The following is a 57,671-nucleotide window of genomic DNA, read 5'->3' as shown; positions in this document are numbered from 1 at the left end:
TGTATGAACCATCGTCTGCCTTAATGAAGCATGGACTCTTGGCATTAAGCATATAAAGACTGATTTCCTCATCATCAATTGCTCTGAGGGCATCCATTACAAATTTAGGATTAAAACCAATCATAACATCTTTGCCCTCTTTAACAATATCAATGCTTTCATTCATAGAACCAATGAATGATGAAATAGAAATTGACATTGTATTCTCTGAAGTATTAACAATAATAGGCATTTTTTGTCCTTCATTAACAAGGATAGTAGCTCTATCTATACAATCAAAGAATTCTTTTTTATTAATTTTGATTTTTGTCTCGTAGTCTGCAGAAAGCATCTGCTCAATCTTGAAATATTCACCTTCAATGATACGAGAAACGACTGTAGTCTGATCGAATTCAAAAATAATGTGGTTTTCTGTAACGAAAATGTTTACTATATCATCAACACCACCATCAATGATTTTTATTATTTCATTTAGAGTCTTCTTTGGAACAACAACCTTAACATCATTAGTTTCATTTTTCAAATCAACGTTTCTGATTGAAACTCTATGTCCATCAAGAGCTACGACCTTAAGCTTATTATTTCTAATTTCTAAAAGCTCACCAGTCATCATTTTATTATTTTCATTATCAGCAACAGAGAAAATAGTTTTGCTAATAATTTCTCTAAGTGTAAACTGTGAAATAATAATTGGCTGATTTCTATTAGGATTAGGAATATAAGAGAAGTCCTCTCCAGATTTTCCAATAATATCAAATTTAGCCTTTTCGCATGTTATAGAAGTTTTAAATGTAGAATCTGTTTCTATAGTAACTTCATTCTTAGGAAGCTTTCTAACGATTTCAGAGAATTTCTTTGCATCAAGTGCAATGATTCCTCTTTCTAAAATAGAACCTTCGACAATAGTTTCGATTCCAATTTCCATATCATTAGCAGTGAGCTTAATTTCTCCAGAAGATGCATCTATAAGAATGCATTCAAGAATAGCCATTGTTGTTTTGGTTGGAACTGCTTTTGATACAATATTAACACCTTTAAGTAAATCGGCGGTTTGACAAGTGATTTTCATTATGATTGCTCCCTTTCTAAAAAAATAAATAAAATATATTTTCTAAGTATTCTTCTTATAGGTTGTGGATTTGTAGATAACTGTGAAACATCAGTATTTACACGTAAAACATGAAAAGAAAACTCGAAAAAAAGTGTGAATTTATTATTGATAATGTATGGATAAAATGTGAACAAAAATTGTCAGAATTTTGAACTATTAAATTTATCCTCTATTCATTAACATGCTTTTAACAGGTTATTAATAGACTTATCAACAGGTTTTACACATTAATTTGGATTGATTTTCTTTTTGATTGTTTCTACCAGGTTCTTTGTGGTTTCATCCTTTTCAATTTCTTCACCTATTTTATTTGCTCCGTGAATAATTGTTGAATGATCACGGCCTCCTAGAAGAAGTCCAATTGCCTGTAAAGAAGAATCAGTCATTGTATTACATAGATACATGGCTATTTGTCTAGGTCTTGCAACATTACTTGATCTATTCTTTGATGCCATCTGGTCTACTGTAAGATTAAAATGCTCTGAAACAACTTCTATTATAAGCTGAGGTGTAATTTCTCTTGAAACATTTGGAGAAATGAAATTCTGTAATTCTCTCTCAGCTATTTCCATTGTAATATCTATTTTCTCAAGACGAGAGAATGCTATAAGTTTGTTTAAAGCTCCTTCAATTTCTCTAATGTTTGATTGAATGTTCTCAGCAATATATTTTCTGATAGATTCATCAAGATTAAAGTGTTTATCTTCAATCTTTTTATTAAGGATGGCCATACGTGTTTCATAATCTGGGTATCCAATATCGGCCATAAGGCCCATATCAAATCGGGATTTGAAACGGTCATCAAGTGTTTCCATATCTTTTGGTGGTTTATCTGATGAAATTACAATTTGTTTGCCCATTGCATGAAGGGCATTGAAAGTATGGAAAAACTCTTCCTGAGTTGCTTCCTTTCCTATAATAAATTGAATATCATCAACCATTAAAACATCTACAGTACGATACTTATCTCTAAAACGCTGCATTGCTGTTGCATTATTGTTGGTTCTCATGTTCTCGATAACTTCGTTAGTGAATTCCTCTGAAGTTACATATAATATATGAGAATTTGGATTTTGACTCTCAATATAGTTTCCAATAGCCTGCATCAAGTGAGTTTTTCCAAGTCCAGGTCCTCCATATATATACAGAGGATTATAGAACTCTCCAGGTGACTCGGCTACTGCAAGAGCTGCTGTCTGTGCGAATCTGTTGTTTCTACCAACGACAAAATTATCAAATGTATATTTTGAATTAATAGTAGAATTAGCCATTCGCCTTTCTTCAAAGGTGTTAACTTCTTCTAAATCAATACGTCCTACATTTTTTTCTTTTTTAATTTGATTTGCATTGTCTTGAGATATAACTAAGATTTCATCGAACTGAATGCCAGTAATTTCTGCTATTGTTACTTTAAGTGGTGTAGCATATTTTCTGGTGACATATCCTAAAGTCATAGTATTTTGATCACCACTGTATGTAAGATAGAGTTTGTTATCTTCTATTTGAAATAATTCAAGAGGTTTAATCCAAGAATCATAAGAAACATCCGTGATAGCGTATTCATTTTTTAAATAGGTAAGTATCTCGTCCCATTTTTTAACAATTTCTTCCATATAAAATCCTTTTTATCCACAATTTTAAACTATTTAATATTCTAAACTAAACAAGGCATTTTAGCAATAATAAGTCTTAAATCGTGTAGGGGATTGTTTAAAGCGTAAAATGTCTTATTTTTTGAATTTGAGCCTATAGAAAATGTCTTATTTTTTATCCACATGTGGGTATTAACATTTTCAACCGGTTTATCCCCTTATTTTTGGCTAGTTTTATATTTGTAATGTTGATAACTTTTAGTTTTTAAACATTTATCCACATAGTTTTCCACAGCTTGTAGATAAGTTATATAATTTTTTTTGCTTTTGAACACAATATTTAGTATTTAGATTTATTATTCTCTTTAAGATATTGTGTTTTCTAGTTATCCACAGGTAATTAAATATAGAAATAATCGAAAATTTATTGACTTTATGGGCTTTTGCCTTTATAATTTCAACTGATGTTTTCTCATAAAGAGGAGGTGGATATATTATGAAGATGACATATCAACCAAAAAAGAGACAGAGATCCAAAGTTCATGGATTTAGATCTAGAATGAGCACAGCAGGCGGACGTAAGGTTCTTGCAGCTAGACGTGCAAAAGGAAGAAAGAAATTATCAGCTTAGGCCACAGACCATGTGGTCTTTCTTTCTATTTAAAGGAAAATATTTGTTATGGAATTTAGTGAATCGTTAAAAAAGAATAAAGACTTCACTCAGGTGTACAGAAGAGGTGTGTCAAAAGCTAATCGACAGCTTGTTATGTACATTTACCATAATAATACAGATCGAAATCGCATTGGAATTTCTGTTAGTAAAAAGGTTGGAAATTCGGTAGTTAGACATCATTTGACGAGACTGATAAGAGAAAGTTATAGACTAAATGAAGAGATGTTCAATAGTGGTTTGGACATTGTAGTCGTTGTAAGAGAAGCCGCAGCTTCTGCTAATTTCGATGAGATACAAAAATCTTTGCTTCATCTTGCAAATCTTCATAAGGTAACTCGAAAATAATTGGAATTGTCATTCCATTATGTTGAATTAGTATGTTGAAGAGACTATTTATATTTTTAATTAGGTTTTATCAAAAATATATATCTCCAATGAAAAGAACTAAATGTCCTTATTGTCCATCCTGTTCAAATTACGGTTTGCAGGCTGTTCAAAAGTACGGCGCAATTAAAGGTGGTACTTTAGCCTTATGGCGAATTGTTCGTTGTAATCCTTTTTCACATGGTGGATATGATCCAGTTCCATAAACTGGAGGTTTTACATTGAGCGAACTTTTTTTAACCGCATATGACGGTTCAATTCTTGGACCTATCGCAAAGGTTCTCGGATGGTTTATGGATAAGATTTATATTCTTCTTGCATCTATCGGTATTGAGAATATAGCTCTTACTATCATTATTTTTACTTTCTTTATTTATCTTTGTATGTTTCCTCTTACCTACAAGCAGCAGAAGTTTGCTGTATTACAGCGTAAGATGCAGCCTGAAATGAAGGCTATTCAGGATAAGTATAAGGGTAAAAAGGATCAGGCCTCTATGCAGGCACAGCAGAGTGAGACTCAGGCACTTTATGATAAATACGGTATTTCACCTACAGGTAGCTGTATTTATATGTTAATCCAGATGCCTATTCTTTTTGCACTTTATCGTGTTTTTTATAATGTTCCAGCTTACATTTCTTCTGTTAAAAATATATTTACAGATTTGGTAAATGGCATTATGTCAACAGATGGTTTTGCTAATACTATGCAGAACATATTTGATGAGTCTGGTATTAAGAATCTTAAGCCTACCTTTACAGGTAGTGATACTTCAGTTATTTCTGATTCTATTATTGATGTACTTTATAAGCTTCCAACTTCTGGATGGGAAGCAATTACATCTAATTTTCCTGACTTGGCATCATCTGTTGATACTGTAGTTGCTAAGCTTGAGAAGATTAATTATTTATTCATTCTTAATATTTCAGATACTCCACTTAATCTTATTAAAGATGGTTGGGCATCTTCATCAAAGAATTTTGGTCTTATTATTTGTGCTTTGCTTATTCCAGTATGCTCTTATTTAACACAGATGTTAAATATTAAACTTACTCCACAGTCTACTGAGGGTCAGTCAGAGCAGATGGCTCAGCAAATGAAGACTATGAATCTTATGATGCCTCTTATGTCACTTTTCATTTGCTTTACTGTTCCTGTAGGTCTTGGCCTTTACTGGATTGCTGGTGCTGTTGTTCGTGTTATTCAGCAGTATTTCTTAAATAAGCATTTTGAAAAGATTGATCTTGAGAGTATCATTGAAAAGAATAAGGATAAGGCAGCTGCTAAGGCTGAAAAGCGTGGTATTCGTCAAGCACAGATTTATGAGGCTGCTCGTATGAGTACAAAGACTGCTACTATGGCTGAGAAGGCAAATCTTGTTAATGATAATGCAGAAGCTCTTGCTAAGGCTGATGAGTTTAGAGCAAAGGCTAGTAGTGGTTCTCTTGCTTCAAAAGCAAATCTTGTTAAAGAATTTAACGAAATGAATAATAAATAAGGGGGAATTAAATAATGGAATTTAAAGAGTTTACAGGTAAGACTGTTAGTGACGCTCTTACTAATGCTACAGTTTCTTTAGGTGTTACTTCTAGTGAGATTAAATATGAAGTAGTTGAAGAAGGAAGCACAGGTTTCCTTGGAATTGGTTCTAAGGATGCAATCATTAAGGTTGTTATTTCTACAGAAGAGGATCCTAAGCAGGTAGCAAAGGAATTTCTTGATGGTGTTTTCGAAGCTATGCAGCTTGAGGTTAATCTTTCAATGGAGTTTAATGAGAACGATAAGACTCTTTCTATTGATTTAGCTGGTCCAGAGATGGGTGTTTTAATTGGAAAGCGTGGTCAAACTCTTGATTCATTACAGTACCTTACTAATTTAGCTGTTAATCGTTCTTCAGAAAATTATACAAGAGTTAAGATTGACACAGAGGATTATAGACGTCGTAGAAAAGAAACACTTGAGAATCTTGCAAAGAATATGGCTAGCAAAGTAAAGAGAACAAAGAAGGCTGTTACTCTTGAAGCTATGAATCCTTATGAGAGACGTATTATTCATTCTGCTCTTCAGAATGATAATAGTGTTGCTACTCATTCTGAGGGTGAGGAGCCATATCGCTATGTTGTAATTACTCTTAAGAAGTAAAATCCTTCTTTTGATTTTTTAGGGTTAGTCTTATAATATAGACTAGCCCTTTGTTTTTCTAATTTGTAGGAGGAATCAATGTATCAATCAGATACTATATGTGCTATTGCAACATCTATGAATAGTTCTGGTATTGGGATTATCAGAGTTAGCGGTGAAGAATCCATTTCTATTGTGGATTCTATTTTTCGTGGAAAGAATAAAATCGCTGATTGTGATAGTCATACTATCCAATACGGACATATTTATGACAATGATGAATTAATAGATGAAGTTCTAATTATGATTATGAAGGCCCCTCGGTCTTATACTACAGAGGATACCATTGAAATTGATTGTCATGGTGGAATTCTCATTTTAAAGAAAATTCTTTCTTTATTAGTAAAGAATGGTGCTCGTATTGCAGAACCTGGTGAATTTACAAAAAGAGCTTTCTTAAATGGAAGAATTGATTTATCTGAGGCTGAATCGGTTATGGATTTAATTTCTTCTAACTCAGAGCTGGCAATGAAAAATTCCATAAAACAGCTTTCTGGTTCACTCAGTAGAATTATTGTTGATTTAAGAAATAAGATTTTGTATGAAACTGCATATATTGAGTCAGCTTTAGATGATCCTGAACATTATGATCTATCTGGGTATCCCGAAGAGCTTTCTTCTAAAGTAAATGAAATGCTCTCATCAATTAATGATTTGATTGATTCATTTAACTCTGGTCATATATTAAGAGAAGGAATTAATACACTTATTCTTGGAAAGCCAAATGCTGGAAAATCATCACTTCTTAATACTTTATCTCGTCGAGAGAGAGCAATTGTTACTGATATTCCTGGTACAACTCGTGATACTTTGGAGGAGCAGATTACTATTAATGGTGTTTCTTTAAATATAATCGATACAGCTGGTATTAGAGAGACCGATGATGTAGTTGAAAAAATTGGTGTCGATAAAGCAATTGATTCTATAGATGATGCTGATTTGATTTTATTCGTAATTGATTCGTCCAGACCTTTAGATGAGAATGATGAGTTCATTATTGATAAGATAAAACATAAAAAGGTTATTATTTTGCTTAATAAATCTGACCTCGTATCACAAATTAGCGAGGAAAATATATGTAAAAAATATGATAAACCTGTTATTTCTTTTTCATCTGTTAGTTTGGATGGACTTAAGACTCTTGAGTCAAAGATTACTGATATGTTTTTCAGTGGACAGGTTAAAATCGATAGTAGTTTATATATTACTAATTCAAGACAGGCGGGATGTTTATCAAATGCAAAGAATAGCCTTTCTAATGTTTTGAATTCTATCGATAACATGATGCCAGAAGATTTCTTTTCAATTGATTTAATGGATGCTTATAATTATCTCGGCGAAATCACTGGTGAGACAATTGATGATGATTTGGCTAATAAGATATTTTCTACCTTCTGTATGGGAAAATGATGCTAAAAGTCGAGCAATGCGATGACTTGTTAGCATCAGTAGCCAATTTATTGGCGACGATAAAGTGATGTGATTTAAAAGGAGTTCTATAAATGAGTTACGTTGAAGAAACCTATGATGTGGTAGTAATTGGTGCTGGTCATGCTGGTTGTGAAGCTGCACTTGCTTCTGCACGCATGGGTTTAAATACAATTTGTTTTACTGTTAGTATGGATTCTGTTGCATTGATGCCTTGTAATCCTAATATTGGCGGAAGTTCTAAGGGTCATTTGGTAAGAGAACTTGATGCTCTTGGTGGACAGATGGGTATTAATATCGATCATACATTTATTCAGTCCAAGATGCTTAATAGTTCAAAGGGACCTGCTGTTCACTCTCTAAGGGCTCAGGCTGATAAATCTGCATATTCTCTTAGAATGAGAAAGACTATGCAGGATACAGATAATCTTACTCTTCGTCAGGCCGAAATTACCGAATTAATTATTGAAAATAAAAAGGTTACTGGTGTAAAAACTCTTTCAGGTGCTACATATCATTGTAAAGCTGCAGTAATTTGTACTGGTACTTATCTAAGGGCAAGATGTCTCTATGGCGATGTTATTGAGCACACGGGTCCTAATGGATTAAAGGCTGCTAATCATCTTACTGATTCATTGCTCGCTAATAATGTAGAAATGAACCGCTTTAAAACTGGTACTCCGGCTAGAATTGATGGTCGTTCTATTGATTATTCTAAGATGGAACCACAGCATGGTGATAATCCTGTAATTCCATTTTCATTTAGTACGCCTAGAGATTCTGTTCAGATTGAGCAGGTCGCTTGTTATCTTACTTATACAAATGAAAAGACTCATGAGATTATTCGTGCCAATCTTGATAGAAGTCCAATGTATTCTGGCGTAATAGAAGGTACTGGTCCTAGATACTGTCCAAGTATTGAGGACAAGGTTGTTAGATTTTCTGATAAGAATCGTCATCAGTTATTTGTTGAACCAGAAGGTCTTAATACTAATGAAATGTATATTGGTGGTATGAGCTCTTCAATGCCTGAGGACGTTCAGTATGAAATGTACCATACTGTTCCAGGTTTGGAAAATTGTAAGATTGTTCGTAATGCTTATGCTATTGAGTATGATTGTATTAATGCTACTCAACTTAAAGCTTCATTGGAATTCAAAGATATTGATGGTCTTTTTGCGGCTGGGCAGTTTAATGGTAGCAGTGGATATGAGGAAGCTGCTGCTCAGGGATTAGTTGCTGGTATTAATGCCGCCCTTAAATTACTTGGAAAAGATCCTATGATTCTTGATCGAAGTAATTCCTATATTGGTGTTTTAATTGATGATCTTGTTACTAAGGAGACAAAAGAGCCTTATCGTATGATGACTTCTCGTGCTGAGTATAGGCTTTTACTTAGACAGGATAATGCAGATTTACGCCTCTCTAAAATTGGTTACGAGGTTGGTCTTTTACCTAAAGAACGGTATGAACATGTCGTTGAGAAGGAAAAACTTATAGAAGAAGAGGTTGCTCGTGTAAAAGAAATAAATATTGGTGCTCGTAAAGAGGTTCAGCAGCTTCTTGAATCTTACGGTAGTATTCCTCTTTCTAATGGTATAAAACTAGTTGATTTAATTCGTAGACCTGAGCTTGATTATAATAAGCTTGCTCCAATTGATCCAGATAGACCTGAACTTTCTGATGAAGTTAGGGAAGAAGTTAATATTTATATTAAGTATGAAGGATATCTTACTCGTCAGGAAAAACAGGTTAAACAATTTAAAAAGCTTGAATCTAAAGTTATACCACAAAATATAAATTATGAGGATGTACCAAGCTTGCGTATTGAAGCGCGACAAAAGCTTACTAAATTACGTCCAGCTAATATTGGACAGGCATCAAGAATCTCTGGTGTTAGTCCAGCAGATATTTCTGTACTTTTAGTTTATCTTGAAACATATAAAGATTAATTTTTTTGATGAGGTATTATGAATAGAGATTATTCTTACTTAATTAATACATTGAAAGAATGGAATTTTACTTTGACTGATGTACAAATCAATCAGTTAGATATGTTCTATGAAATGTTAGTAGAAAAAAATAAGGTTATGAATCTTACAGCTATTACTGATTTTGATGAAGTTCAGCTTAAACATTTTGCTGATAGTTTGTCAATATGTAAGGTTTTACCTTCAGATGTAAATACAGTTTGCGATCTTGGTACTGGAGCAGGATTTCCTGGTATACCTATGGCAATAGTTTATCCTAATTTACAGTTTACTTTGATTGATTCTCTTAATAAGCGTATAAAATTTTTAGAGGAAGTCGTTGATACTTTAGGGCTTAAGAATGTAACGTTAATTCATTCCAGAGCAGAAGAGGCTGGTCGTAATAAGCTTTATCGAGAACATTTTGATTTAGTTGTTAGTAGAGCAGTTGCAAATATTGCTACTTTATCTGAGTATTGTCTTCCTCTTGTAAAAATTAATGGATATTTTATTAGTTTTAAATCTGGTGATATAAAGGATGAGATTGAACTATCTGGTTCTGCTATCACAAAGCTTGGCGGAAAAATGAATAACCCTTCTTATTTTAATTTACCTGATACAGATATTAGTCGCTCATTTATTATTATTGATAAGGTGAAAAATACTCCAAAGGCTTATCCTAGAAAAGCAGGTACTCCTAGTAAGGAACCGCTTAAATAATATTTCACATTCAACAAATATAATCATTGGGGGAATATTTATGATTAAAGACTTCCTAAAAAAATATCAGGAAGAACTAATTTCTGAAAAGATTCAATTGAAAGAAGATATTGATTTGCTTGAAACTAAAATTAGAGAAGAAAAAAAGTTTCTTGCTTTATTAGAAGATTCAAATGAATCTTATTTTAAAGAATTTACTCCTAGAGATATTAATGCAAAGAATAATAAAATGGCAGAAGAAATTAGAAATTATTTAGTTGAACTTAATTCAAACTATGATAAAAAGCTCCAAAAAATGAATTTTTTTGATGGACGTTTGGATGAAGTTAATGCTTTAATTTCTAATAAAGATATTGAACAAACACCTATCATTGTGAAGGCTCCTGAAATTATACAACAAGATATTGATGCTGATGAATCAGTTATTTCTGATAGTAGTGTTTCAAATTCTGAGTTAATTGCATGCCTTTCTAATATTAAAGACTTAATTTTATTGGATCCTTATAGGGCTCAAATTGAGTTAGAAAAAATAATTTCATCAATATAAATAATGCATAATCTAAATATAGGAATGTTTCACGTGAAACATTTTATGTATTTTATCTATAAAAAACACAAAATATAGTACTATGAAATTTGATTCAACTCCTAGATATTGCTGTTTTTAGTAATAAATGTTTCACGTGAAACATTATATAATACTATATATATGACTATATATTGTGATTATTAGTATAATAATTTCTAATTCGCACAGATTTTCTTGGTAGAATTGAAAACTTCATAATGATATACTCTAATAAGTTATTGAAGAGAAGACTATAAAATAAAGAGGGAGACAATAAATGAAGAGAGTAATAGCGATTGCCAACCAAAAAGGTGGAGTTGGTAAGACTACAACGAGTATTAATCTTTCAGCATGTTTAGCTGAAGCAGGTAAGAAAGTTCTTGTTATTGATACTGATCCACAGGGAAATGCAACCAGCGGACTTGGATTAGATAAGGACGAATGTGAGAATACTGTTTATGATTTAGTATTAGACCAGTGTATTATTAAGGAATGTATGTATGAAGTGGAAAATATTCCAAATCTTACAGTTATTCCTTCTAATGTAGATTTAGCTGGTGCTGAAATTGAACTTCTTGGTATTAATGAAAAGGAATACATTCTTCGTAATGCAGTAGATTATGTAAAGGATGATTTTGATTATGTAATTATTGATTGTCCTCCTTCACTTAATATGCTTACTATCAATGCTATGACAACAGCTGATTCAGTACTTGTTCCAATTCAGTGCGAGTATTACGCATTGGAGGGAATTAGCCAGTTGATTCATACTATCGATCTTGTTCAGCAGAGACTTAATCCAAAACTTAAAATAGATGGTGTTGTATTTACAATGTATGATGCCAGAACAAATCTTTCTTCAGATGTAGTTGATACTGTAAAGAATAATCTTAATGCAACAGTTTATCAGACTATCATTCCTAGAAATGTTAGACTTGCAGAAGCTCCTTCTCATGGACTTCCAATTAATCTTTATGATTCAAAGTCTACAGGCGCAGAGAGCTATCGTAATCTTGCAAAAGAAATCATCGGAAGAAAGGATATATAGTTATGGCTACAAAAAAGGGAGGACTTGGTAAGGGATTAGATTCTCTTATTGTAAATAAGAATGAGGGTGTAGTTGCAGTTAACCCAGAACAGCATGGTGCACCAGTTGAGGTTGATATAAATAAGGTTGAGCCTAATAAGCTACAGCCAAGAAAAAATTTTGATGAGGATAAGCTTCAGGATTTAGCTGAAAATATTAAACTTCATGGAATTATTAACCCATTGATTGTTCAGGATCGTGGAAAATATTATGAGATTATTGGTGGAGAGCGTAGATGGAGAGCTGCAAGAATTGCAGGCTTTAAGAAAGTACCAGTAATCATTATGAAACTTAGCGAGCAGGAGTTCGTTGAGATTTCTCTTATCGATAACATCCAGCGTGAGCAGTTAAATCCTATTGAAGAAGCTATGGCGTTTGCTAGACTTATTGATGAGTTTAAGCTTAAGCAGGATGAGGTAGCAGAGCGTGTTTCGAAAAGCAGAACAACTATTACAAATGCACTTAGATTGTTGAAGCTTGATAAGCGTGTTCAGGACATGATTGTAGATGATAAGCTTACAACGGGTCATGCTCGTGCTATGCTTGCAATTACAGATCCAGATAAACAATATGAATTTGCAGAGAGAGCTTTCGATGAGAAGATGTCAGTGCGTGACGTTGAACGTGAAGTAAAGAAGCTAATCAACGATAAGAAAGCTGACAAGAAAATAAAAGCTGCAGAGCTTGATCCACAGTTGGTTGCTATATATCAGGATACACAGGAAAAATTAAAGAGTGTTCTTGGTACAAAGGTATATATTAATGCTAAGGATAACAAGTCTGGAAAGCTTGAGATTGAGTATTATACTCAGGATGAATTAAATAGAATAGTAGAGCTACTTGAAAATATAAAATAAACATATGTTCGAGAGTAAGGTATAGGAGCACACATGATAGAACAATATTTAGGATTTAGTTCAGATTACATAATTATAGGACTTGCAGCATTGGTTCTAATTATGATGATTCTTTTAATAGTTTTCATCGTACAGATGTCAAAGCTTAAAAAGAGATACAGAATTTTTATGCAGGGAAGCACAGCAAGATCATTAGAGGATACTTTGATTTATAGATTAGAGCAGGTTGATGAACTTATTGAAGCTAATGCCAGCAATGAAAGAAATATTGATTCAATATTTAAAAATATGCAAAGCTGCTTCCAAAAGTTTGGACTTGTAAAGTATGATGCATTTAATGAGATGGGTGGAAAGCTAAGTTTTTCACTTTGCATGCTTAACGAAAATAATTCAGGATATATAATTAATGCTATGCATTCAAGAGAAGGATGCTATACTTATGTTAAGGAGATTATAGATGGAAATTCTATAATTCAGCTTGCAGATGAAGAGAAGCAGGCACTAGAACAAGCTTTAGGTGGAATGTAATAGATGCATCAATATTTACCTGCAATAGGTTTCAGTAAACTTAATAAAGACGCACTTGAAGAGATAGTAAATGAAGTAATATTACGTCCGGATTATCAGGAGTCAGCAATTGATTTGGAAGGAAATCAATTTGTTGAGTTAAGGTATATGGTTGCAGATAATGTAGGATTAGTTCTTAGAGGAATCTATAATGAAAATGATGAATTTATCTTAGATTACTATTATCCTACATTCTTCGGCAGCATAGTATCAATAAAAAATGATGTTGAAGTAATTAAGCAAACAGACAAGGATAATTACTATGTTATGTGCGATGAAATCAGATTAGGTGTTAATCTGATTTTCCAGCTTCAGAACATGGGAGAGTTTCTGCGTCATAATATTTCAAATGGAAAGAGCGCAGATAAAGAAATTATGCTTGCTGCTCTTTCTACAGAAGGAAAGATTTTATTACCTGTTCATGATAATGAAAAAAGCAGGATAAAAGAAAAACTCAACAATCAAAAGCGTATAAATTTAGTTGAGCAGGCTCGAGAAGGCAATGAAGAAGCTTTGGAGAGTCTGACAATGGATGAAATTGATTTATACCAGAGAATATCTCGAAGAGTTACTAGGGAGGATATTCTTAGTGTAGTTACCACATTTTTCATGCCATATGGAATCGAAAACGATAAGTATGAGATTCTAGGAAATATTTTAGATGTAAAGTATGTGGTAAATCATCTTACTATGGAGGAACTTGTTCTACTGACAGTTGATAGTAATGATGTGATTTTAGAGGTATGTATAAATAAAAATAATCTCTTTGGTGAGCCAGCAATAGGAAGACGTTTTAAAGGTATAATTTGGCTTCAGGGAACTGTTGATTTTTCATAACCATTAGATTAAAATCTAATGGTTGTGATATTTACGTTCCCTTAGTTAAATGGATATAACAAGCGCCTCCTAAGCACTAGTTGAGGGTTCGATTCCCCCAGGGAACAGTATATTTTATTTGGAGCCGAAAGGCTCCTTTTTTATTATCTGCAAATAGTAACAGTTTAACCACAAATATTTCGCAATATTGTCATAAAATAGTTTAATAACATAAGTAGTCTAATAATTGCAAATATTGTATAATCAAAATTAGAATATTTGAACTATGATTACGTATAAAGGGGGAAAATAAATAATAGGAGGACGGCATTATATGGCAGAAGCTACTTTAACAAAAGAACAACAGGATACACTAGGTGAGATTGCTAATATTAGTATGGGATCATCAGCAACTTCACTCAGTGCATTGTTAAATAATTTAAAGGTTGATATTACAACACCAAAGATTGATCTCATAAGAAAAAGTGAGGCTTTGGATGATTATCATAATGTATGCGTATTAGTTCATATCAATTATGTAAAGGGACTTTCCGGAAGTAATGTTTTAATTTTAAAGGAAAATGACGTAAAAATAATTGCTGACCTAATGATGGGAGGAGATGGAAGCAATACAGCTGGAGAAATTGGCGAAATACAGCTGAGTGCGGTATCAGAAGCAATGAACCAGATGATGGGAAGCGCAGCATCATCAATGTCGCAGCTACTGAATAGATTAGTGGATATATCGCCACCAAAGACAGACAATATCGATGTTGAGAGTGTAAAGATATTTGAAAAACTATTTGAATCACCAGAAATAGATTTTGTAAAGATTACATTTGATTTAAAGATAGGTAATCTGATTGATTCAGTTATGGTGCAGTTATATCCTATTTCTTTTGCATTAGACATGGTACATCTATTTGATAAAAAGGATGAATAACTAGGGGGAAAGATGGACGAGAACACCAAAAACATCCAACGGGAAATAGCAAGAGATAAAATTCAAATCATATTATCGGGTATTGCAGTTGCTGTGTTGATAGTCATGGAGCTTTATATCATGATTAACTTCAAAAGCAACTTCATGTTCATGGCAGTGGGAATACTGCTTATGATAGTTGCGCTATTTTTCCTGATAAGTGCTGTGCTGGATATAACCTTAAAAACCAAGGATATGGAAGAAAGGAAATATGAGGATATTTATAACGCGCAGAAGGCTTCGTATCTCGTCATAAAAAAGAGTTTTGATGAATTAGATCAAAGACTTAGAAATATTGAAGAAAATAGTGCTTTGCCAGCTGAGGATATTATAAATGCGCAAAAGGCAGTAGCAAAGGTTACTATTTCAAGAAGTAAAGAAAATACAGATGCCTTAATGAATTCAAATGATGAGCTTATAAATCAATTGTTCTCAATTAAGGAAAAGCTTGAAGCAAGTAACAATCAGATTCTTGAAAAACAGCAGGCATTGCTTAAGGAATCAAATTTTGATATTCAGCAGAAAATAACAGAACTGACAAATCAAATTTCAAATATCGAGAGTAAAATTCAAAATAGTGCTCCGGTTATGTCTCAACCATACCAAATGGCACCACCAATGCCACCTGTATATCAAGCGCCACCAATTGTGCCAGCCACAGAACCAGTACAAAAAGTAGAGCCAAGGCAAGAAGCCGTTCCTGAGCCAATTATGGAATCCCCTGTAGAAATTAACCTTGAGGAAGTACTGGTAGAAGAGTCGGCAGCTGAGCCAACAGAAGATTTGGGATTAGACTTGGATATGGCTGTTACGGAAGAAGTTCAGTCAGAAGAAGCATTACCAGAAGAGCCAGTTGAGGACTTAGGATTAGATTTAGATATGGCAGCTACTGAGGAAGTATCTACAGATGATATATCGATAGATGAGCTACCTCAAAAAGAACTGTTAGAAGAACCGTTGGCTGAGGAAATATCAGCTGAAGAAGCACCAACTGAAGAAATCATGACTGAAGAGCCAGTAGGTGTAGAGGCCTCAGACAATGAAATAATTCTGGAGGAGGTAGTACAGGAAGAACTGCCATTGGAGGAGACAGCAGAAGCTGTTCCTGTAGAGGAAGTGACAGAAGAATCACCTGAAGAAGAGATTATACTTGAAGAAACTCCAGAAGAAGAAATACTATTGGAAGAGACTTCGGAAGAGGAGATAATATTAAGTAATGATGACCCAGGAGCTGACTTGGATGCATTGCTTGAAGAGGTAGGTGGGGATGAAGAACTCCCAACAGAAGAAGTAGCCTCAGATTCAGAACCTGAGGCTGAGGAAGCAAAGGAAGAAGAAATTGTTATTCCTGATGTGGGAGTAGATTTAACAGATCCAAATAGGGTAATGAGCGCAGAAGAGATTGAGAAGCTCTTTGCTAGCATCTAGAAATGAAAGCACCTGTCGCATAAAATGACAGGTGCTTTTATAAAACATAATACAAGTAAGTATTTATATATTAAGTTTTCACAGAATTCAGAAACTATTTTAAAAAGTCTGTCGCGAAAATAAGAAAAAATTGAAAAAAATTAAAAAAAAGGGTTGCAAAAAAATGAAAAAGGCTATATACTTTATTTCGTTGCTGAGGCAATAAGAAATAAATAAGACATGCGCGACTAGCTCAGCTGGCAGAGCACCTGACTCTTAATCAGGGTGTCCAGGGTTCGAACCCCTGGTCGCGCACTCCAAATCGTCAAGAAGAAATTCTTGGCGATATTTTTTTGCGTAAAGATACAGAAGAAATATTTGAATATCTGGGGAGATTAATTCAAATAAATGGATGTAATAAAAAAGCGGCATCATAGTCTTATTTGGCGCGAGCAGGGATACCGTACCAAGCGAGGGAGGACCTACGCCGGCGGGAGGACCATCGCGAAGGTGCGGAGGGTGCCCTGCGGGAGCTTTGAAAAACTAAAGAGCCGCTTTAAAATATTATCTACTACAGATTAGCTTGTAAATTGGATTACCCATAGAAGAAAACTTTTCTTCATATTCTGTCATCACATTGCCCTGGTTCATCTCTGTATCCCCATGCAAATCATAAGTAACAGCATCCAACTTCCAAAGAGGATGATTCTCAATTTCGTCAACAGAAAAATCGAATAAATCCTTATTGTCAGTTTTAAACTCAATATGTCCTTCCTTAGCAAGAATAGCATTGTATCTGTTAAGAAAAGTAGAAGACGTAAGTCTGCGCTTACTATGTCTATCCTTTGGCCAAGGATCGCTGAAGTTTAAATAAATCCTGTCCACTTCGTAACAAGCAAATATATCAAGAATATCAGCTGCATCGAAGCATATAAAGCGGAGATTAGGAATCTCCTCATCCTCAACCTTCTGGATGGCACGGAGAAGCACACTTGTGTATCTCTCAATGCCTATGTAGTTGATATCAGGGTTTTGCTTTGCAAGAGTAGTAATAAACTGGCCCTTACCCATACCAATCTCAATATGGAGAGGATTGTCATTTCCAAAGACCTGTGATTTATATAAACCTTTGAATTTTGCTGGTGTATTAATACAGTAGCTACTATTTGCAACTACTTCATCGGCACCAGGAATATTTCTAAGTCTCATAGATACCTCCGAATCATTAAAATCGAGAAAAATTATAACATAAAAAATACAGTATAAATACTATAAAGAATAAGATAAAAAAGTAGCGGAACCTAGCTATTTTCATTATAATCTAAGTTATGAATAACAGAGATTTATTTAAATACGGAGAAGAAATATTAAATAGTATAAATCGAGCTGCAGAAACAGGGGACTTTTCACATTTGAGTAGAGATGTGAGAGATTTTGTAGGAGACGCTACAAAAGGCTTTAAAACAAGTCCAAGCACATCCGTGGGTTATGATATTGGAACTGAAATTAGGGAATCTATAGAAACTGGCTTAAAGGGTGTTTTGGGTGGAAAAAAAGAGAGAAGAACTCCATTTTTTTCTACAAAGATAAACAAAAGCAAAGGTATAGGTAAGCTTGTTGCAGGTTCTGTTATTTCCTTTGATGCAGGAATTGCATTACTAAGCAATTTACTGATGATACCAATAGCAGCCTCAGACATTGGAATAGCTGTTGGAGTTATGGCTTTCGAGAGCTTAATGCTTATATCAGGTATTGGTCTTATAATAGCAGGAAAGAACAATCGTAAAGTAATAAAGCATTATTTTGAATACGGAAGAATTGTTGGTGAAAGACCATATATTACAATTCGAGAATTGGCTGAACGGACAGGATATAATCCAAAAGAAGTGCTTCGCATGGTAAAACAAATGAGAAAAAGAGGATATCTTCCATATTCTGCGTTGGACATGGAAGAGACCACATTAATGCTGACAGATGAGGTATATAGCCAGTATTCTCGTACGGAGCAATATAATTCTCAACTAAATGAGGAAGCAAAAAATAATAGCAAGGAAGAAACACCTAATAATCAGGCTGGAAAAGTGAAATATTACACTATAGATGAGGATCTTCCACAGGAGGTACAGAACATTCTAGAGGAAGGAAATGAGTACCTTAACAAGATTCGCTATTATAATGATTTAATCCCTGATACAGAGACTATGTCGGACAAGCTATATACACTTGAGGCAACTGTGCTTTCTATTTTCAAAAAGGTAAAGGAAGAACCAGAGGTGGCAGGAGATTTGAGAAAGTTCATGTCGTATTATCTCCCAACTACTGAAAAGCTTCTTCAAAGCTACGTAGATCTCAGAAAAGAAAATTTGAGCGTGGAGAATATAACCAATTCACAAAGGGAGATTGAAGATGCAACAGATGTAATAAATGATGCGTTTGTGCAGCTTCTTAATCAGCTATTCCAAGATGCTGCATGGGACATCTCTTCTGATATTTCGGTTATGAAGACAATGATGAAGCAGGATTCGCTTATATAATGACAAAGTGGGAGGAAAAAATGGAATTCAAAACAGAGACACCAACGTTAGTATTTGATGCAGTGAATATGCCAGAGGACGCTGAGCTTCCTGTAGCAAAAGCTGATGAAATGAAAGAGGAAATAATCCTCAGCGAGGAGGAAAAGGCTCAGGTTGAAGCTTTCGCAAAGCAAATTGATTTATCAAATTCCACAGCAATTCTAAATTATGGAGCTGGAACCCAAAAGAAGCTTTCCGATTTTTCAGAGAAGGCACTTGATAGTATTCGTACCAAAGATATGGGCGAGGTTGGTGACATGATTACTAAGCTTATTGGTGAGCTTAAGGATTTTGATGCCACAGAGGAAGAAAAGGGTTTAAAGGCATTATTTAAAAAGAGCTCAAACCGCCTTACCGCCATGAAAGCAAAGTATTCAAAGGTAGAGACTAATGTAAATGTAATCACTACAGAGCTTGAAAAGCATGAGACAACTCTTCTTAAAGATGTAGCAATGCTTGATCAGATGTATGAAGCTAATTTGGCCTATTTTAAAGAGCTTTCAATGTATATTGCGGCAGGAAAGAAGAAGCTTGAAGATACAAGAAATGGTGAGCTTGTTGAACTTCAGAAAAAGGCAAGTGAGACAGGACTTCAGGAAGATGTTCAGGCAGCAAAGGATTTAGCTGCAATGTGTGATCGATTTGAAAAGAAGCTATATGATCTTCAGCTTACAAGAACAATTGCGCTCCAGAGTGGTCCACAGATTAGGATGGTTCAGAGCTCAGATACAATGATGGCAGAGAAAATCCAATCCACCATCGTTAATACAATTCCGCTATGGAAAAATCAAATGGTAATTGCTATTGGTGTTGAGCATTCAAATCAGGCGGCAAAGGCACAGCGAGAGGTTTCTGATATGACAAATGAGCTGCTTAAAAAGAATGCTGATGCGCTTAAGACTGCAACCATAGAGACAGTAAAAGAGTCAGAGCGAGGAATTGTCGATATTGAGACTATTAAGCACACTAATGAGCAGCTAATTAGTACAATGGATGAGGTTCTTAGAATTCAGGCTGAAGGTAAGGAGAAACGTCGTAATGCTGAGCAGGAGCTTTCTCAAATTGAGCAGGAATTAAAGACAAAATTATTAGAGGCATCGAAATCGTAAATTATGAGTTTTAGGAAATTAATAACAAAGCTTTTAGCTTTTATACTTTTATTTAATAGTCTGTTACTATGTGATGTGGAGACAGTTCAGGCTGAGGATTACTGGCCAAGTGGTGTAGATGTGGTAGCGGAGTCTGCAATCATAATGGAGCAGGAGACCGGAACAATTCTTTATTCGAAAAATATGGATGAGGTTCATTATCCTGCAAGTATCACCAAAATAATGACCGCACTCATCGTTTTGGAAAATTGCCAATTGGATGAAACTGTTGTTTTCTCAGCAGAAGCGGTATACGGAACAGAGCTTGGTTCTTCAAGCATTGCCAGAGACGTTAACGAAGAGATGACAGTTGAGCAGACTCTGTATGGAATGATGCTTGAATCCGCCAACGAATGTGCCTATGCATTAGGTGAACATGTAGCAGGCTCCATGTCAGCATTTGTTGATATGATGAATGCAAAGGCTAAAGAATTGGGGTGTAAAAATACCCATTTTAACAATTCTAATGGTCTTCCTGATGAGGAACATTATACAAGCGCTTATGATATGGCGTTGATTGCAAGAGCGGCTTATCAGATTCCGAAATTTGCAGAGATTGTAGGAACAAAGAATTATACTATTCCTCCAACAAATAAGCATTCTGATCCAACCCCTCTTAACAATCATCATCAGATGCTTCATTACTATAAGACAAATAAATATATCTACGAGCCATGTTTAGGTGGAAAGACTGGATATACAGTAGTTGCAGGAGCTACCCTTGTAACGTACGCAAAGAAGGATGGAATGACTCTGATTTGCGTTGTAATGAAGGATACAGTTGGAGAGCAGTACACAGATACAACAAATCTTTTTGAGTATTGCTTCAATAATTTCAGTAAATACTCTGTTGCAGATTTTGCATCTATTTCTGAGAATGATACGGATGTCACAGGAATACTTAGCGAAAATAGTGAGCTTATTAAGATTGATAAGAATGGCCTTATTGTTATTCCAAAGACAGCAAGTGTTTTGGATGTAACCTCTACAGTAGAGCCATTCACAGATGAGAATGATAAATCTGTAGTTGGCCAGATTAGATACACTTATGCAGATAGAAGCGTAGGACAAGCAAATTTAAAATTTGCTAACGCGGATGTAGAAAGCTACCCATTTGATAATCTTCCAGTTGAAAAAGGTGGCAGTGGCAAAGAATATATTCAGGTAGACTATCCGAAAATTGGACTTAGTATTCTGGCGGTTATTATTGTGATATTGATTATTCTTTACATCAGAAGCAAATCAAGCGAAATTCTTTTGATGAAGCATAGGTTTAAAAGTAAGCATGCTAGACCCCAGAAAACCAATATGACTATTATCAGAGATAATGGGAAAAAGCATAGAAGACGTCGATAAAAGACAATATATTAGAATAAGGACAGTAAAATTATATATTATATAATAAAACGACAGTTTTGAAGTTTTAAACTGTCGTTTTTAATATGCTATAGACCAAAGAAAAATTCTCTAATTGTAACAAACAATTCATCGATTTATCAAACTATTTATTAAAATTTCTAATTGATGTTTATTGCTTGTGAACAATATTATTCCATGAGAAGAGTTAATCATAGTGATAATTTTATCAGCAAATGTATCTGATTCTGTAAGAAGCTGGTATAAATAATCCTTATATTTACCCTCTGCTTTGAGAAACAATGTTTCATAACCTTCAAATTGATTTAAGCTGGCGTTAGTTTTCTTTAAAAGAAATGCTATTTCCTTATCCTGCTCCAATTGAGATTCTGTTTTGTTAATAATAAAATAACCGCGTTCATCCTTTGGCATTTGAAGTGATTTCACCGCACGTTGTACCTGCTTAGTCAAACTGTCACTTGCAGGATAAAGAGATTGAAAATAGCTCATGAAATCTGCCGCAGTTTTAAAGTGCTCATTAGTACCGCGTTCCAAAACCTCTGTCATAAGTATTTTTTTGATTACCTTTTCGCATTCCTTGCGGGAAGGGTTTTTTCTAAGATTAATTGTATTTTCAGACATAAAATCCCCCTGTAAGACAATATGAATAAATTCTTTTATATTATACGACAAATATAAGAGTTTGACAGCAGTTTCAGTTAATGTGATAATGATAATAAGTTACCTCGTTAAAGAGTAAGGAGTGGAAAAAATGGAAATGCTATTATCGAGAGATGAAAAAAAGCAGTACCAGCTAGAGCAGATTAATGATCTAGTAGAAAAAAATGGCGGTCTTGTAAAAGCTAGCGATATTGATGCTCTAGGGGTAGATTACAGAAGAGTGCTGAAATTTGTGGAGGAAGGGTATCTTATCCGTGTGAAGAGTGGCTATTATACCACGAAATACTTTGAGTGCGATGAAGACCAGTGGATTTACAAGCTTTTTGGAGAGGATGGAATTCTTACTATGGAGTCTGCCCTCTATGTATATGGATATTTGAAGGACAGACCATATAAATGGAGTATTGCCATCAATAAAAACACAAGCAAGTCCAGATTTAATATAGATTATCCAATTGTGGAGCCATATTATACCGAGCCTGAGGTACTGGAAATAGGAGTAACTGAGGCGAATTTTGCAGGTGCAAAAATGAAGATTTATACCAAGGAACGTCTGATTTGCGATTTCTTAAAATATCAGGAAAAGGTAGATAGGGAAGATTTCAAAAAGGGCGTATGGGCATACATCATGGATGAGGATAAAGATGTTGCTAAGCTAATGGAGTATGCAAAGGAACGTAAGGTATTAAAGAAGGTTCAATCGATGATAGGTGTGTGGCTCTAATGATTAATCGTTTGCAGATAAAGGAAAAATCTGAAAAACTGAATATTCCATTTAAAAATTTACTCAGCGCAGCTGTTGCTGAAATTATCATTGAGCTTCTGGCAAATGGAAAGTATTGTAATGAGCTATATCTTTGCAATACAAGTGATTTTAGTACAAAGATATACAAGGATCTCTGCATATCAAATATTTATTATGAATACGTTAGAGAATTAGATGATAAGATGGCGATTCTTTACATGCGAGATGTACTTAAAGAAATAATGGCAAAAGGAGCATTGGAAGCATTTATAGTAAATGGAAATGTTGATGATACGGGAATAGCCCTAAAGATAACGGTTGACGAAATGTATATTCCACTCAGACTTCATTTTAGGAAGCATCGGGGAGCACATGAACCGGAATTATTGACATTAAAGCTCACAGCCTATGAAAATAGAACAGTGGAGGTGCTGACCAATCCAAAGGAAGATGAATTGGTTAAACATTTGGGAGAGATAATAGAAAAGCTTGAACTGATTAATGATATGGATCATTATTACATAGCCTATGAGATTCTTGTATCTTGTCCGGTGAATGGACGAAAGATAAAGGACAGTCTGTCAAAGCTTCTTCAGGAAAAGAATATTGTCATAGACGATAGCAGAATAAGTATGTTAAAGTCCTATGGTGATTATACTTATATGAAAAGAAAGTGGAAAGTTGAATTACGACAAAAAAAGAAGTCCGAACCAACATGGTCGGACGTGAATAAATGTCTAATTAATTTTTTGGAACCAATTTGGGATGCAATGGAAAAGAATATTGTTTTCCTTGGAGATTGGATGCCACAGCTTAAACGCTTCCTTGACTAAATATTTATACTACAAGTTAGCAAACAAAATTGTGCTTTAGGATAGAAAAAACAGCATAGTAGTACGAGCTTCTATCATTTACTTTGAAGAATTGCTGTTCCATTGATATGCTGGAAAGAGTTTCAATTTCCTCAGTATCAATAAGGTTAGTATAGCAGCGATCCTCAATGTAGCTTCTGGTTGTTTGTTTAAAGAACACACTTTTAAAAAGCGGACCTATACAACGCTTGTTGTAAACTCCACAGATTGTATCTAAGAATTCACCAGAAAACTTAAAACTGGTTATATCATAGTTGTAAGACTGGTCGTAGAGATACACAGCAATACGAGGGTCCATAAATGGAGTATCCACTGACATGAAAAAGGCTCTATCCCCTGAAAGCATAGTCAGGCATGACAGAATAGCGCCATAAGGACCAGCATTTCTAGAAATATCAGGAATTTCCTGGGCATCGAGACCTAAATGAGTAAGGTCACCTCGCTCATTTACAGAAAGATAGACTTTATCAAAAAAAGGGCTGAATTTATCATAGATATATTCAACCATTGTCTTATCTTCAAATGGTAAAAGAGCTTTCTTAGTGCCCATGCGAGAGCTGTCGCCACCGCAGAGAATTACTAGAGTTCTGTTCATGTGTACCTCCTGATGATTTAGAAATATTATATTCATTTTATATATAAAATAAAAGTCACAATAGAAATTATGAGTTTAAAAGAGACACTTGAGAATTATTCCAAATCGAATATGTATCCATTCCATATGCCAGGACACAAACGCAGGCTTTCAGGGATCTACGAGATAGATATGACAGAGGTTGAGGGAGTGGATGATTTACACGACCCAGAAGGAGTTTTGCTTGAAGAAGAGAAAAGGATGGCAAAAATCTTTGGGGCTGATGACAGTTATATGCTTGTTGGAGGCTCTACAGTTGGAAACCTCGCAGCTGTTTATGCTGCTTGTAACGAAGGAGATTGTGTCTTAATTCAAAGGAATTCTCACAAAAGCGTTTATAATGCGGTAATGCTTAGACGTTTGAAGGTGGATTACATTTATCCTACTGTAAGAGAAGATGGTATTTTTGAGGCTGTGACGCTGAAGCAGGTTCAAAAGGCTGCCCAGCGGCAAGTATCAGTAAAAGCTATTATACTTACAAGTCCAACCTATGAGGGTTATCACTGTAAAATTAAGGAAATAGGGGATTATTGCCATGAAAATGGCATCTTGCTTATTGTGGATCAGGCCCATGGAGCTCATCTTGGATTCAATGAGTATTTTAAAGAAAAAGCTATAGGAATAGCAGATATCACAATACAAAGTCTCCATAAAACATTACCAAGCCTGACCCAGACCGCTGCAATGCACATTTCTGGAAAACGGATTGACAGAGCTCGTGTACGTCAGGCACTTGATATTTTTGAGACTAGCTCGCCATCCTATGTACTTATGAATTCAATAAGTGATTGTCTTGATAAGTTAGAAAAAAACAGCGAATTATTCCAAGAATATGTGGATAAACTTCAGGATTTTTACAAGGCATGTGGAGAATTGAAGCATATTCAGCTTATACAGGCAGCAGCCGAGGTAAAAGATCCTGGAAAGCTTATTATTTCCACGAAAAATAGCAACAGTACCGGAGTGCAGCTGGCTAAAATTCTTAGGGAAAAATACAATATAGAAACAGAACTATCTAGCTTTGCTTATGTTCTTGGAATGACTAGCATTATGGATAGTAAAGAAGGCTTTGAGCGTTTGAAAAATGCCTTGGTAGATATAGATAAGACCTTGGAGGAAGGCCAAATATCCGTACCTAATCTAGCTATGGTTCCGTCAAAGAGAATGGAGATATATGAAGCGAAAGCTGGAAATGAGAATCAGGTGGATTTAAATGAAGCGCTGGGTAAGGTTTCAGCAGAAATGATATGCATTTATCCACCAGGGGCTCCTATTGTGGTTCCAGGAGAAGAAATAACAGAGCAGGTAATTGAAATCATACATGAGGCTAAGATAAAGGGACTTCATGTGACGGGACTTAGCAATGACAGTATCTCCGTTGTCAATTAAGGCTTTGTGAATTATACTTTTTATATTAAAAGAAGAAGAGGATTATATGGGTAGTATTTATTGCATAATGGGCAAGAGCTCATCAGGAAAGGACACTATATTTAAGCTCTTGCTAGAGAGGGAAGATGTTAACCTAAAGAGGATAGTTTCATACACGACCCGTCCAATTAGAAGCCATGAAAAGCCAGGGGATGAGTACAATTTTGTATCAGTAGAACAGAAGGATAAGCTTATTGAAGACGGAAAAGTAATTGAAATTCGTGAATATAACACAGTTCATGGCCCATGGTTTTATTTTACCGTGGATGATGGGAATGTAGATCTCGAGAATAACGATTATCTCATTATAGGAACTGTTGAAAGCTTTGTGAAAATCCGCGATTATTACGGAGAGGAAAAGGTTTTGCCGATATATATAGAGGTAGACGATGGCATCAGATTGAGCAGGGCACTTGAGCGTGAAAGAAGTCAGGAGCATCCTAAGTATGAGGAGATGTGCCGAAGATTTCTTGCAGACCAGCAGGATTTTTCAGAGGAAAATCTAAAGAAAGCCAGAATTACCAATGTATTCAATAACAACGAGAATAGCACGATTACAAGCGATAGGATAGCGGAATTTATCAATAAGTAGAGGTGCAATATGGATATTCGAGTAAGTGATGTTAGTCAGGTACAACCAGCAGAAGCAGCCAAACAAACAGCGCCAGTGGATGACACCTTCAAATTCACACTAGCTGCTGCGGTTGATGATGCCGAGCTTCAGGAAAAATTAACGAACCTTTTGAATGACATCACTACTCAGGGTAAGCTTTTATCTGAGCATATGGATATTCGCGATATGAAGCGCTATCGCGGACTTGTAAAGGATTTTTTGAATGAAGTAGTAAATCGCTCTCATAAGTTTTCCAGAGAGAATTTTTTGGATAGACGAGGTCGTCACAGGGTTTATGGTATGATAAAGCTTGTGGATGAGCATATGGATGAATTGGCAACAGCCCTAGTTCAGGATGAGCGAGACCACTTGGATATATTAAACCGAGTTGACGAAATCAGAGGATTACTCCTTGATATCATCACCTAAGGATTTTGTAGTAAACGGGAGAATAGTAATAAATGAGCTTTGCGGAAATTGTAGGCCAGGAAGATGCAAAGAGCCTTCTTAAAAATGCAGTAAATACAGGAAAGCACAGCCACGCCTATATTTTCAGCGGAGAAAAGGGCTCTGGAAAAATGATGCTGGCAGAGGCTTTTGCAGCAATGCTTCAGTGTGAGAATCCATCAGCTGATGATGCTTGTGGAGAGTGCCACTGCTGTAAGCAGAGTCTGAGCCACAACAATCCAGACATTATTTATGTTTCTAGGGAAGAGGGCAAAAGCAACATAAGTGTTGATGTGATTCGAGAGAAAATCGTAAATGACGTTGATATTAAGCCCTATAGTAATAAATTCAAAATCTATATTGTTGAGGAAGCAGAGAGAATGAATCCTCAGGCTCAAAATGCAATCCTCAAGACAATAGAGGAGCCGCCTGAATATGCCATCATTATTTTGCTGACAGCAAATCATAATGCATTCTTGCAAACCATATTATCCCGATGCGTTCTTATTCAAACAAAGACCGTAGATACTGCAAGTATTAGAAACATCCTGCAGACGAAGTATGAAACAGTGGATTATCAGGCTGAAATGGTGGCAAACTTTGCCCAGGGAAATGTTGGAAAAGCCATTGCTCTTGCGACAGACGTAAGCTTTTCTGAGGTGAAGGACAAGGTGGTTTCTATATGCAAGCGCGCAGGACGAATGGATGAGCAACAGATAGCCGATGAAGTAAAAGATATCAAGGCCGCTAATGAATCCGACAAGAAGGCAGAGGACACAGATGCTGAGAAATTTCAGGGTTTCGTGGAGCAAATGCTAGATTTAATCACCCTTTGGTACAGAGATGTGCTATTATATAAAGCGACATTGAATGATAACCTTCTTTTATTTAAGGAGGATGCGTTTGATATACACGAGCAGGCACAGCATTGCTCATACAGTGGCTTGAATCATATAATTAATGAAATTGCAGAGACAAGAGCCAGACTTAATGCAAATGTCAACTTTGAATTGACGATAATGCTTTTAATACAGGCGTTGAAGGAGAACAGTAAATAGATGATAAAGGTAATAGGCGTTCGCTTTAGAGGAGGCGGAAAAGTATATTATTTCGACCCAGATGGGGTTGAGCTCAAAAGAGAAGACCAGGTTATCGTTGAAACAGTACGAGGCGTGGAAATTGGAACAGTTCTTTTAGTAGACAAGGAGATTTCCGACGATGAGGTGCCAGGTCCAATCAAGAAGATTATGAGAAAGGCCACAGCCGAAGATGTTAAAAAGGCTGCCAAGAATGTTGAAAAAGAAAAAGAGACAATGAAAATTTGCGAGGAGAAGATTACAAAGCATGAGCTTGAGATGAAGCTGGTAGGCGCTGAGTATACCTTCGACAACAACAAGCTAATTTTCTATTTCACAGCAGATGGACGTATCGATTTTAGAGAGCTTGTAAAGGATCTTGCGGCTGTATTCCATACACGTATCGAGCTTAGACAGATTGGTGTGAGAGATGAGACCAAGCTTATGGGTGGAATTGGTATCTGTGGTAGAGAGCTCTGTTGTAAGAGCTATCTTGCTGATTTTGTTCCGGTTTCAATTAAGATGGCAAAGGAGCAGAACCTTTCACTTAACCCAACCAAGATTTCAGGTCTTTGCGGAAGACTTATGTGCTGCCTGAAAAACGAGCAGGAGACATACGAATATCTCAACAGTCGTCTACCTGGCATTAATGACACGGTTACAACACCTGACGGCTTTAAGGGGACAGTTCAGTCTGTGAATGTGCTTCGTCAGACTGTACGTGTGCTTTTCGAAGACGGAGATCTTAAAGAGGTAAAGGACTACCCTACAGATCAGTTGAAGTTCAAGCCTAGAAAGCGTAAGGTACAGGTTTCTAAGGAAGAAGCTAAGGAGCTTGCCGACCTGGAGGACAAGAATTAATGGAAAATCTTGTGCGCTCTGATGAGCGATTAGATGATCTACAAATAAATGGATATAAAATTATTCAGCATCCTGACAAATTCTGTTTTGGCATGGATGCTGTCTTGTTATCTGACTTCGCGAAGGTGAAGCCAGGGGAGACGGTTCTTGATATGGGAACTGGCACCGGAATTTTGCCAATTTTGCTTGAAGCTAAGACAGAAGGTTCACACTTTACAGGCTTAGAGATCCAGCCAGAAAGTGCAGAAATGGCTAATCGTTCTGTTTTATTTAATGGATTACAGGATAAAATTGATATAATAGAAGGTGATATTAAGTCTGCATCGGAATTTTTTGGAAAAGGTTCAATGAATGTAGTTACAAGTAATCCGCCGTACATGACAAATCATCATGGTCTGAAGAATCCTAACGATGCAAAGGCTATTGCAAGACACGAGCTGTTGTGTTCTCTTGAGGATGTGATAAGTCAGACAGCGGCTGTTCTGAAGCCTAAGGGTAGATGCTATTTCGTTCATCGCCCTTTCAGACTGGTGGAGATAATCACACTGATGAAGCAGTACAAGCTTGAGCCGAAGCGCATGAGGCTTGTATATCCATTTGTAGACAAAGAACCAAACATGGTGCTAATTGAAGGTGTAAAGGGTGGAGGAGCCCAGCTCACAGTTGAAGCACCACTTATTGTATACGATGCCCCAGGCCAATATACAGAGGAAATATATAAGATATACGGAATGATAATGGAGAAATAGATGAGTGGAACACTTTACCTGGTAGCAACACCAATCGGCAATCTTGAAGATATGACCTTTCGTGCAGTGCGTATCCTGAAGGAAGTAGATTTGATTGCTGCAGAGGATACCCGAAATTCAATAAAGCTACTAAATCACTTTGAGATAGATACCCCAATGACAAGCTATCACGAGTTCAACAAGGTAGATAAGGCAGTTTCTCTTATTGCCAAGTTGAAAGAGGGTCAGAATATTGCGGTAGTAACAGATGCAGGAACCCCTGGTATCTCAGATCCAGGTGAAGAGCTTGTAGCAATGTGCTATGAGGAAGGAATTGAAGTTACTTCTGTTCCAGGACCAGCAGCCTGTATTACAGCGGTTACTATGTCAGGTCAGGCCTGTAGACGTTTTGCCTTTGAAGCATTTTTACCAAAGGATAAAAAAGAGCGTCGTAGGGTTCTTGAAGAAATAAAGAATGAAACAAGAACTATTATAGTATACGAGGCTCCACATCATTTGATTGGAACCTTAAAGGAGTTGACAGAGACTCTTGGTGAGGACAGAGGAATAACCCTTTGTCGCGAGCTTACAAAAAAGCATGAGGAAAAGGAAAAAACTACCTTAGGTGGTGCGCTTAAATCCTACGAAACCAAAGATCCAAGGGGTGAGTATGTTCTTGTAATTGCCGGGAAGTCAAAGGCGGAGGTTATAGAAGAGGCAAGAGCAGCTTTTGAGGAGATGACTATTCAGGAGCATATGGATATGTACCTTTCAAAGGGAATGGACAAAAAGGAAGCTATGAAAGCTGTGGCAAAAGACAGGGGTGTTAGCAAACGCGATATTTACAACGCGTTATTATAGAAAGGGGAAGTGTATTGGAGAATATTGAAAAGCTAAAGGAAATGATTGATGATTCTCAGAAAATCGTCTTTTTCGGAGGCGCAGGGGTTTCTACAGAAAGCGGTATTCCAGACTTCAGAAGCAAGGATGGCCTTTACAATCAGCATGATGTAAGGTTTGACATGTATCAGCCTGAATATTTGTTGAGCCATAGCTGTCTAATGCATGAACCAAAGGTTTATTTTGAGTTTCATAGGCAGAAGATGGATACCAGAAATATAGAGCCGAACAATGCCCATAAATATCTTGCAAAGCTGGAGGAAATGGGCAAGCTCATTGGCGTAGTTACTCAGAATATTGACGGTCTTCATCAGAAGGCCGGCAGTCATAAGGTATATGAGATTCATGGAAGTGCGCTTAGAAATTATTGCATGAACTGTGGAACAAGCTATCCTGTTGATTATATATTTGATTCAAAGGACGATATTCCAAAGTGTGATTACTGCGGTGGCGTGGTCAGAGCAGATATCACTCTTTACGAGGAAGGATTACCTGAGGACCAGGTTGAGGGTGCAATTACTGCAATATCAAGTGCGGATATGATGATTATTGGTGGCACTTCACTTACAGTTTACCCAGCAGCATCCTTTGTGAATTACTTCCACGGAAAATATCTTGTGGTAATTAACCAGAGTGATATTAATGTGCGAAAAGCTGAGAATACATTAATTATTCATGAAAGAATTGGTGAAGTATTCACAGAATTAGCCAAAATACAAGGGATTACACTTTAAAATCAGCAAAAAGCCTTGAAAAATACCTTCTTACGTGTTAATATCTTAATTCGTGGTATAAAACATTTATATCCTTGCTAAGCTACACTATTAGAAAGTAGCTTGGCCTTAAAGACCAAAAGGAGGTAGAAAAGCATGAACAAGTATGAATTAGCACTCGTTGTTAATGCGAAGATCGAAGACGATGCAAGAACTGCCACAGTTGAAAAGGCAAAGGAGTACATCACTCGCTTTGGTGGACAGATCACAGACGTCGATGATTGGGGCAAGAAGAGACTTGCTTACGAAATTCAGAAGATGAATGAAGGTTTCTATTACTTCATCCATTTCGATGCTGAGCCAGGCGTACCTGCTCAGATCGAGGAGAATGTTCGCATCATGGACAACGTACTTCGATTCTTATGCGTTAGAGCTGACGAGGCTTAATAGTATAAGACAAGGAGATTAATTATGAATAAAGTTATTCTTATGGGACGTCTCACTAGAGACCCAGAAGTTCGTTACGGTGGAGCGACTAACAGTGCTGTTGCAAGATTCTCTCTTGCAGTTGATCGTAGATTTAAGAGAGATGGCGATGAGCAGACAGCAGATTTTATTAACTGCGTTGCTTTCGGAAAGACAGCAGAGTTCCTTGAGAAATATGCTCGTAAGGGCACAAAGTTCGTTGTAGAGGGTCGTATTCAGACTGGCTCTTATACAAACAAGGACGGACAGAAGGTTTACACTACCGATGTAGTTTGCGAGAATGTTGAGTTTGCAGAAAGCAAGAACTCACAGGGCGGCGGCAACAATGGCGGCTTTGACGGTGGCAGCAATTTCGCACCAAGCTCTGACGCAGGCGACGGCTTCATGAATATCCCTGATGGAATTGACGAGGAATTACCGTTTAACTAAGTCAAGGCAACGAAAGCTTTGACTAACATCATTAGGAGGTTAAATCATGGCTTTTAATAAGACAGGCGATGGTCAGCAGAGAAGAAGACCAATGCATAGAAGAAAGAAAGTCTGTGTTTTCTGTGGTAAAGATAATACTATCGATTACAAGGATACAGCAAAGCTTAAGAAGTACATTTCTGAGCGTGGAAAGATTCTTCCACGTCGTATCACAGGCACATGTGCTAAGCACCAGAGAGCTCTTACAGTAGCTATCAAGCGTGCTCGTCACGTGGCACTCATGCCTTACGTACAGGATTAATCGTTGATTTTCCGCTACTTGTAGAGGATAAGGGCATTAAAAGGGTTTATCTAGGACCTATATTTCGTAGTTCTTGGATACTTGATAATACCTGATAATAACGATATGTCTGAAGAACATAAGCTATATAGAGCACTTTCTAAGGAAACTTAGAGAGTGCTTTTTTAATGTTTAAACATCTAAATCAGCCTTCCATAACTTGTGTTTTTGTTGATGAAATCATCAAAGAAAAGGAGAAAAGCTATGGCAAAGGTAATCGCAATTGCAAATCAAAAAGGCGGAGTTGGAAAGACAACTACCGCAGTCAATCTAGGAACAGGTCTTGCAGAGGAAGGCAAGAAGGTACTTCTTATAGATGCTGACCCTCAAGGAAGCCTGACAATCAGTTTAGGCAATCAACACCCAGACAAGTTAGAAAATACTCTGGTAGATATAATTGCTAGAGTTGTAAATGAAGAGGATATTGAAGAAAGATATGCAGTAATCAAGTTCAAGGATGGAGTTGATCTTATTCCATCGAATATTGAGCTATCAGCTGTTGAAATATCCTTAGTAAACACCATGAGCAGAGAATTAGTGCTCAAATCATATATTGATTCAGTTAGAGATGAGTATGATTACATAATCATCGATTGTATGCCATCACTTGGAATTATGACTGTTAATGCATTAGCTTGTGCAGATACAGTTTTAATACCAGTTCAGGCGGCATATTTACCAGTTAAAGGCCTGCAGCAGTTGATTAAGACCATTTATACAGTTAAGCGAAGATTGAATCCGAATTTGGAGATAGAAGGTATCTTGCTGACAATGGTGGATAATCGTACTAACTATGCAAAGGATATTGTGCTTGAAGTAAATGATGTATATGGAAAAACAATCCCTGTATTTCCAATAGAGATTCCTTTATCAGTGAGAGCCGCTGAGATTAGCTCAATGGCAAAGTCTATTTATGATTATGATCCAAAGGGAAAGGCTGCTTTTGCTTATATGTCATTAACAAAGGAGGTACTTGCACATGGCTGCTAAGAGAGAAAAGATTCATTTTGCTTCAGTAGAGGAGCTTTTAGGTGCTCCAACAGAGACAGGCGAAGGAACTGTAGAGTTAAAGCTGAGCGAAATATATGGATTTGAGAGCCATCCTTTCAAAGTAATTGATGATGATAAGATGGAAGATTTGGTTCAGAGCATTAAAGAAAATGGCGTGCTTACTCCAGTAATTGTAAGGCCTGATGATGAAGGAACATATGAAATGATATCTGGCCATAGAAGATTTCATGCTGCATCCAGAGCAGGATTGAATGTAATCCCTGCAATTATAAAGCCAATGACAAATGATGAAGCTGTTGTAGCTATGGTAGATGCCAATGTCCAAAGGGAAGAAATCCTTCCTAGTGAAAGAGCCTGGTCATTGAAAATGAAAATGGATGCTATGAGAAGACAAGGAGCGCGTAATGATTTAACCTCGCGCACTCAGTGCGGGAAGTCATCAGCAGCGCAAGCAGGAGAAGCCTTTGGTTTAAAAGAGAGGCAAGTACAGAAATACATAAGGTTAACAAACCTCGTGGAAGAATTATTAGAGCTTGTGGATAACAAGAAGTTAACGATGGGTATGGCTGTGGATATATCCTACTTTGATAAACAGCTTCAAGAATGGATATATGAATATATTACTGAGAATGGAGCTATTAAGCCAGAACAAATAGCTATGTTAAAGGCAAAAGAAAATACTGCGAATATAGGACAGGAAGCATTTATTCAAGAGATGGATGATGCAGTTAAAGTAAAGAAGAAATCAAAAGCAGTATCACTTTCAGAAAGAAAGCTTGATAAGTATTTCCCTTATAAGACCTCTGCAGCTGAAAGGGAAAAAGTCATTATAGAACTATTAGAGAAATGGAAAAAAGAGCAGGAGGGCGCATAATATGGGATTAAATTACTTTTATAAGCATCAAGCAGAACAGTATTCTTTTATTAGAATACCCAAGGCAATGATGACGGAAGATATATTCTCGTCTCTTTCTGTAGAGGCAAAGGTGCTGTATGGAATGCTTTTAGATATAATGAGCAATTCGCAAAAGGATAGATGGATTGATGATAAAAACAGAGTATTCATCACCTATCCAATAAATAAAATACGCGAGGATCTTGGGGTTTCAAAAGGAAAAGCTATTGAATGTTTACAGGAACTGGAAGAAATAGGTTTGATAAGTAAGAAGCATAGAGGACAGGGGAAACCAGATTTTATATATGTGAAGAGCTTTATGGTGGAACCCAAGGTAGCGACAAATGGATTTTAGAGGTTCAAATTTTAGACTTGTGAGAAGGGAGAAAAGTAATGAGCGAGATACAGTTCAAATACTTTTATGGAACTGAGGCAGATACCTTCACTTTTTATAGAATACCTAAGCTATTGGTAACGCATAGTTATTTTGATAATGTAAGCAATGATGCCAAAATGCTATATGGATTAATGCTTGATAGAATGTCTCTTTCGGCTAAAAATGGTTGGTTTGATGAGGAAAATCGCGTATTTATCAAATTCTCAATAAAGGACGCTATGAAGCTATTGAAAATAGGGAAGAACAAAGCAATTAAGTTATTTGCTGAGTTGGATACTGTTGATGGAGTAGGATTGATAGAGAGAAGAAATCAGGGACAAGGCAAGCCAGCAGTAATTTATGTGAAGAGTTTTATGTCTGAGGTTTTAAATTCAAACCGGTTAGAAAATGAAACCACTAGTGGTTCGGATATAAAACCTCTAGAGGTTTCAAAAGCAAAAGATAGATATTCCTCAAATGAAAAACTCATTGCAAAACAGAAGGTATTTCTAATACATTAAAGATTGTATTTTCAATTTTTGGGGTATTTTATGTGATATAATCCGATTAAAACTGTTGAAAAAGGCTTAATTGTTTGTATGCCAAAATAGCGACTTGCATTTTCTTCTGCAAAAGTTAATGCAACCCACTTAGTACTACTTATGGATGATTAACTATCTGCTTTTCATTCCTATTTTCTAAGTAATTTTGGACTTAAACAAACATCGTCTGCGGCGACTGGTGACATGTTAAGTACTTCCAACAGTTTTTTCATATCTTCAGTTTCCACTAAATCATATGGACTTTTGTAGTTAAGTCCTGCTCTAATGGTACTGTTGATATGATTTGCGATTAGCGTCATGTCTTCCTGGGTGTAACCTTTGAAAGTGTTTCCTCTTGGAATAACATAGCGTATATATTCGTGATTCTTTTCAATGTGAGGTTTTTGCCATGAAGCTTGTGGATCACAATAAAAAATCTTTGTTCTAGGAGAGCCATTCTTTGTATACTCAAGCTCTAAAGCATTTTTAAAGCATCTACCATTGTCAGTAAGTATTACCGGAAAAAGCTTTCTAAAACGTCTAATTCCCAAGGCTTTCGTCAACTTATCAAAGACAGCTATAACTTCATCCATTGATTCATCTTCAATAAGAATCATTAGCATCACAGAATTCGTATTAAACATAATGGTCAGAAGAACCTGTTCCTTAGTTCTCAAACCTCTAACTGTATCCATCTCAACTACTGGCGTATCTGGATGTTCTTCCATATACATTTTAAAATCTTCAAAGGTTCTGCCTTTCCGATAATTAAACTTATTGCATTTAATCTCAGCATTTTTCTTACGGCGTCTTTTGTACTTTACCTTGCGGCGTAAATCAAGATTACTTACCGTCAATTCACCAGCTTCTATGTAATTATAGATACTTCTCTCAGAGACTTTTATCTCATCCGCATGAGTATTACAGATATGAGATAATGGCTGCCCCTGGCGTATTAATGGTGATAAAATTTCATCTAACGTCTGTAGTTCTTCTTGCGTCAGCCTAATTCCTTCTCTAGACTCTGAGCGCGTTGCTTTAGCTTTAGCATCAGCTTTTTCAGCAATGTAATAATACTTGTCATAAATACATTTTTTCTTATTCTTTTCACTACAAGTACTACATACAAAAGGCGGTTTAAGATATTTAGGGCATTCATGATTCTTGACCCTATCGCATATCTTCGTACAATCAACCTTCAAGCACAGCCTACATTTACGATCACAAAACTCTTCGTCGCACATATTTTTCTTGGCGCAAGTTGATGTATAAATGCAATCCCGTCCCATAACATAAGGCATTTTTACTTTGATGCGATTTTGTTTTACTTCTCTTATGATGCTTGATGTACTACGCCCTAAATCTTCAGCTATTCTACTGAAAGATTCATGGGCATAGATTCCAGCTTCAATCCTCACTCTTTCTTTAAATGTTATTCGATTGTAATTGCTCATTTGACTCCTAACCGCAGATAGCAATCACATCGAATCATATCACATAAAATACCTCCTTCTGCAAAACTCATTGCAACAGATTTTCTCAAATCACAATGATTTCGTTGCGTTAAATTTTTCAATTAAGGGAAAGATAGATATTACAAACATTGAAGAATAGGTGAAATAAGTCCATTAAAACGCCCTTCTGTGATATACTAGAAATAGTTTTCACAGGAGGGTGTTTTTATGGCTAAAGGTACAAATCAAAAGCTAAAACTGAGCTATCTTTGTAAAATAATGCAGGCTAAAACTGATGATGAGCATAGCCTTACTTTGTCGCAGATTATGGACGAACTAGAGCGCTATGGAGTCACAGCTGAAAGAAAAAGCTTGTATGATGATTTTGCAGTAATGACGGATAAGCTTGGTATCGAAGTCATTAAAACTCCTAAAGGTCGTGAGACATATTATCACGTTGGAGAACGTCAATTTGAGCTTGCAGAAGTCAAGCTTCTTATAGATGCAATTCAGTCATCTAAATTCATAACAGAAAACAAATCAAAAACATTAATATCGAAAATAAAGAGCTTCGTAAGTGATTACCAAGGTAAGCAGTTGCAACGCCAGGTATTTATAAATACTCGTATCAAGAATATGAACGAGAGCATTTACTACAACGTGGATGCTATTCATACAGCAATTTTTAATAATAAGCAGATAGAGTTCAAGTATTGTGAGTGGACACTAGATAAAAAGTTGATTCCCAAGAAAGCAGGAGAGAAGTATATTGTCAGTCCGTGGGCTTTGACCTGGGCTAATGAATACTATTATCTGGTGGCGTATGATTCTGCGGCTGGCAAGATGAAGCATTATCGAGTAGACAAGATGAAGGAAGTGTCTGGCAAGGATGACCTTCGAGAAGGTAAGGAAATCTTTGACAAGCTTGATATGGGAGAATATGCACTAGAGAATTTCTCAATGTTTGGTGGAGAGATTAGGCGTGTACATATAGAGTTCCCTAACAACAAGGTGGGAATCTTTATTGATAGATTTGGAAAAGACATCAGCATCCGTGAAGCTGGAGAAGGCAGGAGTATGATTGCTGTAGATTTGGCAGTTAGCTCACAATTTTTTGGATGGATATTTGCTCTGGGACCTGATGTAAAGGTGACTGGACCTGAGGATGTGGTGCAGAAGATGCAGCAGGAAGCTGAGGAATTTTTGAAGAATTATAGAGGGTAAAGTTATGGGGTACTCATTATATTTAACAGATTTGATAGAAAAAACAGGTATTCCAAGAAATGAATTATGTGCAATAAGACATTCATTAAATCATGAAAATGCAAAGATTGTGTGGGATAGTGGCTTTGAATATTTTGAAGAATATCAAAGAATACAGCCTTTAAATTATTTTTGTGGAAAGAAGTATATATTTTCATTTGTAAATGGACCCGGGACTACTGCGAGATTTCTGGAGGTGTATGAACTAAAAGATATGTATCCAATAAAACAAGCCACGCATATGAGTAATTACCCTTTACCAGAGATGTATGATGGCTCGCTTAGTTAATGATCCAGTGAGATATAAGGATGTATATCAGGCATTGTCTGCAGTAAATGGTGTTTATCTTGTTATTGATCCCATTTCACATAAACAGTATGTTGGATCAGCATCTGGTAGCGATGGGATTTATGGACGATGGAAGACTTATGCAGAAACAAATGGGACAGGTGTCACTGGGTCAGACGAGGGCAACAAGAGATTGGTTGAGCATCTAAAAGCACACCCTAATAGGTATTTAAAGCTTAGATATTCAATATTAGAAACTATGCATAGGACTGGAAATGAGCAAAAATATAGGAAAACAGCTCTTGAATTGGAAAGTAGCTATAAAGAAAAACTTGATTCTAGAAATATGGAGACTGGGTTAAACGCAAAGTTACTATTCACGGTCAATGTCATTAAGTTAAGATGTTTTGAGTTAGATTCTTTATAGGGTCTAACTCTTTTTTTATAAAGAATAGTTGACAAAGCTACTCANAAGTGCGGCCGCTCTCACTACTGATTGCATTAATTAGAAGTAGTGAGAGCGGCCCTTGAAATTAACAAGACGTAAACGTTGATTTCAAGGAGGTTGCTNTGAACTATTCTGTTACTGTAAAAAACTATTTGATGTCTGATATCGATGCTATGGCATCAACACCAGAAGCCTATGCGTTGAATCCAGGAAAGGACTTTACCCGGCATAGAAAGATATCGTTTAAAGATCTTGTCTTACTGCCTATTACCATGGAAGCTGGAACCATGAGACATGAGCTGTATAAATACTTTAACTACCAGGAAGATACACTGTCCAACTCTGCATACTGTCAACAACGCAACAAGCTAGCCCCAGAAACATTCAAATCACTTCTACAACGCTTCAATTCCCATTTTCCTCCCGCTCCGTATAAAGACAAGTATCAGTTAATGGCTGCTGATGGTTGTACTTTTACCTTTACCCGAAATCCGGAAGATACCATATCATTCTATGGGCCGGATGGTAAATCAACTAAAGGCTTTAACCAAATCCATACAGTTGCTTTGTATGACTTAATCAGCAGATACTATGTTAACGCTAAAATTCAGCCAATCAAAAAGAAAAATGAATTTAAAGCATTGGCAGAACTAATAGACGAATACGAACATCACGACCTCATGCCTATATTTATAGCAGACAGAGGGTTCTTTGCGTATAACGTTTTTGCGCATGCAATAGAAAATAAATCTTTTTTTCTCATTCGTGCAAAGGACAAAAACATGATGCGTTTAACCGGTTCTTCCATCGATGAACTTCCAGATGATCTTGATATAAGTGTAACTCGAATTCTTACTCGCTCAGCTTCGAAGAAAAACAGAAAGCAACCAGATAAACCTGATGCGTACAGGTATATATGCAAAGCTGTTAGGTTTGACTATCTTCCTGAAGGATCAAAAGATGAATACGAAATAACTCTTCGTGTTCTACGCTTCAAGATAACTGATCCTTCCTACGAAAACATAGTGACTAATCTTCCTGTTGAAGAATTCTCCGCAGATGATATAAAAGATCTCTATAACTTACGCTGGGGAATTGAAACATCTTTCAGGGAGCTCAAACACATCCTCGGAACTGGTAATTTTCGATCTAAAAAAAGAGAGTATATAGAGCATGAAATTTGGGCCAAACTAATTCTTTACAATTTCTGCTCAGTAATCACTCAACATGTAGTTTTCAAAAGGGCAAAGCGAAAGTATGAATATCAAGTCAATTTCACAGTGGCATTCAATGCATGTCATTACTTTATCCGCATAAAAAATGGAGATTCCCCACCAAATATAGAAGGCCTGATTAGGCAGAACATACTCCCCATCAGGCCTGGTAGGAATTATGCCCGCCAGCATAGATTCCAAATACCTGTCAGCTTTGCTTACAGGTTCTAAAAGATCATAAGTAGTATACATCTTTATGAGGCAGATGAAAATCTGTCTATTTTGCGTGCTCTTCTTTACTCAATTATTATGTTTCATCCTAATTTTAACGATGAAACTCTAGGAAACACCTTAATTCATCTTCAATAACGCACTTTCTTTCCCCTTAACTAAATGACATTGACTGTGAATAGTAACACTTCAGAGTATTCTGGGACAATGCATATGCTGTACATCACCTCTACAAGGAAAAGAGCAAAATCTTAAATATCCTTCACGAGTGTGAGGAAGCAGACAATCCAAATCTTGTATTTGAGTTTGCATCTACTTCAAAGATTACATTTGCAGGTGGCGGTATCGCAGTTATTGCATGTAATCACAAGAACCGTGAGGAGCTCAAGAAGACTCTTACAGTTCAGACTATCGGCTTCGACAAAATCAACATGCTTCGTCATGCCAGATATTTTGCAGATGTTGAGTCTGTCAGCAAGCACATGGAAAAGCACGCAAAGATTCTCCGTCCAAAGTTTGAGCTTGTAATCAGAACAATGGAGAGAGATTTAGTAGAGCCAGGCTGTGGTAGCTGGATTTCACCAAAGGGTGGATACTTCATCACATTCGAGGCTCCAAAGGGAACAGCTACTCGTATCGTAGATTTAGCAGCAGAGGCGGGCGTTAAGCTTACACCAGCAGGAGCTCCATTCCCATATCACATGGATCCTAACGACTCTATCATTCGTTTCGCTCCATCACTTCCTCCAATCGAGGAGCTTGAGCAGGCAGCTGAGGTATTCACAGTTTGTGCACGTATTGCATATCTTGAAAAGCTTATTCTTGCGAAAGCTGAATAATAGTAATAAAAAATAACTAAAATACTCCTCAGGTAATTGATAGTAAAATATGAATTATCTGGGGATTTTAGTACCATAAAAGTGTAGTAGTTAGAGAGTAATTAACTCTAACTTCTGCACTTATTTTTTTATAATAAGGGGAGTAATTGGTCTGACGTGGGGCTTTTTGGATTAATCATCCGCAATAAAAACCGTTAACCAACCCCTTATTATAAGCATTCGATTAGGCAGGTAGGGAGCGACACCCGCGTAACCAACTAAACTGAATGGTAATAAGTGCGGTTGGAACAATTACTAAATTTTATGTAGAGGGAGGTTTAGAATGATAAGCGTAGGTGTTGATGTTTCTAAAGGTAAAAGTACTGTATGCGTTATGAAGCCATACGGAGAAATTGTATTAAAACCGTTTGAAGTACAGCATACAGAAAGTGAGCTCAGCGAACTTGAGAAGATGTTAAGGAAGCTGGATGGCGAAGTAAGATTGGTTATGGAAGCCACAGGTGTATACCATTTGCCATTGCTAACTTATTTTCTTGAGCGTGGATATTTTGTGTCGGTAATAAATCCATATGCCATGAGAAAATATGCTAAAGATAACAGCATTCGTGGCGCTAAAACAGACAAATTGGACTCAATTGTCATAGCAAACTATGGTATTGAAAAATGGTATAAGCTTCAAAACTATGACAAAGATGAGGCTATATATGCTGAGCTTAAGTTGCTTGGGAGACGTTACAGATTCTATATGGAACTACACATTAAAGCGCTTCAAGAATTAACTCATATGTTAGATTACACAATGCCAGGCTTAAAAACTAAATTTAATAGTTGGGATGAAAAGAATAATAAAGATAAACTTAGTGATTTTGTAGAACGCTTCTGGCATTATGACCTGATTATCGGAATGAGTCGTGATGATTTTGTGGTGGCCTATTGTGAGTGGCTAAAGAAAAGAAATACCAAAAGAGCCAATCAAAAGCTGAAGAAATATATGAATTGGCATCTAATGGTATTCCTACGTTATCTTCAAGTACTCCATCTACAAAAATGTTAGTACAAGAAGCTATATCTGTGTTGAGAGCAATTGATGATACCCTCAATACAATTCTAACACGAATGAAGGAACTTGCTAAGAGTTTACCTGAATATTCTACTGTTAGAGCAATGGGTGGGGTTGGTGATGTATTGGCACCTAAGTTGATTGCTGAAATTGGAGATATAAGAAAACTTCATAGCGCAAAAGCCCTTATTGCTGTTGCGGGAATAGATCCTCCTCCATATGAATCAGGACAATTTGTAGGTTCAAACCGGCGCATAACGAAAAGAGGTTCATCAACGCTACGAAAAGTAGGGTATGAAGTTATGCGAGTGTTGAAGAGTCACCCTGAACCAGAGGATAATGCTGTATACAATTACATCCTGAAAAAGGAAGCTGAAGGTAAAACAAAGAAACATGCAAAAATAGCAGGTTTAAACAAGTTTTTAAGGATATATTATGCAAGAGTAAGTGAAGTGTATAAATAGAAAAATATAGTTAAAGGCTGGTCTACCGCCAGCCTTATTGTGATGCAATTAATTATTTAAAAAGTATATTTGAAATTCCTGCTTGATTTTTGTTAGCAGGTTTTTATGGCGATATTGTGGCGAAACCTTAAGCATTTTGTGAGGCTTGATTTTGCACAATATAAAAAGTCACTATTTGAACAATCAGGTCAAAAAATTGATATTAGGAATTTTTTTCACAAGCTATAATTTCTTCCAAAGGGAGATATGTCTGTAAGAGGAGAGACATATGGCTAGGAATGAGAATAAGGTAAAATCTTCAAGAACTGTTCCAATGCATGCATCAATACGCTTTAGGGTTATGAGCACCGTTGGAATAGCCGTTTTTATTGCAGTTACTGCAATTCTTCTGGTGGTTACAATTCCAGTAAGAAAAGAGCTTTTAAGTGTAAACTCCGACTATCTGTACATGACTGCCCAGATGTACGGTCAGCGTATGGAAACAGCAGTAAATCTTACCCAGTACGATATCGATATACGCAAGGTTCCATTTAGATTGGAGTCTTTTTTACAGAATGCAAAAATGGCTGACTGCGAAAGCAGTTATTGCTATTTAGTTCGAAGTGACGGGATAACTCTTTATCATCCAAATCACGATAAGATTGGCCGAACAGCTGAGGTAGAAGCTATAAAAAATATAGCTACTTCGTTAGGTAGTGGAAATGCATCAGATATTGTTGAATACAACATAGATGGACAGGATGAGATAGCGGCATATTATGCAAGCTCTAAGGGCTTTGTACTTGTGGTTGCAGTTGAGAAGGCTGATTTTCTTGCAACCTTAAATAAAATGACCATGATTGCTATAATCACCGGAGTGGTTATTTTTGTAGTGATGCTTTCCTTCGGACTTTATCAGGCGCTTCGAATCACAAAGCCAATTGAGACTGTGGCTGAGGTTGTGGATCAGATTGGAGATCTTGATTTCACAGGTGATGAGAGAACCGGAGCTTTGCTAACGCGCAAGGACGAGACTGGAGTTATCGCTGAATCAGTAGAGGAAATGCGCGAGAAGCTGGTTGGAATTGTTCAGAAGATTCAGAGTCAAAGTACCATTCTCTACAATACATCACAGGATTTGTACCAGAGTGCAAGAGATACAAATGATGATGCATCTCATATTGAGCAAGCAGTTGGTGATATCGCTACAGGTGCCAGCTCACAGGCTGATGAGACCCAGAAGGCAAACGTGGATGTGGGTGTTATCGGCGAGATGATTATAGATACCAGCAATCAGGTTTCAGAGCTTACTGAAACAGCAAATAATATGCGCAACACAAGTGAGGAGGCTTTCAATATTCTCGAAGATCTGAGTGAGATTAACAAGAGTACATTCGATTCAATCGAGCGCATTTACGAGCAGACAAATGAAACAAATGAGGCGGCTCAAAAGATTAAAGAGGTTACACAGTTAATTGCAGATATTGCCAGTGAAACAAATTTGTTATCACTTAATGCAAGTATTGAGGCAGCTCGCGCGGGTGAAGCCGGAAAAGGCTTCGCCGTTGTTGCCTCAGAGATTTCTAAGCTGGCTGCAGAGTCAAGTGAATCGGCAAAGAGTATTGATTTGATTATTCAAGAGCTGGTTGCTAATTCATCCAAGGCAGTTGAGATTATGGATGAAGTCATGGAGGTTATGCAGCAGCAAAGTAAGCTGGTTGAAGATACTGAACATGCATTTAGAATTGTTCAGGATGGCATTGATACATCCCTTGAAAGCGCTGAGCAAATCAGGCAGCGTGCAGACAGGCTGAATGTAGCAAGAGAGAATATCGTAAATACGGTAATCAGTCTTTCTGCAATTGCTGAGGAAAATGCAGCAAGTTCTCAGGAAACTTCAGATACAATGACAAATATTATTAACCAGCTCAAGTCGGTGGCAGATGGCAGTGATAAGCTAAACGACATTGCCAAGATTCTGGATGAGAGCATTAATGAGATTCATATTTAGATTTGTTTTGGAGGTTGCCATGAGAATAAGAAATAAAGCATTTGTTATAAGTTCAATTATGTGTTTTTGTTTAGTAGTATTTTCCTTCATTGGTTGTGGAGCCACTGAGGGCAACGACGGTACAGGTACCTCCACTCTGGAATCAGAGTCAGCTGAAGGTGTGGCGACCGATGGAGGAAGTACGCTAAATATATATTGCTGGAATACAGAGTTTGAAGAGCGTATGACGGATTACTATCCTGGCTATACAGATAATGGTGATGGCACAGGAAAAATTGGAAATGTAAAGGTTGTTTGGACTATAGTTCCATCTAATGATTATCAGCCAGCGTTAGATGAAGCACTTCTTTTAAATATGACAAGAAGTGCGGATGAGCGAGTGGATTTGTTTCTGCTAGAAGCGGATTATATTTTAAAATATGTGGATTCTGATTATACCCTGGATGTTGTGGGGAATTTGGGAATTAGTGAATCAGAATTGGCAGATCAGTATCAATACACAAAGACTATTGCTACATCCCAGGAGGGAAAGCTGAAGGGCGTTAGCTGGCAGGCTACACCGGGCTTGTTTGGTTATCGACGTTCCATTGCTATAGATGTACTTGGAACAGATGACCCAGTGGTGGTTCAGAATGAACTATCAGACTGGAACGGTTTTGACCATGTGGCAGATTTGGCTAACAAAAAGGGATATCACATGCTCTCAGGTCCGGTTGAGACCTTTAGAGTTTTTTCAAATAATGTAACACAGACCTGGGTAGATGACCCAAGTTCAGTTTCTCCAAAGATTCAGGTTGATTCAAAGCTTATTGAATGGGCTGACATGTGTAAAAAATACACTGAAAATGGATGGATTGGAGACAACGAGCAGTGGACTGACGGATGGAATTTTGACCAGAGTGCAGAGGGAAAGGTCTTTGGATTCTTTATGTCTACCTGGGGAATAAATTTCACACTTGTTGGAAATGCCGGAGAAGAAGGCTTTGGAGATTGGGCAGTATGTGAAGGACCAGCGGCATGGTACTGGGGCGGCACCTGGATTTCAGGAGCCCGTGGTACCGACAACAAGGAGCTAGTTGTTGACATAATGAGAAAGCTTACCTGCGACAAGGATAACATGGTGAAGATGAGTGGGGAAACTCAGGATTATACTAATACGGTTTCTGGAATGGAGACACTTGCTGCATCAGATTATAAATCAGATTTCCTCAGTGGACAGAATCATATTAAGTTGTTTTCACAAGCAGCTCCAAAGATTGATATGTCTAAGGTAGGTCCTTATGACCACGGTCTTAATGAGGTGTTCCAGAAGCAAATGGGAGACTATATAGGTGGTAAATGCGATAAGCAAACGGCCATAAATAATTTCCTGAAAAATGCGGTAGTGAAATACCCAGAACTCACCTACGATCCTATCACGGTTCAGTAATAATTATTTTTTAGGTGTAGTAAAGTTGGCAAGGTTTTCAAATTTTGTGTGCCACACTGTTTTGAAGAATTTATCACGGAAGTCTTTAGGCGAGTAGCCGGTTTCCTTTTTGAAAACCTGTGAAAAATAGCTCTGGGTGGAATACCCCAGATAGTTGGAAATTTCGATGATACTGTAATCACTATAGCGAAGGAGGTTTTCGGCTACTTTGACTTTTTCCTTTCTGACATAGTCTGAGAAGGATAGATTGGTTTCCGTCTTGAATAGTCTGGAAAAGTAGCTTCGGGAAAGCTGTAGGGCATCCGCTACATTGTCGGCAGTTATACGCTCCAGGATATGTTTAGAGATGTAATCTAGGGCTTCGTCCACGACCTTTGAAGATGAAAGCATATGTGAAAATGTTTGCATATGATAAGTGATGGCCATTACGATCGCATCGTGCAACTGAATGATTTCTTCTTCAGTTTTTACAGAGTCAAGCAGACCGATATAATAATCGGCCAAATTGTAAGCGAATTCATGATCTATGCCGGCTTCACTACAGAAACGGCAAATGATGGAAATAGTAATTACATAATGATATTTGAGATTGGTTACAGGATTCTTTGACAATATCCCGGCACCGCCCTCTGGACGATAAAATCGTCCCTCCAAACAGTTTTGTTGCACATACTCTACATCACCACTAGCAACAGCTAAATAAAAGCGGATTTCTTCGCTAGGAGGACGGTGCACTTTTCTTTCATCCAGTGCAGTATTCGTATATGCGGTAATGTCTGGGATTGATTTTATTGCGAACGGCTTTTTTTCCATAGATATTCACCCTTTTTAGTGTGAGTTGACTGGAACGAAGAACTAATTTTATTTCATAGAATAAAGGATTTTTAGTCATATTTCAATACAAAATAGTTGTCGCAAAATCGGCAATGAATGAAAAGCTTTAATGTGTTACTATTCACGGTCAATGTCATTTAGATAAGAAAAAGATGTGACAGAGCAACAAGCATGATATTTATAGCGTCTACGTGAGATGCTGCTCTTTATTAGTAGTAGAACACGTAAAACTAAACAGATATCTGGAAAAAATACGTGAGGAGAGGCTTGTTAACGGGGGTGTATCACGTAGAATGCCAGAAAATCATTGCGAAACTACGTGATAACAGTCTAAAGATAAAGCTGTGTCACGTAAATGTCCACGCTACTGTATAATCTGAAGAACGTAGCGTACCTATTTTGTCAGTTATTGTACAGTTAAATTCTGTTTTCATGGCGAAAGGAGATAATTATATGACCCCTGACCAGTATGCAAGATCAAACAAAAAAGTATTTCAGATCAACCTTATTATTGTCTTTGCTGCGCTTTTAATGGTAGTGCTGGATGCTGCAGCACACGGAATGAGCCTGGGGCTTGTCATCGAGATTGTCGCTGTCCCGGCAGTTGTGCTGCAGATGACGGTTGGATTTATCAAATTCAGAGAGACCAGGTTTGGCGCAGTGGTTATTCTGGGAGGTCCGACTCTTTACTATATGGTTATCATGATAATACAAAATGATATGATTTTTTATGCATTCGCGATACCGGTAATGCTGTCGTGTATTCTTTATCTGGACTTAAGGCTCTATGTGGTGGGACAGATGGCTATGACCATAGGCGGATTTATTGTCCTGGTCAGAAATCTTATTGCTACAGGTTCGATACCCAGGGACCATTTTGTGGCCGGTTTCATAATCATTCTTGCGGGAATTGCCGGAATAGAGTCGCTTAAGATGAGGCGGACCCTGGTAAGAGAGGACGACGAGGCCATCAAGAAAGGGCAGGAGACCCAGGAAAAGACCCGTATCCAGATGGTGGAGATCGCCAAGGAAATTACGAGGCTGTTTGATGAGGCCCATGGGGAAGTCGATGAGTTAAAGAGCATCATAGGAAGAAACCACGATGGCATGAGGGATATTGCGGACAGCACAGGAGATACCGCAGCTGCCGTGACAGAGCAGTCACATCAGATAGCAGATATCCATGAGCAGACGGAAGTGGCTGATGCCAAGAGAAATCAGATGGTTGAGATGTCCGAGAGCACGCAGAAAGCCGTTATTGATGGGACTAAGGTCATCGACCAGCTCAAGGACAAGACCGCAAATGTTGTTGAGATGAGTGATAAGACGGTGGCATCCACAAGAGCTGTCACTGAGAAGGTCGAAAAGGTTGAGAAGATTGTCGGTTCCATCATATCGATATCAATGCAGACCAATCTTCTTGCGCTCAATGCTTCAATTGAGGCAGCGCGTGCGGGAGAAGCCGGGAAAGGTTTCGCTGTGGTTGCCGATGAGATAAGGCAGCTGTCGGAGCAGACCAGCAGTGCTTCAAATCAGATCACCAGCATCATGCAGGAGCTTTCCGCTGATGTTCAGAATGCGGTAGACTCTACCAATGCGGCAGCTGAGTCTGTCAAGGCTCAGGACATTCTTATCAGAGAGACCGCAGATACTTTTGAAGAGATCGGGGAGAACGTTGGAAACCTTATAGGAAGATTTAATGATATCGGTACTTCCATAGAAGCTATAGGAAGAAGTGCAACGGAGATCAATAATAATATTGCGAGCCTCGCCGCCACAAGTGAGCAGGTGGCAGCTTTGTCCGGTATGGGCGAAGAGGGAGCAAGGACAGCGGTGGAGAAATTTGATGAGTTTGATATTCTGCTGAAGGGGATATATGATCAGGCGCAGAGGCTGAAATAATGTAATACCGGTCAGAACCGTCCCAATGTCATTTAGATAACGGTACCCCCCTGACCCCATTTTCAATTTATAGTAATCTCGGACTGAGAACCAGAGGAGAAATAATGGCCAACTCAGATAATACTGATGAAAAATTGACAACACAAGATGATTTTTCAGAACTATTCATAAAATACATCGATGCCATGGTTGATTTTGAACATTTTTCCAGAGAACCCCTGGTTGATGTTCTTTGCAGATTGGCTCGTTCTTTTCGTCTGACCAAAGTTGTCACAGAGTTTTATAGGAGCAGTGTGGATGAAAAAGACGGCAAGGGAGAAATCCTCTGTGATTTCAATGAAGGTTCTGCGGACATTGTTGTGCTCAAAAAAGAACTCATTTCAAGAACAGGGGCTATAGTTAGAGCCATAGCATATTCTGCCAAAGGCACAGAACATTTGAGCAATAAAGAAGAACAGCAGCTTGACATCTGTCTGCGTTCCATGATGAGTTACGTAGGACGGAACCGTATGCAGAAAGCAATCGAGAATCTCGCGTTTCATGACAACAATGGATATCCGAATTTTGCATATTTCTTCCGCCATCTTGAAAAAATGAATAAAACAGGTGGATTTAACGGCTTTACCGCCATTATGTATAACCTTAAGGATTTTTCTGTCATAAATCGTGATTTGGGATTCGAAGAAGGCAACGCCGTTATGAAAGCCCATTTCGATACTTTAAGGGATATGATTGGAAATAGTGGTACTGTGTGTCGTGTGGGAGGGGATAGCTTCGCAGCTATATTCCCAAATGAAATGTTGGAGAAAATTCTCGCTTTTTTTGAAGGCACACCTATCATATATGACCGGCTGACTTCAAGCAGCGCAATCGTATCAGCATATGCCGGAGTATTTATCATTCCGAGTGATTTCAAATATGAAAGGCCGGGCAACATTGTTGAAATGATCTTGCCCACTTGTCAGACTGCAAAAATATCCGATGAAACTGATGTTGTATATGCGAGTATGCAGTATATAGAGGATAAAGAGAATGTTTCAAAAATCCGCAGACATTTTGAAGAAGCTCTAAATAATTATGAATTCCATGCATACTATCAGCCAAAAGTAAATGTTGAAACGGGCAGGATCATAGGCGCAGAGGCTCTATGCAGATGGATCAGGGATGGAAGGATAATACCACCTATGGATTTCATTCCGATACTCGAACGTAACACGGATATATTCCGGCTGGATTTCTATATGCTTGATCTTGTTTGTAAGAATATAAGAAAATGGTTGGATGAAGGGAAAAACGTGGTTCGGATATCTATTAACTTTTCCCGTAAGCACCTGGCTGATCCGGAACTTTTGGATAAAGTCGTCAGTATAATAAACCGATATGATATCCCATATGAATACATTGAGATAGAGCTAACCGAGACAACTACAGAAGGCGATTATCTTAAACTCAAAAAGCTGGTCGAAGGTCTTACAAAGATAGGTATACATACATCCATTGATGATTTTGGTATCGGCTACTCTTCCTTAAATCTTATCAGGGAGTTGCCATGGAACGTAATGAAGATTGACAGAAGTCTACTTCCGATATCTTCAACCGACCAAAAAGATCTCTCTACAGTTCTATATAAGCACATAACAGCTATGGCATCTGACATGGGAATCGAATGCCTTACAGAAGGTGTTGAAACTGCTGAGCAGGTTCAGATTCTTCGTGACAATTGTTGCTTATGATTCGGAGGTGCATTATGAGTAAAAAGGAAGTCGAAAAACAGGATGGAAGTAGAATAAGCATGAAAGACAGCATCAAGACCAAGCTTATTGCAATAATGGTTCTTGTTGCGGCAATACCTCTTATCGTGGCGGTGGTTGTTAGCTATTTTACTTCAACTGATAAAGCTCTTGCGGATGCCAAGGATATTTACGAGTGGCAGGTCTGGTATCTGGAAGAACGGTTTGAAACAGTATGCAGTAACAATATAAAAATGATTGAGAGTGTGGCCAAAAATCAGACGGTTATAGATTATATGCTGGGAGATACCAGTATACCCTATGAAGAAGCACAGGCTGTTTTAATAAAATGTGATGAGGCTCTTGATGACGGTGATCATACTTCTATAGCCGGTGCCGATGGTATGCAGGTTTTGAGAGCCCAGGGTGATTTTATTGATGTTTCCGAGAGAGAGTATTTCCAGGAAGCAATGAAAGGAAATGTTTTTGTTTCCAATATCCAGGTAAGTAAAACCAATGGTCGTAGAATGATAACCTTCGCAGTACCTGTTAAAAATGGTAATGATGTAATAGGTATAGTTCACAGAAACTATGATCTCAACAATTTTCATGAAATACTTGCAGCAGACACAACCAATGCTTTTATAATCGACAGAACAGGAAAAGTATGTGCACATGCTGCTTATGAAATTGGAGAGGGTGCTCACGAAGAAGAGGATATGTCTAACCTTGATTTCTTTACCGGCAGTGACGAAGAAGGCTTCTACCTAGAGAAAAAATATAATAACAATTACATCGCTTTTGCCAGAAATGAAACAACCAACTTCTATGTATGTACTGCAACCAGTGAAGATGATGTGCTTAGCGCAGCAAGAAAATCTGCAATCATTGTAATTTGCGTCGGTGCTGTTCTTCTGATCGCAGCTATCATTATTTCACTTTTCATGGCAAACAGCTTCACAACACCGACAATAGCTGTAGCAAAATCACTTGAAGCATTGTCGGACGGAAGATTCCAGAAGGTAGAAAAGCACGATAAGAGAAAAGACGAGTTCGGACTTATTTCAAACGCAACCAATTCTTTGATAGATAAGCTGGATGCTATTGTTACAAATATCAAGAAATCAGCCAGCGATGTCGGATCATCCTCGGAAGAGCTATCGGATATGGCTAATCAGATATCCCAGACAGCAGAAGATGTATCCAATGCTGTTCAGGAAATCGCTTCCGGCGCTACTCAGCAGGCAGATGAAATCCAGCAGGCAACAGAAAATGTCGGCAGGATTGGCGATGCGGTAGGAAGCGTGCAGACATCCTCCGGAGATCTGTCAACTCTTGCAGGTAAGATGAAGGAAGCATCGGAAGTTTCCAGTAGGTCCCTTGCTCAGCTTCAGGATTCATCTGCCGAGATGACAGTGAAGATCGATGATATCACACGTACGATCAGTGCAACCAAAGATGCCGTTAACAGCATAAGCGAAAAGGTTGAAGGCATCACATCAATTGCAACCCAGACCAATCTGTTGTCTCTCAATGCTTCTATCGAGGCTGCACGAGCAGGTGAAGCAGGTAAGGGATTTGCCGTTGTTGCAGAAGAAATCGGTAAACTTGCTGAGGACTCCAAGCAGATGGCAGATGACATCAGACTTGAGATGGAATCACTTCTTGAGCAGTCTGAAGCTGCAGTTGCAGCAGCTGCCGAAGTTAAGAACGGAAACAATGAGCAGCAGATAGCTCTTGGTGAAACCTTAGATGCGGTAAACGGTATGCTTGATGATATCGGAAGTACGGTAGGAGGTGTAAGGCTTATCTCCGATGGTGCTGATACATGTGAGACATCCAAGAATGCTGTTGTCGATACCATGAGCGCTCTTTCAGCCATTTCCGAAGAAAATGCCGCATCCTCAGAAGAGACCGGCGCTTCCATGCAGGAGCTTTCCGCTACGGTAACAACTCTTGCGGGATCAGCCAACGGGCTTAAGGAAATCGCAGAAAAGCTCAATGAAGAAATGAAGTTCTTTAAGTCATAATTACAGAATGATAAAAGCACTACAAGATGGATTTTCCATCTTGTAGTGCTTGTGGAAACCTGTAGATAAAGAGAGTAGGGTTAGGACGATTGATTTCCAACTTACACACTTTATTTTACATTGCCATACATATTGTATTTTTAATTTACTAACTAATTATAATCTTTCCCTGTAAGTTAGACAAGACTTCCTGCTTCTTTTCTTTTTTGACTTCTGCATAGATTTCCATAGTTGTTCTGATATCTGAGTGTCCCATAATACTCATAATAACTTTTAGATTCTGCTCCACTTCGCACAACCTTGTACAAAATGTATGTCTGAGATTATGAGCACTTATATCCGGAACAATAATAGGATCACGACCTTCCAGATCTGCCTTAATCTTTTCCTGAGCATTATGAGCTTTAACAGCTCTATGAATACCATTATTTACAGCTGTCTGAAGGTATGTCTTATTCTCTGCTGTAGAAAACACAAAACCAGAATACCCATCTATCTCCTCTTTACAGAACCCCAGACATTTCTGATACTGGTATTCCAGCAAAATAGCCTCAAATACCTCATCGAAAATGGGAATTGTACGTTCACCCGCATCAGTTTTAGGTGTTTCAATGTGCTTCTCACATCTCCCATGTTCCTCTATTGGTCTATATTCCAATGTGTGATTTACGCTGATCAGCCGCTCCTTCATGTCAACGTCTTCCCAACGCAATCCGAGGCATTCAGATATTCTCATTCCGGTTCCCACAAGAACAGCAATTATAGGGTACCATCCCTTATACTCCGGGCTATTATACAGAAACTGCATGAATGATTTTTGCTCAGGAATAGAAAGAGCAATTCTCTTTTCCGGTGATTTGAATTCCTTGCTTTTCTTAATCTCTCCCATGATATCATCTGTGGGATTTCTTATAAGAAGCTGATCTCTTATAGCCATCTTAAATGCAGGGTGAATCGCATTATTAATATTCTCAACTGTAGATATAGATAACTTCTTATCGACAAGCAATTCATGGTAGAAAATTTTAATATCAGTGTAACGGATATCAACTATTCTTTTCTTTCCAAATCCATCCCTGACATGATTTCTGTAATTATTTATATAGTTGAGTTTTGTCGAAGGCTTAAGGTTATACTTTTGTTTTATGTATCTGTCAAAAAGATCATTGAGCGTCATTCGAGATGCAGCTGAATAGTCCAGGTCAAATGTCATATCATCCCTGATCTTCTTTTCCAACTCTCTCAGCTCTACCAGCGTTCTAGCATAAACATATCGACGTTTTTTATATCCGTCCGTGTAGGTGTATACATACCTACCATCGCCTTTCTTCTGGCTCTCGCCCTTTCGAAGCACATATCCGTCTTTGTCTTTTCTTTTGTCAGATTTACTTGGTCTTGACATTCTATCACCTCTTTCCGGTGAAGAACGGTCCTGGTTTCAACCTCCTTGCTGCCATATTGGCTTAACCTGTTATCATTAGCGCACAATACAAATCATTTGACACTCATAAATGTCGTGGATTTACTTACACAATAATGATATTATCGTAAGCGGTGCAACAAGCGCGTCTAGGAACCACCCTCCTGTATTGGTAGTATTCTCTTAGAGAATACTACCAATGCTCAGGGATACTATTATGACAAGCCGCTTCCTCTGGATGAATTCGAGAAACGGCTTGAAATCGAACAGTATCCTATCAATTAACATGGCAATAATTTCCAACGCTTTTCCGCTATCCATAAACCATGGGCCGCTGGTTATCGCATCAGTGGCCGACGGGCGGCGCAAAACGCATCTAACATAAGCGATGTGCATTTTTTTGATCATACAAAAAGCAGGGTTTTGACCCTGCTTTTCAGCCTTAGCAATTATTATCTGTAACTCTTTATCTTTTTTGTAGCCGCCTGTGCTAATTTATAGCTCAGCTCTCGCGACTTTTCCACCTCTCCCGATAATTCATAAATAATAAAATCCGCCGCCTCTGCTGATGTCATTATTCCTGTATTTCTGGTTCTATCGAATGAGGTTATCAAGCTCAGCTTTATGCTACTATTGTCAATATTTGCCTCATCCAGCAACCTTAAAAGATCCGCTTTCTGAAAAGGATATAACTGAATATCATCATAATATCTGACAATAGCTTCATCCTTCGACTTTTTATCCCTGGCGTAAGAGTACATCTTTAAGAAGTTCATCCCTGCATGCACATTAATCAACGTTTTTGGGGTGTCCTTTTTATAGGGCACTTCTTTTTTTATTATAGAATCAGAAAAAGAGACACGTAGCAAGGAGGTATTGCTATGAGTAAGAAGTATTTCACATTAGTAGGTTGTAAGTATTATTTTGGAACAGATTTTCTTAAACCAGGAATGAAGATAAAGCTAGAGAAAGAGCCTGATAATGAGTATGATGCTGAGGCTATTTTAGTAAAGATGAAAGGTATAGGGGCCATAGGTCACGTGGCAAATAGTACATATACTGTAAAAGGGGACACAATGAGCGCAGGTAGACTTTATGACAAGATTGGCAAGAAGGCAAAAGCAAAGATAGTATATGTTATTCCAGGTGGCGCGGTGTGTAAGATTGTTGAAAAAAGAGTGCAAGAATTATTAAATCAAATTCATCTGATGCTGAAATGGGGTTATCAGAGGAAGAATTAGTTAATTTGAAAGATGGAACGATGACTTCTATAAATAGCTGATGAACGTGGAGGAATCTATGGAGCATTATAAATCAAATCTGCGAGAGATTCGTGAGCGGATAGGTATTTCTCAGGATCAATTAGCATCTGCTACAGGCATTAGTCGTAGAACTATTATCTCAATGGAATCTGATGAAGGTGCAGATCCAAGATTAAGTACAGTCAAACGCTTGATGACTTATTTGGATGTTGGACTGGAGGACCTGTATAATCAAGAAATTTAAGTCCGTTAAAATGTACTTGAGCAGTATGTTGCACTTGTAATACACACCTGTCCTAGCCTATAATTTAACCATAAAAACAAACAGTTGTTCTTGTTTTCTGAGGGAGTAAATAAAAGGGTAAATGTACATGCGGAAGGTGATTCCCTTTTCCTTTTAGCAGTACGAAATTGTCATTTCAGTTCAAAGGAGGGTGTTATGAAACATGCAGGAAATTAAGATTCATTGCAAGAAATGCAAGAAATCTATGGGTTTGACATACAATGCAGTAGGTAAGCCATTAGCCCCGGTTCTACCAAATATCACATTGAAATGTCATACCTGCAAAAAGGTATCAACTTTGAAGAAGTACACAGAACAGATGCTTCTTGAGAGAATGGATAATGAATATAGGGTTTTTATTTAACCCACGCGACAATAAATTAAAATTGAATGAAGGCCCCATGATATAAGGAGACGATAATCGTAATCCTAGGGACACATGGGAAAGATAACCAGCTATCGCTGGAGCTTTTCCTATGTGCCTTCAATTGAATATAGAGACAAGAAAAGAATCCTCTTTTCCTGGTTATTAGCCGGGAAGAGAGGATTTTTTGAATACACAGACATTTGGAGAAAGAATTAAAGCCTTAAGAAAGCAAAACAATATGACACAGGAGCAGTTAGCATTGGAGCAAGTTAAACTATTAGGATTATTCTGTTTAAACCAACTAAATCAATAAACAGTAGATAGATTTTTTGTTATAATAGGCTAAGAAATATAGCGTATAGATGAATACACAGGAGACTATTTATGACAAAAGAATTGATGCATGAGTTATTGTCTAAAGACGAGAAGATAACAGTAGAATATAAAGCATGTCAAAATGGAATACAGGAAGACGTGTACGAAACAGTTTGCTCGTTTTCTAATAGATATGGTGGCTATATTATTATGGGAGTGAAGGACGGAGGAAAGCCTATTGGACTTAATCCTAGTATGATTAAGGATATGAAGAAAAACTTCGTTAATCAACTAAATAATCCAGCTAAAATGTCACCAACATTATATTTGTCTATTGAAGAATATGAATATGAGGAGAAGCTTTTACTATGGGTATATGTTCCTCCAACATCCACAGTGGAAAAATGTTCAAATAGAATTTACGACCGTAATGAAGATGGTGATATGGATATAACGGATTCACCACTTCAGTTACAAAATTTATATACGAGAAAAAGTAATACATATGTGGAGAGGAAGATATTCCCATATGTCACTAAGGATGATTTGCGTATGGAATTATTTGATAAGGTTAGAAATCTTATAAAAAGCAAAAATCCGAATCATGAATGGCTCAAACTTTCTGATGATGAGATATTTAGAAGTGCAGGGTTGTGGGAAAAAGATTTTTCATCAGGTGTTCAGGGATTTAATTTGGCAGGTGTCCTATTATTTGGTAAAGATGATGTTATAAAATCATGTTGTCCAGGGTATATTACAGATGCGATATATAGAGTTAATAATGTTGATCGTTATGATGATAGATTAAAGGTAACTACAAATTTAATAGATGCATATGATCAACTTACTGATTTTGTAGCAAAGCATACAGATGATAGATTTTATTTAATTGATAATGTTAATACAAGTGTACGAGATTTAATTTCAAGAGAAGTAATAGGAAATATATTAGTTCATAGAGATTATTCAAGTGCATTTCCTGCAAAATTAATTATCGAGAAGGATTGGCTTAAAACAGAAAATTGGTGTATACCAAGGAAACATGGGAATATAATGCAGGATGAGTTTCAGCCATATCCTAAGAATCCAATTATTCAGAGTTTCTTTGCTAATATAGGACGTACTGATACACTTGGCTCGGGTGTGAGAAACTTATATAAATATACGCCTATCTATTCTGATGGTGGTAAACCAGAATTGTTTGAAGATGATGTTTTTAAAATAGTTATTCCGCTTAACGAGACAGCAGCAAAAGAAGCAGAAGAGAAGAAAACTTTATCTGAAAGACAGCAAAAAATTTATAATATGATATGCGACAATAAATATCTTACAGTCGAACAGGTTATGTCAGAGTTTGACATTTCTAGAGCAACAGTCTTTAGAGAGTATGCAAAAATCAAAGTTGTGACTGGGGCATTTTATGATAAAGCAGATGGGATTTGGAAATTAAAGTAAACATAGTCTCATGCTAGTCTCATGCAGTCTCATTTAAATAATGAGACTAAAGTTGTTAAAATCACGCAGTTTTATCACAAAAAGTAGGATTTATATATAATCAGTCTCACGCTAGTCTCATGTAGTCTCATTTACATATTGAGACTACGTGAGACTGAAGTATATAGCATTACCAATTTTGGTAGTGCTTTTTTATT

58 protein-coding genes, 2 tRNA genes and 2 pseudogenes (1 of these 62 running past the window's edge) are annotated in these 57,671 nt (G+C 37.2%); 52 read left to right on the top strand and 10 right to left on the bottom strand.

Annotated elements, in window-relative coordinates:
* Together dnaN and dnaA are read right to left on the bottom strand one after the other, a co-directional pair.
* Nucleotides 1–1,069, bottom strand: the 5' portion of a protein-coding gene (gene dnaN, locus FXF36_RS04535; RefSeq protein ID WP_151622682.1) for a DNA polymerase III subunit beta. It extends 47 nt beyond the left edge of the window; 1,069 of the gene's 1,116 nt are visible here — the first part of the coding sequence; it begins with the start codon at nucleotides 1,067–1,069; its stop codon lies off the left edge, out of view.
* 269 nt (nucleotides 1,070–1,338) lie between these two features.
* Nucleotides 1,339–2,724, bottom strand: a complete 1,386-nt coding sequence (dnaA, locus tag FXF36_RS04530) for a chromosomal replication initiator protein DnaA (RefSeq protein ID WP_151622681.1) — start codon at nucleotides 2,722–2,724, stop codon at nucleotides 1,339–1,341.
* Nucleotides 2,725–3,199: 475 nt separating this feature from the next.
* Between dnaA and rpmH the strand changes: the two genes are divergently transcribed.
* The 17 genes from rpmH to FXF36_RS04445 all read left to right on the top strand — a co-directional run bounded on the left by rpmH (nucleotide 3,200) and on the right by FXF36_RS04445 (nucleotide 16,656).
* Complete coding sequence (gene rpmH / locus FXF36_RS04525; protein WP_015550658.1) at nucleotides 3,200–3,334, top strand: 50S ribosomal protein L34; 135 nt, start codon at nucleotides 3,200–3,202, stop codon at nucleotides 3,332–3,334.
* Nucleotides 3,335–3,382: 48 nt separating this feature from the next.
* The gene (gene rnpA, locus FXF36_RS04520) at nucleotides 3,383–3,721 is read left to right on the top strand and encodes a ribonuclease P protein component (RefSeq protein ID WP_090167205.1); all 339 of its coding nucleotides are present in this window, start codon (nucleotides 3,383–3,385) and stop codon (nucleotides 3,719–3,721) included.
* A 32-nt stretch (nucleotides 3,722–3,753) separates the two neighbouring features.
* A complete protein-coding gene (yidD, locus tag FXF36_RS04515; protein ID WP_174819712.1) occupies nucleotides 3,754–3,966 on the top strand; it encodes a membrane protein insertion efficiency factor YidD in 213 nt (70 codons plus the stop codon).
* A 15-nt stretch (nucleotides 3,967–3,981) separates the two neighbouring features.
* Entirely contained in the window at nucleotides 3,982–5,256 is a 1,275-nt protein-coding gene (locus tag FXF36_RS04510; RefSeq protein ID WP_243143574.1) for a YidC/Oxa1 family membrane protein insertase, read from the top strand.
* A 14-nt stretch (nucleotides 5,257–5,270) separates the two neighbouring features.
* Complete coding sequence (gene jag, locus FXF36_RS04505; RefSeq protein WP_151622680.1) at nucleotides 5,271–5,900, top strand: RNA-binding cell elongation regulator Jag/EloR; 630 nt, start codon at nucleotides 5,271–5,273, stop codon at nucleotides 5,898–5,900.
* A gap of 78 nt (nucleotides 5,901–5,978) precedes the next feature.
* Complete coding sequence (mnmE, locus tag FXF36_RS04500; protein ID WP_151622679.1) at nucleotides 5,979–7,349, top strand: tRNA uridine-5-carboxymethylaminomethyl(34) synthesis GTPase MnmE; 1,371 nt, start codon at nucleotides 5,979–5,981, stop codon at nucleotides 7,347–7,349.
* 92 nt (nucleotides 7,350–7,441) lie between these two features.
* Complete coding sequence (mnmG, locus tag FXF36_RS04495) at nucleotides 7,442–9,319, top strand: tRNA uridine-5-carboxymethylaminomethyl(34) synthesis enzyme MnmG (protein ID WP_151622678.1); 1,878 nt, start codon at nucleotides 7,442–7,444, stop codon at nucleotides 9,317–9,319.
* A gap of 18 nt (nucleotides 9,320–9,337) precedes the next feature.
* Nucleotides 9,338–10,057: a 16S rRNA (guanine(527)-N(7))-methyltransferase RsmG gene (gene rsmG, locus FXF36_RS04490; protein WP_151622677.1), complete on the top strand. Its 720-nt coding sequence runs from the start codon at nucleotides 9,338–9,340 to the stop codon at nucleotides 10,055–10,057.
* 40 nt (nucleotides 10,058–10,097) lie between these two features.
* Nucleotides 10,098–10,604: a hypothetical protein gene (locus FXF36_RS04485; RefSeq protein WP_151622676.1), complete on the top strand. Its 507-nt coding sequence runs from the start codon at nucleotides 10,098–10,100 to the stop codon at nucleotides 10,602–10,604.
* A gap of 298 nt (nucleotides 10,605–10,902) precedes the next feature.
* Complete coding sequence (locus FXF36_RS04480) at nucleotides 10,903–11,673, top strand: ParA family protein (RefSeq protein WP_151622675.1); 771 nt, start codon at nucleotides 10,903–10,905, stop codon at nucleotides 11,671–11,673.
* 2 nt (nucleotides 11,674–11,675) lie between these two features.
* Nucleotides 11,676–12,569 (top strand): ParB/RepB/Spo0J family partition protein, encoded by an 894-nt coding sequence (locus tag FXF36_RS04475; protein ID WP_151622674.1) that lies wholly within the window; start codon nucleotides 11,676–11,678, stop codon nucleotides 12,567–12,569.
* Between the two features lie 33 nt (nucleotides 12,570–12,602).
* A complete protein-coding gene (locus tag FXF36_RS04470) occupies nucleotides 12,603–13,097 on the top strand; it encodes a DUF4446 family protein (protein WP_151622673.1) in 495 nt (164 codons plus the stop codon).
* 3 nt (nucleotides 13,098–13,100) lie between these two features.
* On the top strand, nucleotides 13,101–13,973 hold the full coding sequence (locus FXF36_RS04465; RefSeq protein WP_151622672.1) for a DUF3881 family protein: 873 nt from the start codon (nucleotides 13,101–13,103) through the stop codon (nucleotides 13,971–13,973).
* A 35-nt stretch (nucleotides 13,974–14,008) separates the two neighbouring features.
* Nucleotides 14,009–14,080: transfer RNA gene (locus FXF36_RS04460), tRNA-Arg, on the top strand.
* Between the two features lie 206 nt (nucleotides 14,081–14,286).
* Nucleotides 14,287–14,895 (top strand): flagellar motor switch phosphatase FliY, encoded by a 609-nt coding sequence (gene fliY, locus FXF36_RS04455; protein ID WP_151622671.1) that lies wholly within the window; start codon nucleotides 14,287–14,289, stop codon nucleotides 14,893–14,895.
* Between the two features lie 12 nt (nucleotides 14,896–14,907).
* Complete coding sequence (locus FXF36_RS04450) at nucleotides 14,908–16,362, top strand: hypothetical protein (RefSeq protein ID WP_151622670.1); 1,455 nt, start codon at nucleotides 14,908–14,910, stop codon at nucleotides 16,360–16,362.
* 221 nt (nucleotides 16,363–16,583) lie between these two features.
* A tRNA-Lys gene (locus FXF36_RS04445) sits at nucleotides 16,584–16,656 on the top strand.
* 249 nt (nucleotides 16,657–16,905) lie between these two features.
* On the opposite strand, the gene trmB is transcribed toward FXF36_RS04445, so the two are convergent.
* Complete coding sequence (gene trmB, locus FXF36_RS04440) at nucleotides 16,906–17,550, bottom strand: tRNA (guanosine(46)-N7)-methyltransferase TrmB (protein ID WP_151622669.1); 645 nt, start codon at nucleotides 17,548–17,550, stop codon at nucleotides 16,906–16,908.
* 203 nt (nucleotides 17,551–17,753) lie between these two features.
* On the opposite strand from trmB, the gene FXF36_RS04435 reads away from it, so the two are divergent.
* From FXF36_RS04435 to FXF36_RS04425, 3 genes are all read left to right on the top strand, one after another.
* Nucleotides 17,754–18,875 carry a winged helix-turn-helix domain-containing protein gene (locus tag FXF36_RS04435; RefSeq protein ID WP_167511286.1) on the top strand — a complete coding sequence of 374 codons (1,122 nt, stop codon included), beginning with the start codon at nucleotides 17,754–17,756 and terminating at the stop codon, nucleotides 18,873–18,875.
* A gap of 68 nt (nucleotides 18,876–18,943) precedes the next feature.
* Entirely contained in the window at nucleotides 18,944–20,023 is a 1,080-nt protein-coding gene (locus FXF36_RS04430; RefSeq protein ID WP_420330101.1) for a toxic anion resistance protein, read from the top strand.
* Between the two features lie 3 nt (nucleotides 20,024–20,026).
* Nucleotides 20,027–21,418: a D-alanyl-D-alanine carboxypeptidase family protein gene (locus tag FXF36_RS04425; RefSeq protein WP_151622666.1), complete on the top strand. Its 1,392-nt coding sequence runs from the start codon at nucleotides 20,027–20,029 to the stop codon at nucleotides 21,416–21,418.
* 129 nt (nucleotides 21,419–21,547) lie between these two features.
* Here FXF36_RS04425 and FXF36_RS04420 read toward each other — a convergent pair whose 3' ends face one another.
* The gene (locus tag FXF36_RS04420) at nucleotides 21,548–22,060 is read right to left on the bottom strand and encodes a hypothetical protein (protein WP_151622665.1); all 513 of its coding nucleotides are present in this window, start codon (nucleotides 22,058–22,060) and stop codon (nucleotides 21,548–21,550) included.
* A 130-nt stretch (nucleotides 22,061–22,190) separates the two neighbouring features.
* On the opposite strand from FXF36_RS04420, the gene FXF36_RS04415 reads away from it, so the two are divergent.
* Both FXF36_RS04415 and FXF36_RS04410 read left to right on the top strand, forming a co-directional pair.
* Nucleotides 22,191–22,823: a type IV toxin-antitoxin system AbiEi family antitoxin domain-containing protein gene (locus tag FXF36_RS04415; RefSeq protein WP_151622664.1), complete on the top strand. Its 633-nt coding sequence runs from the start codon at nucleotides 22,191–22,193 to the stop codon at nucleotides 22,821–22,823.
* Complete coding sequence (locus FXF36_RS04410; protein WP_151622663.1) at nucleotides 22,823–23,677, top strand: hypothetical protein; 855 nt, start codon at nucleotides 22,823–22,825, stop codon at nucleotides 23,675–23,677. Before FXF36_RS04415 ends, FXF36_RS04410 begins: the two co-directional genes overlap by 1 nt.
* Before the next feature lie 16 nt (nucleotides 23,678–23,693).
* Here the strand turns inward: FXF36_RS04410 and mobA are convergent, their stop codons facing one another.
* Nucleotides 23,694–24,311 carry a molybdenum cofactor guanylyltransferase gene (gene mobA, locus FXF36_RS04405; protein ID WP_167511285.1) on the bottom strand — a complete coding sequence of 206 codons (618 nt, stop codon included), beginning with the start codon at nucleotides 24,309–24,311 and terminating at the stop codon, nucleotides 23,694–23,696.
* A gap of 69 nt (nucleotides 24,312–24,380) precedes the next feature.
* On the opposite strand from mobA, the gene FXF36_RS04400 reads away from it, so the two are divergent.
* The 15 genes from FXF36_RS04400 to FXF36_RS04330 all read left to right on the top strand — a co-directional run bounded on the left by FXF36_RS04400 (nucleotide 24,381) and on the right by FXF36_RS04330 (nucleotide 35,174).
* The gene (locus tag FXF36_RS04400) at nucleotides 24,381–25,739 is read left to right on the top strand and encodes an aminotransferase class I/II-fold pyridoxal phosphate-dependent enzyme (RefSeq protein WP_151622661.1); all 1,359 of its coding nucleotides are present in this window, start codon (nucleotides 24,381–24,383) and stop codon (nucleotides 25,737–25,739) included.
* A gap of 46 nt (nucleotides 25,740–25,785) precedes the next feature.
* A complete protein-coding gene (locus FXF36_RS04395; RefSeq protein ID WP_151622660.1) occupies nucleotides 25,786–26,370 on the top strand; it encodes a nucleoside/nucleotide kinase family protein in 585 nt (194 codons plus the stop codon).
* Nucleotides 26,371–26,379: 9 nt separating this feature from the next.
* Nucleotides 26,380–26,820 carry a YaaR family protein gene (locus tag FXF36_RS04390; protein WP_151622659.1) on the top strand — a complete coding sequence of 147 codons (441 nt, stop codon included), beginning with the start codon at nucleotides 26,380–26,382 and terminating at the stop codon, nucleotides 26,818–26,820.
* A 32-nt stretch (nucleotides 26,821–26,852) separates the two neighbouring features.
* Nucleotides 26,853–27,896, top strand: coding sequence for a DNA polymerase III subunit (locus FXF36_RS04385; protein WP_151622658.1), 1,044 nt, complete (start codon nucleotides 26,853–26,855; stop codon nucleotides 27,894–27,896).
* Nucleotides 27,897–28,775 (top strand): PSP1 domain-containing protein, encoded by an 879-nt coding sequence (locus FXF36_RS04380; RefSeq protein ID WP_151622657.1) that lies wholly within the window; start codon nucleotides 27,897–27,899, stop codon nucleotides 28,773–28,775.
* Nucleotides 28,775–29,524 (top strand): tRNA1(Val) (adenine(37)-N6)-methyltransferase, encoded by a 750-nt coding sequence (locus FXF36_RS04375; RefSeq protein WP_151622656.1) that lies wholly within the window; start codon nucleotides 28,775–28,777, stop codon nucleotides 29,522–29,524. The genes FXF36_RS04380 and FXF36_RS04375 overlap by 1 nt, the downstream gene beginning before the upstream one ends.
* Complete coding sequence (gene rsmI, locus FXF36_RS04370) at nucleotides 29,525–30,364, top strand: 16S rRNA (cytidine(1402)-2'-O)-methyltransferase (protein WP_151622655.1); 840 nt, start codon at nucleotides 29,525–29,527, stop codon at nucleotides 30,362–30,364.
* Nucleotides 30,365–30,378: 14 nt separating this feature from the next.
* Complete coding sequence (locus FXF36_RS04365) at nucleotides 30,379–31,137, top strand: NAD-dependent protein deacylase (RefSeq protein ID WP_151622654.1); 759 nt, start codon at nucleotides 30,379–30,381, stop codon at nucleotides 31,135–31,137.
* A gap of 135 nt (nucleotides 31,138–31,272) precedes the next feature.
* Nucleotides 31,273–31,563: a 30S ribosomal protein S6 gene (gene rpsF / locus FXF36_RS04360; RefSeq protein ID WP_151622653.1), complete on the top strand. Its 291-nt coding sequence runs from the start codon at nucleotides 31,273–31,275 to the stop codon at nucleotides 31,561–31,563.
* A gap of 24 nt (nucleotides 31,564–31,587) precedes the next feature.
* Nucleotides 31,588–32,031, top strand: a complete 444-nt coding sequence (locus tag FXF36_RS04355; protein ID WP_151622652.1) for a single-stranded DNA-binding protein — start codon at nucleotides 31,588–31,590, stop codon at nucleotides 32,029–32,031.
* A gap of 46 nt (nucleotides 32,032–32,077) precedes the next feature.
* On the top strand, nucleotides 32,078–32,332 hold the full coding sequence (gene rpsR, locus FXF36_RS04350) for a 30S ribosomal protein S18 (protein WP_151622651.1): 255 nt from the start codon (nucleotides 32,078–32,080) through the stop codon (nucleotides 32,330–32,332).
* A gap of 243 nt (nucleotides 32,333–32,575) precedes the next feature.
* Entirely contained in the window at nucleotides 32,576–33,361 is a 786-nt protein-coding gene (locus FXF36_RS04345) for a ParA family protein (protein WP_151622650.1), read from the top strand.
* Nucleotides 33,351–34,256, top strand: coding sequence for a ParB/RepB/Spo0J family partition protein (locus FXF36_RS04340; RefSeq protein ID WP_151622649.1), 906 nt, complete (start codon nucleotides 33,351–33,353; stop codon nucleotides 34,254–34,256). Before FXF36_RS04345 ends, FXF36_RS04340 begins: the two co-directional genes overlap by 11 nt.
* A 1-nt stretch (nucleotide 34,257) precedes the next feature.
* Nucleotides 34,258–34,632: a replication initiator protein A gene (locus FXF36_RS04335; RefSeq protein WP_151622648.1), complete on the top strand. Its 375-nt coding sequence runs from the start codon at nucleotides 34,258–34,260 to the stop codon at nucleotides 34,630–34,632.
* Between the two features lie 38 nt (nucleotides 34,633–34,670).
* Nucleotides 34,671–35,174: a replication initiator protein A gene (locus FXF36_RS04330; RefSeq protein WP_151622647.1), complete on the top strand. Its 504-nt coding sequence runs from the start codon at nucleotides 34,671–34,673 to the stop codon at nucleotides 35,172–35,174.
* A gap of 170 nt (nucleotides 35,175–35,344) precedes the next feature.
* Here FXF36_RS04330 and FXF36_RS04325 read toward each other — a convergent pair whose 3' ends face one another.
* Nucleotides 35,345–36,649 carry an IS30 family transposase gene (locus FXF36_RS04325; RefSeq protein WP_151622646.1) on the bottom strand — a complete coding sequence of 435 codons (1,305 nt, stop codon included), beginning with the start codon at nucleotides 36,647–36,649 and terminating at the stop codon, nucleotides 35,345–35,347.
* A gap of 228 nt (nucleotides 36,650–36,877) precedes the next feature.
* Here FXF36_RS04325 and FXF36_RS04320 point away from each other — a divergent pair, with 228 nt between their 5' ends.
* From FXF36_RS04320 to FXF36_RS04285, 8 genes and pseudogenes are all read left to right on the top strand, one after another.
* Nucleotides 36,878–37,873: a helix-turn-helix transcriptional regulator gene (locus FXF36_RS04320; RefSeq protein ID WP_151622645.1), complete on the top strand. Its 996-nt coding sequence runs from the start codon at nucleotides 36,878–36,880 to the stop codon at nucleotides 37,871–37,873.
* A gap of 4 nt (nucleotides 37,874–37,877) precedes the next feature.
* A complete protein-coding gene (locus FXF36_RS04315) occupies nucleotides 37,878–38,201 on the top strand; it encodes a hypothetical protein (protein ID WP_151622644.1) in 324 nt (107 codons plus the stop codon).
* Nucleotides 38,182–38,628, top strand: coding sequence for a GIY-YIG nuclease family protein (locus tag FXF36_RS04310; RefSeq protein ID WP_151622643.1), 447 nt, complete (start codon nucleotides 38,182–38,184; stop codon nucleotides 38,626–38,628). The genes FXF36_RS04315 and FXF36_RS04310 overlap by 20 nt, the downstream gene beginning before the upstream one ends.
* Nucleotides 38,629–38,804: 176 nt before the next feature.
* Nucleotides 38,805–40,094 carry an IS4 family transposase gene (locus tag FXF36_RS04305; RefSeq protein ID WP_151622642.1) on the top strand — a complete coding sequence of 430 codons (1,290 nt, stop codon included), beginning with the start codon at nucleotides 38,805–38,807 and terminating at the stop codon, nucleotides 40,092–40,094.
* A gap of 200 nt (nucleotides 40,095–40,294) precedes the next feature.
* Nucleotides 40,295–40,933 (top strand): annotated as a pseudogene (locus tag FXF36_RS04300) (PLP-dependent aminotransferase family protein); the annotation flags it as partial.
* Nucleotides 40,934–41,255: 322 nt separating this feature from the next.
* A pseudogene (locus tag FXF36_RS17055) lies at nucleotides 41,256–42,457 on the top strand (IS110 family RNA-guided transposase).
* Nucleotides 42,458–42,725: 268 nt separating this feature from the next.
* Complete coding sequence (locus FXF36_RS04290; RefSeq protein ID WP_151622641.1) at nucleotides 42,726–44,447, top strand: methyl-accepting chemotaxis protein; 1,722 nt, start codon at nucleotides 42,726–42,728, stop codon at nucleotides 44,445–44,447.
* Between the two features lie 19 nt (nucleotides 44,448–44,466).
* The gene (locus FXF36_RS04285) at nucleotides 44,467–45,876 is read left to right on the top strand and encodes a carbohydrate ABC transporter substrate-binding protein (protein WP_151622640.1); all 1,410 of its coding nucleotides are present in this window, start codon (nucleotides 44,467–44,469) and stop codon (nucleotides 45,874–45,876) included.
* Between the two features lie 3 nt (nucleotides 45,877–45,879).
* On the opposite strand, the gene FXF36_RS04280 is transcribed toward FXF36_RS04285, so the two are convergent.
* A complete protein-coding gene (locus FXF36_RS04280; protein ID WP_151622639.1) occupies nucleotides 45,880–46,689 on the bottom strand; it encodes a helix-turn-helix domain-containing protein in 810 nt (269 codons plus the stop codon).
* Between the two features lie 420 nt (nucleotides 46,690–47,109).
* Between FXF36_RS04280 and FXF36_RS04275 the strand changes: the two genes are divergently transcribed.
* The 3 genes from FXF36_RS04275 (at nucleotide 47,110) to FXF36_RS04265 (ending at nucleotide 52,372) form a co-directional block, all read left to right on the top strand.
* A complete protein-coding gene (locus tag FXF36_RS04275) occupies nucleotides 47,110–48,612 on the top strand; it encodes a methyl-accepting chemotaxis protein (RefSeq protein ID WP_151622638.1) in 1,503 nt (500 codons plus the stop codon).
* Between the two features lie 104 nt (nucleotides 48,613–48,716).
* The gene (locus tag FXF36_RS04270; protein ID WP_151622637.1) at nucleotides 48,717–50,345 is read left to right on the top strand and encodes a bifunctional diguanylate cyclase/phosphodiesterase; all 1,629 of its coding nucleotides are present in this window, start codon (nucleotides 48,717–48,719) and stop codon (nucleotides 50,343–50,345) included.
* Nucleotides 50,346–50,359: 14 nt separating this feature from the next.
* Nucleotides 50,360–52,372, top strand: a complete 2,013-nt coding sequence (locus tag FXF36_RS04265; RefSeq protein WP_151622636.1) for a methyl-accepting chemotaxis protein — start codon at nucleotides 50,360–50,362, stop codon at nucleotides 52,370–52,372.
* 148 nt (nucleotides 52,373–52,520) lie between these two features.
* Here FXF36_RS04265 and FXF36_RS04260 read toward each other — a convergent pair whose 3' ends face one another.
* The 3 genes from FXF36_RS04260 to FXF36_RS04250 all read right to left on the bottom strand — a co-directional run bounded on the left by FXF36_RS04260 (nucleotide 52,521) and on the right by FXF36_RS04250 (nucleotide 54,619).
* Nucleotides 52,521–53,774, bottom strand: coding sequence for a site-specific integrase (locus FXF36_RS04260; protein WP_151622635.1), 1,254 nt, complete (start codon nucleotides 53,772–53,774; stop codon nucleotides 52,521–52,523).
* A gap of 201 nt (nucleotides 53,775–53,975) precedes the next feature.
* The gene (locus FXF36_RS04255; protein ID WP_151622634.1) at nucleotides 53,976–54,200 is read right to left on the bottom strand and encodes a hypothetical protein; all 225 of its coding nucleotides are present in this window, start codon (nucleotides 54,198–54,200) and stop codon (nucleotides 53,976–53,978) included.
* 44 nt (nucleotides 54,201–54,244) lie between these two features.
* Nucleotides 54,245–54,619 (bottom strand): hypothetical protein, encoded by a 375-nt coding sequence (locus tag FXF36_RS04250; protein WP_151622633.1) that lies wholly within the window; start codon nucleotides 54,617–54,619, stop codon nucleotides 54,245–54,247.
* Between the two features lie 54 nt (nucleotides 54,620–54,673).
* Here FXF36_RS04250 and FXF36_RS04245 point away from each other — a divergent pair, with 54 nt between their 5' ends.
* From FXF36_RS04245 to FXF36_RS04230, 4 genes are all read left to right on the top strand, one after another.
* Nucleotides 54,674–55,033 (top strand): HIRAN domain-containing protein, encoded by a 360-nt coding sequence (locus FXF36_RS04245; protein ID WP_151622632.1) that lies wholly within the window; start codon nucleotides 54,674–54,676, stop codon nucleotides 55,031–55,033.
* A gap of 40 nt (nucleotides 55,034–55,073) precedes the next feature.
* On the top strand, nucleotides 55,074–55,298 hold the full coding sequence (relB, locus tag FXF36_RS04240) for a type II toxin-antitoxin system RelB family anti-toxin (protein ID WP_151622631.1): 225 nt from the start codon (nucleotides 55,074–55,076) through the stop codon (nucleotides 55,296–55,298).
* A gap of 202 nt (nucleotides 55,299–55,500) precedes the next feature.
* Nucleotides 55,501–55,701 (top strand): hypothetical protein, encoded by a 201-nt coding sequence (locus FXF36_RS04235; RefSeq protein WP_151622630.1) that lies wholly within the window; start codon nucleotides 55,501–55,503, stop codon nucleotides 55,699–55,701.
* Nucleotides 55,702–56,088: 387 nt separating this feature from the next.
* Complete coding sequence (locus FXF36_RS04230; RefSeq protein WP_151622629.1) at nucleotides 56,089–57,474, top strand: DUF8451 domain-containing protein; 1,386 nt, start codon at nucleotides 56,089–56,091, stop codon at nucleotides 57,472–57,474.
* Nucleotides 57,475–57,671: the final 197 nt, after the last annotated feature.

This window comes from Pseudobutyrivibrio xylanivorans, assembly GCF_008935055.1.
Taxonomy (GTDB): Bacteria; Bacillota; Clostridia; order Lachnospirales; family Lachnospiraceae; genus Pseudobutyrivibrio; species Pseudobutyrivibrio xylanivorans_A.
Note: the sequence above shows the minus strand (reverse complement) of the source record. Positions and strands in the feature narration are given on the sequence as shown.

Coding starts and splice junctions, on each gene's coding strand:
- dnaA (WP_151622681.1), bottom strand. CDS start 2,724: ATGGAAGAAATTGTTAAAAAATGGGACGAGATACTTACCTATTTAAAA.
- rpmH (WP_015550658.1), top strand. CDS start 3,200: ATGAAGATGACATATCAACCAAAAAAGAGACAGAGATCCAAAGTTCAT.
- rnpA (WP_090167205.1), top strand. CDS start 3,383: ATGGAATTTAGTGAATCGTTAAAAAAGAATAAAGACTTCACTCAGGTG.
- yidD (WP_174819712.1), top strand. CDS start 3,754: ATGTTGAAGAGACTATTTATATTTTTAATTAGGTTTTATCAAAAATAT.
- jag (WP_151622680.1), top strand. CDS start 5,271: ATGGAATTTAAAGAGTTTACAGGTAAGACTGTTAGTGACGCTCTTACT.
- mnmE (WP_151622679.1), top strand. CDS start 5,979: ATGTATCAATCAGATACTATATGTGCTATTGCAACATCTATGAATAGT.
- mnmG (WP_151622678.1), top strand. CDS start 7,442: ATGAGTTACGTTGAAGAAACCTATGATGTGGTAGTAATTGGTGCTGGT.
- rsmG (WP_151622677.1), top strand. CDS start 9,338: ATGAATAGAGATTATTCTTACTTAATTAATACATTGAAAGAATGGAAT.
- FXF36_RS04485 (WP_151622676.1), top strand. CDS start 10,098: ATGATTAAAGACTTCCTAAAAAAATATCAGGAAGAACTAATTTCTGAA.
- FXF36_RS04480 (WP_151622675.1), top strand. CDS start 10,903: ATGAAGAGAGTAATAGCGATTGCCAACCAAAAAGGTGGAGTTGGTAAG.
- FXF36_RS04475 (WP_151622674.1), top strand. CDS start 11,676: ATGGCTACAAAAAAGGGAGGACTTGGTAAGGGATTAGATTCTCTTATT.
- FXF36_RS04470 (WP_151622673.1), top strand. CDS start 12,603: ATGATAGAACAATATTTAGGATTTAGTTCAGATTACATAATTATAGGA.
- FXF36_RS04465 (WP_151622672.1), top strand. CDS start 13,101: ATGCATCAATATTTACCTGCAATAGGTTTCAGTAAACTTAATAAAGAC.
- fliY (WP_151622671.1), top strand. CDS start 14,287: ATGGCAGAAGCTACTTTAACAAAAGAACAACAGGATACACTAGGTGAG.
- FXF36_RS04450 (WP_151622670.1), top strand. CDS start 14,908: ATGGACGAGAACACCAAAAACATCCAACGGGAAATAGCAAGAGATAAA.
- trmB (WP_151622669.1), bottom strand. CDS start 17,550: ATGAGACTTAGAAATATTCCTGGTGCCGATGAAGTAGTTGCAAATAGT.
- FXF36_RS04430 (WP_420330101.1), top strand. CDS start 18,944: ATGCCAGAGGACGCTGAGCTTCCTGTAGCAAAAGCTGATGAAATGAAA.
- FXF36_RS04425 (WP_151622666.1), top strand. CDS start 20,027: ATGAGTTTTAGGAAATTAATAACAAAGCTTTTAGCTTTTATACTTTTA.
- FXF36_RS04420 (WP_151622665.1), bottom strand. CDS start 22,060: ATGTCTGAAAATACAATTAATCTTAGAAAAAACCCTTCCCGCAAGGAA.
- FXF36_RS04415 (WP_151622664.1), top strand. CDS start 22,191: ATGGAAATGCTATTATCGAGAGATGAAAAAAAGCAGTACCAGCTAGAG.
- FXF36_RS04410 (WP_151622663.1), top strand. CDS start 22,823: ATGATTAATCGTTTGCAGATAAAGGAAAAATCTGAAAAACTGAATATT.
- mobA (WP_167511285.1), bottom strand. CDS start 24,311: ATGAACAGAACTCTAGTAATTCTCTGCGGTGGCGACAGCTCTCGCATG.
- FXF36_RS04400 (WP_151622661.1), top strand. CDS start 24,381: ATGAGTTTAAAAGAGACACTTGAGAATTATTCCAAATCGAATATGTAT.
- FXF36_RS04395 (WP_151622660.1), top strand. CDS start 25,786: ATGGGTAGTATTTATTGCATAATGGGCAAGAGCTCATCAGGAAAGGAC.
- FXF36_RS04390 (WP_151622659.1), top strand. CDS start 26,380: ATGGATATTCGAGTAAGTGATGTTAGTCAGGTACAACCAGCAGAAGCA.
- FXF36_RS04385 (WP_151622658.1), top strand. CDS start 26,853: ATGAGCTTTGCGGAAATTGTAGGCCAGGAAGATGCAAAGAGCCTTCTT.
- FXF36_RS04380 (WP_151622657.1), top strand. CDS start 27,897: ATGATAAAGGTAATAGGCGTTCGCTTTAGAGGAGGCGGAAAAGTATAT.
- FXF36_RS04375 (WP_151622656.1), top strand. CDS start 28,775: ATGGAAAATCTTGTGCGCTCTGATGAGCGATTAGATGATCTACAAATA.
- rsmI (WP_151622655.1), top strand. CDS start 29,525: ATGAGTGGAACACTTTACCTGGTAGCAACACCAATCGGCAATCTTGAA.
- rpsF (WP_151622653.1), top strand. CDS start 31,273: ATGAACAAGTATGAATTAGCACTCGTTGTTAATGCGAAGATCGAAGAC.
- FXF36_RS04355 (WP_151622652.1), top strand. CDS start 31,588: ATGAATAAAGTTATTCTTATGGGACGTCTCACTAGAGACCCAGAAGTT.
- rpsR (WP_151622651.1), top strand. CDS start 32,078: ATGGCTTTTAATAAGACAGGCGATGGTCAGCAGAGAAGAAGACCAATG.
- FXF36_RS04345 (WP_151622650.1), top strand. CDS start 32,576: ATGGCAAAGGTAATCGCAATTGCAAATCAAAAAGGCGGAGTTGGAAAG.
- FXF36_RS04340 (WP_151622649.1), top strand. CDS start 33,351: ATGGCTGCTAAGAGAGAAAAGATTCATTTTGCTTCAGTAGAGGAGCTT.
- FXF36_RS04335 (WP_151622648.1), top strand. CDS start 34,258: ATGGGATTAAATTACTTTTATAAGCATCAAGCAGAACAGTATTCTTTT.
- FXF36_RS04330 (WP_151622647.1), top strand. CDS start 34,671: ATGAGCGAGATACAGTTCAAATACTTTTATGGAACTGAGGCAGATACC.
- FXF36_RS04325 (WP_151622646.1), bottom strand. CDS start 36,649: ATGAGCAATTACAATCGAATAACATTTAAAGAAAGAGTGAGGATTGAA.
- FXF36_RS04320 (WP_151622645.1), top strand. CDS start 36,878: ATGGCTAAAGGTACAAATCAAAAGCTAAAACTGAGCTATCTTTGTAAA.
- FXF36_RS04315 (WP_151622644.1), top strand. CDS start 37,878: ATGGGGTACTCATTATATTTAACAGATTTGATAGAAAAAACAGGTATT.
- FXF36_RS04310 (WP_151622643.1), top strand. CDS start 38,182: ATGATGGCTCGCTTAGTTAATGATCCAGTGAGATATAAGGATGTATAT.
- FXF36_RS04305 (WP_151622642.1), top strand. CDS start 38,805: ATGTCTGATATCGATGCTATGGCATCAACACCAGAAGCCTATGCGTTG.
- FXF36_RS04290 (WP_151622641.1), top strand. CDS start 42,726: ATGGCTAGGAATGAGAATAAGGTAAAATCTTCAAGAACTGTTCCAATG.
- FXF36_RS04285 (WP_151622640.1), top strand. CDS start 44,467: ATGAGAATAAGAAATAAAGCATTTGTTATAAGTTCAATTATGTGTTTT.
- FXF36_RS04280 (WP_151622639.1), bottom strand. CDS start 46,689: ATGGAAAAAAAGCCGTTCGCAATAAAATCAATCCCAGACATTACCGCA.
- FXF36_RS04270 (WP_151622637.1), top strand. CDS start 48,717: ATGGCCAACTCAGATAATACTGATGAAAAATTGACAACACAAGATGAT.
- FXF36_RS04265 (WP_151622636.1), top strand. CDS start 50,360: ATGAGTAAAAAGGAAGTCGAAAAACAGGATGGAAGTAGAATAAGCATG.
- FXF36_RS04260 (WP_151622635.1), bottom strand. CDS start 53,774: ATGTCAAGACCAAGTAAATCTGACAAAAGAAAAGACAAAGACGGATAT.
- FXF36_RS04255 (WP_151622634.1), bottom strand. CDS start 54,200: ATGATCAAAAAAATGCACATCGCTTATGTTAGATGCGTTTTGCGCCGC.
- FXF36_RS04245 (WP_151622632.1), top strand. CDS start 54,674: ATGAGTAAGAAGTATTTCACATTAGTAGGTTGTAAGTATTATTTTGGA.
- relB (WP_151622631.1), top strand. CDS start 55,074: ATGAACGTGGAGGAATCTATGGAGCATTATAAATCAAATCTGCGAGAG.
- FXF36_RS04235 (WP_151622630.1), top strand. CDS start 55,501: ATGCAGGAAATTAAGATTCATTGCAAGAAATGCAAGAAATCTATGGGT.
- FXF36_RS04230 (WP_151622629.1), top strand. CDS start 56,089: ATGACAAAAGAATTGATGCATGAGTTATTGTCTAAAGACGAGAAGATA.